The following is a 57,671-nucleotide window of genomic DNA, read 5'->3' on the forward strand; positions in this document are numbered from 1 at the left end:
GTTCGTAACCTAACAAGCTGTTTAAAATGGACGCCTTACTGCTTGGCTGGCGCTCATTCTTCGCTAATTTTAGCCAAGCGTAATCCGCCAATTAACAGGGCGTTTTGTGGTCGAGCAGTATAAGAGTTAGTCTTTCGAAAGGGGTATATATTGAAAATTAAAAGTGGCTTTAGTTCTAGAGTTGGCTATGCGCTGGAAGATTTGTGTAAAGACATTTTAAGTGCAAATCAGTGGGATGTAGATAATCAAGATCCCATGATTGATATGGGCGTTGATATCATTGCAAAAGAGCCCGATGATCAGAACAAAGTTGTATTTGAAGTAAAATACACTCGTAATACCACATACCCCACATCTGCATTAAAAGCTTCAGCTGAAAGGCTCGTTAATTCTGCTCGTTCTATGAGTGTTGGAAAAGCAGTACTGATTGTTGCAGCAGATATCAAGCCAGAAATACAGAAAAGAGTCGAAGACGAGTATGATATTCAGATAGTCAATTTAGATAGCTTGCTATCACTTGCTAGTATTGATTTGGAGTTATTGGGACGGCTCGTAAAATTATGTGAAGTGGACTTGTCAGAGCGAAAGTTGCACGATGACTTATCCAATATTTTGCATCCTGGTAAAATCAACTTTTCATCGAAAGGGAATGAACCCTCAAAAAACGAAATATTGGGTTCTCAGTTTAAAGATAAACTGAAGTTAATACCTCATGGGCGAGATGGTTGTTATGACTATGAAGATACCATGAGTGAGATTCTACAATATCTTTTTGATGGAGATTTAAAAGGCTGGCATCAGCAGGAAAGAACAACAGATGATCTTCATCGTTATGATTTGATTTGTCGAGTTGTAGATAAATCCACTGTATGGAAGTTTATTTCATCAAATTTGGATTCTAGATATGTGTTGTTTGAATTTAAGAATTACCAAGACAAGATTGGTCAGTCTCAAGTCTATTCAACCGAAAAATACCTATTCGAAAAAGCTAAGCGTAAGGTTTGCTTTTTAATTTCTAGGGAAGGGCCGTCAGATAATGCTTTAGTTGCATGCCAAGGGGCTATGAGAGAGCACGGTAAATTAATTATAAACTTGGATGACGAAATTATCACAGCTTTAATAGATAGCAAAATATCTGGTGATGATCCAAATGAAATTCTCTTTGAAAAAGTGGATGATTTCTTAATGAAGTTACCTAGATGAAACCACATAACAAGGCGCTGCTACGGAATATTTTCTCGCTGGCGCTCAAAAATATCCGCAGAGCGCGGCGTTATATGCCTTTGGAGAATGATGTTTAATTCAACGGATGATTACCTGTCAAAACTTGCTGATAAAAATGTGCTCGCTGACGAAAAAGATGCTGTTCTAGCTGCACTAGAAAAAGACGGAAAGTGGAAACAGTGCATAGAGTGGCGCATTTCAACTTACACTGAAACAACTATTTCATACGAAATGTTCAATGACGAAAAACGTTTTCGTGTCCATGTTAAATGCGATCATGAGTTTAGTTGTTTAAGCCCTACTGTTGAACGAGCATTAGAAATGGCAGGCTTGTACCAACAACTAATATTCAAGTTATTTCGTCAAGTTGGTTGGGCTTCTTGGGAAAGTATTGATGTTTTAAAGTCTGAGTAACCGGCATATAAAAAGTTACTCAAAAGGACACAAAACGCTTGGCTTGTGCTCCTTCGTCGCTAATTATAGCCAAGCATTTATGCGCCCATTAGTAAGGCGTTATAAGCACTTTAAGATATGAGTAAAATTCTTAGCGTATTTTTCTTAGTTACAGCTTTTTCTTGTGTTGCTGTTGAGACAGTGCCTTTTGTCAGCTTATTGGTGTCGCCAGAAAAATATGACAATAAGTGCATTCAAACTGTGGGTGTAATTAGCATTGAATTTGAAGGGGGTAGTCTTTACCTTGATCACGCTAGTTACATTGCCCGAGCTTTTGAAAATGGTATTTCTCAGCCCTTTGAAGCCGCGTCAGTTGCTTATGATAGTGAAAATGCTGAGGTCCAGGTTAAGAGGTTAAACGATGCATACGAAGGTAAATTGGTTAGGATTGTAGGCAAGTTTCAAGCAGTTAATCCTTCAAAACGTCTTTTCAGCACTAAAAGCACATTTAGCTCAATAAGCTACATAAAAACACTTGCGCCAAACGAAGGGGCAATATTTGGCAATCAAGCAAGGTGCTTATAACAAACGCATTAATGAATGGACGTCTAAAGCTTGGCTGACGCTCGTTCCTCGCTAATTTTAGCCAAGCTTAATCCGCCCATTATGCGGGCGTTAGTGTTCATCTTAGATCGAGACTCGAATGGAATACATAATTGGATTAATATCATTTCTACTTGGAATAGCTTCAGGATATTTTATTGCCTATGGTAAAGAGAAAGGCAAGAATCGAGCGTTAAAAGAAGACATTGAAAGTTTAGAAGACCAGAAGCAGCAAGTTCAGATTAAATATACTAGAGAGATCGAGGAGCTTAAAAAGGATAACGCCCTTAATATCGAGCTAAGAAAACACAAGTACGAAGAAAAGAAAAATCAATTTGCCAAATTCTTTACGCTTTTAGATGAATTCCATGCCAAAAGTAATGAGATTTTCATGGAGCGATTTGGCCCAATCTATTCAAAGTTTATGGAAAATTATTTGGTTGATGATGAATCAACCCAAAATGAAGCCATTGCTGAGTTTAACCAAGGCATGATGGGTTTATTTGGTGAGCTAAATCAAGAGCATTTAAAGCTCACCACTGAAACAAATAGTATACGTCTAATTTCTTCAGAAATTTTAGATGGTCATCTTGATCAGCTCACAGCTAAAGTAGGCGATGCTACTAATACAGCGCAAGAAATGTTGAAAATGATGGCAAGCCCAGAGTTTTGGGCAGATCAGACCATTTTGTCTCCGCTTCAGATCAAAGCTGAAGAACAAGGTCGAGAGATTATCTTGATACGCGACAACATTCGTAAACAAATGAAAGGTGAGTTAGATCAAATATAAAATACTAACAAATGTGTCATGCCTAAGAGAGTTATGTGAATATTGCTATTTTTGTAGTTTCATTTGTGGTCTATGTTTGGCTCTGCTTGGGTATCGTAAAGTTCCATAAACATTTAGCAGATAAACTTAAACTGGTTAATCGTCGTAGTTTGTTAAACGTGTTTAGCCAATATATTTGGTTTCTGTTGTTTATCGTTACCTACATTCCGATTAGTATATTCTTCCCTGCATGGTTAAATGGAAAACTTGGCATAGTGCAAGAGTCCCCAAATGTAACAGCTATTTTCATTTTGTTGGGATGTTTAACACTAGCAATTACTATGTGGCTAGGTTATAAAAAAAACTAAGCAGGCGAATTGGTAATCGGCATATAACAAAGCAAATTAAAAAGTGCGGACAAAAAACTAGTTTGCTTTGTTCGTACCTTACAAATTTTTAGCCAACTAATTTTTGCCGTTTATTTGCGGCGTTACATGCCAATGGCTAAGTCATTATCGGAATCATATATAGGGAGTAATTGTGAGTCTTGTTCAAATTCATTTTGATGGTGATATAGCTGTCAACCACCAAGTAAGTATGAGAACCCTTGGTAAAACGCTAACGCATTTGCAAAATTCGATGGATAGAGCCTACTTAGAGCAGCGTTATGGGCAGCTATGGAAGTTTGCAAAAATGCGACAGGAGTTTTACTCAGAGGTTGAGCTGCTTGTACAAGAGCCTAAAGAAGGTGGCTATGTACTAGATTTCTTATCGTCAAACCCCGTAACCAAGGCCGTTATAAACAGAGTTTCTAGTGCTGTAAATGGTGCTGTCGAAGCTTCAAAGCAAGCAGGTTTGGACAAAGCAACTAAAATCGAAGACTCACTAAGCACTAGGATAGCTCAAGTTGAAAGCGGGATTCTTGTCCCAAAAGACCTGCAGACGATGATAGATAACCCGGATGCATCAGTCATAAGGCGATATGGAGATCGTGCGATCTCTAGAGAAATCGATCAAATACTGTCAATCATTAGAGCTGGGCACGCAGGAGATAGTACTTTTGAGCTTTTTTTAAGCGGAGATAAATCTGCTAAATTTGAATTTAATAAAGAGTCTGCTGGAAGGTTCCATTCAACCGTTTCTCGCAGAGAGCTAGGTGAGCCAGTACTCTACACTGCAACTATATCATCACTAGATCGGCATAATAACAACGGAAAAATTTACAATTTAATAACCGAAAAAGTTGCCAATATTCATTTTTTCAATGAAGGCTTTCTTGAGATGGCAATGCCTTTTTTTCAAGAGAAAAAAGAAATGGTTTTTGTGGGTTCTCCATTAATAGAATACGGTGCATTTGATCCAAATGCTGGTGATATCTACTTTATCAAATTGGCATAATTATGGATGAACTGGCGAAAGCGGTACAAAAAAAATATATTGAAGATATAACCAAGAAGTACCCGCTTCATCGTTTCCTTGTTATGTTTATGGTGATAATTTCATCATACATTTACTCCAAGGGTGATGACGTTCGAGTACTCTCTGAGCTACAGAATATAAAGTTAAGCTTTATCTTTGATTTTAACAAAGGCTTGCTTGCTTCAGTTGATTTCGAGCAGTTGGTTATTGCTATTTTTGTGACGGGGATTATTGGTCACATATATTCGAAAGTTAGCAGTATGTCATTCAATTTGCTGTCGAAAGCATCTTCTTTTGATTCTTATATATCCCAAATTAAAGAGAAGGTTGATTCAAAAAAATCACAAGAGGAGGTTTTGAATTACTTTCTTGCTAAAGATGTTTCGAAAGAGCTTGAGGGGTTGAGAGTTAAATTGAAATCTTTTCATACCCGTTCTGAAGTGTTTCTTGTTGCTGCATTAATTATAGGGTGGGGATGGGATTCTAATAATTACTATGATTGGATTTTAGTTTTGGTGCTGATGGTGACTATTTTTTCAAACATTTGGAAAGCTTTTCAATTCTATATTTCTGATTTCTTACCTTTCTATATAACGGAACAAACATTGTTGGGGGCGACTGTTGACTTTGGTGATAAATAGGCATGTAACAAGTCACTCCACACGGAAATTTTACTCGCTACGCTCCCAAAATCCCGGTGAGTGAAGCGTTATTGATTAAATACTCTAACGTGTTTTTGTCCAAATATGAGCTATAAGCAACGCCTGGCTTAACTTCTTATTTGTCTGTTTGATCCTTCCTACAGACACCTTAATCAGAAGGTCTCATCTTATTAACTCAGAGCGAACTTTATATTCTTAAAGTGGTGCATTCTTTTTGAGTGAATGGGATTAAATGTTCGGGTAGTTTTATAGGTAATTCAGGTTCAATAATACGTTTACCTTTTTTAAAAGCATCTAAACCTTGCAGAATAATAGCTTCATTAATTAAAAAATATTTATACGCCGTTTCTGCTCTTAAATCATAAAGCTCATCGTTTTTATCGTAATGCTCTCCTGAACGGTCATGCTCTCTTCCTGTATGTCCAAGTATTAGTTTTGACTCAATTTGCGCATTGCTGAGTGAATAACCTTCTTCTTTTACTAGATATCTGACAACATTGGTTTTAGCGTGCTGTCTAAGTAAGGTAAAGCAAGGTCCAGCTGTACCTTTCACATAAAGGTCTTCCAGAGATGATTTATAGATGTCATTAGGGCAAATCAACATGAAGTATTCCCTTAAAGAATTATACGGCATCGCTTTAGCACAGTCTTTAAAGCTGAAAAATAAGTACTCATTAGGCTTATCAGGATGTAGTGATAACTGATTTTTGATTATTTTTGTCATTTGCAGAGTTAACTTTATTTTGAATTGTCCTTTGTTCTTCATAGCTCCTTCTTTGGTCATTGTGGATTTCGGATAAGTTATATATTTAGGGTTCTTTAAGTTATCTAGATAGCTTGTTTTTAATTCAATTATGTTAACTGGCCTAACAGCTGTGAAAGCCATTAAAAGTACAGCGTTCTTTTTTTGGGTGTTGGGCTCCTCTTCTAATCTATACATGAGCTTTGAAATACCCTCGCCATCGGTATACCCATTAAAAGTAGACTTGATAGGTGCTGGAATATAGTTAGTACGAATTTCGTTGATAGATTTATTCTTAAGATTTAGCTTTTCTGAAGCAAAAGCAAATAATGATTTAACTCTATTAGAAACATCATATGTATAATTTGCTTTCTTTTCTTCATATAGTTTGTCAAAAGCAGACTTTATTTCTTCTTGGCTTATATCTAAGAACTTTGCAGAACTGCCAATTACATTCACAAAGGCATTTATTTGTGATGAATATGTTTTGATAGTTTTTTTAGAAATGACTCTTTTATCATTTTCATGTTTCATTGAGAGGCTTTCAATGAATTTTTCAGCAACTTCTCCAAGCGTTTGACCATACATTTGATTATCAAAAATGATGGCGCTAAGAGTTGCAGCTTCAGCGACTGTCATTGTTTTATTGTTACCCAATAAAGGCTTTTTTAACTTTCGATGGCCAGGGTAGTATGCATAAAATTGTACGATTCCATTTAAGTTAAAAATGAACCTTAATTTGCTTTTGCTACAATATTTAGATTTCCTATAATCTTTTTTGGGTTGGCCTGGTTCTGGTTCTGGGTATTTAATTGCTGCAGCGCATTCAGATAATATTAAAATATCTTTATCACTATATGGTGGTTTAAAACTGTCGAATTTCGACTTGCTAATACACTCACTTTCACTTTGCTTCTCAGACTCATTTTCACTTGTTATCTTAGATAGTTTTTTAATTTTATCTAATATTATGCTTATTTTATTTTTCTTAAGCTTATTTTTAGTTTTTTTCATATTTTATTAAGTCTTTATTACTTCATCTGGGATGAATTAACGTTGTCGCTTTTTTATTATGTTGAATGAGTTTTTTGATTGCTGCAAGAGGGGGGAAGCCTTGCCAGCTATGGCTTTAAGCCTATGACTACTAAGATCATTTTGGTGGTGAAATTAAATGGCTTTGTTTAAGCTACTGATATGTCGTTTATAAGCTTATTATCAATTCTGAGCTTTTTGGTGGTGTATTAGTATGTTTTGGGTACTAAACTTTTTTAAATTTTTTTAATAAAATTTTTTAACGATTTTTGTGTACTTTTTATAAATTCTTTGTAAGTTTATCAAAATTCAATACTTTTCTTCGTTCTACCGTTAAATTTATTTTTGCCAATACTATTTATTATTTTTGAGCGAAAAGTGTTCATTATCTTTGCTGTTGTACGAAAAATGACCCAGCTTTACGCTGAGTCATTATTTAGTTTCTATATGCTCTTTCAGTATACTTTTCGGATGAGTATTTAGCTTAAACAGCAATATCATCAAGGTAACTTTCGATTACAGTTCTACCATCTTTAGTCAGAATTAACTCTTTAACTGATTTTCCTGTATCGCCAAAAGGCTGATTTATGAATTGAATGTATGCACCTTTATGGACAAGAGATGCTTTTATTCGCTCTCTTAGAGCTTTCTTATGTTCCTTATCTTTGATTATTTTTTGTTGGTTTACCTGAAATGCTGTAGGCCTTAACTCTAAGCTTTGAAATTCATGGACTCGTTTTAAAATGCTGACCTCGTGTAACTTAAATACATTAAACTTAAGTTTTGTTGAAGTGCCGTAGAGCTCTTCAGATTTATCGTAGTTAAGCCCATTCGGATCATCAGACTTTCTCAAATGATGAAGTGCTAACCGGGTTAAATCTTCTGCATGCTTAAAGTGGTAGCCGTTTGATACTAACAGCTCCTTTGTATTGGATTTAAAAAAGCTTCTACACATAGTACAAAATGCACCCGCAGAGCCTTTCATTACAATCTGTTCGATATCGCCTTTTACTGCATCAAATGGAGAATAGTCTTTGATAATTTTATCGAGGGAGCGTTTAGAAAATTGCTTCATAGGGTCGCGTGGTTGCAGGAAAATGAACTCTTGATTGCAATTAGGTCGTGCCGATTCCATCCATGCCCTTTGTTCAAGGATAATAGTTCGCATCATTTTTGTTAGTGGGAGTCTGTATTCTTTTTGGTTTTTCATTTCACCACGTACACCTACGATGGATGACGGAAAAGTTATTAAAGTCGGAAAGGTAATACTATTCAGCCATGACCATTTCATTTGAGGAATGTTGATAGGCCTCAAGCCCGTTAAAATCATAAACCTGGCTGCGTTCTTCTGGTGAATGCATGGCGTAGTTGCAAGGTTGATCCACAACTCTGCAATTGAATCTAAGTCAGTGTAGGCTTGGCACGGGCGGGGAGTATCAACTCGATCCGAAACATAATAATCATCGATGTCAGCAGCAGGATTACGGCCATTGTTAAACTTATTTTTGGCGAACTTCCATATACGCCTTATTTGAGCAAATAGCTCTATGGCTTGGTTGTTGGATTCGCTAGCAATAATTTTATCAATGATTCGCTCAAGATCCCCTGCCGTAATACTTTGAAATCTCGTTTTCATATTAAAGTACTGCTTAAGCTTTTTTACTCTGCACTTATATGTCCTCAATGAACCGGCTGCAAACTTTGTTGGTGCGAGTAAATGTCGGTTTGTCAGGTTCTGCTCATATTCTTTAAAAATAGTGTTTAAATCGGCGAATATCGTTCTTCCCTCTAACATCGTTTGCGTAAGCTCTCTTGCTTTTGCAATGGTGAGTTCTGGTAACTCCCCTAGCTTTACGTTTCGGATCTCTAATTTTTTTGGGAAATTAGAATAGAAGATGACCTTACCTTTTGGGGTGAAAACGAGCCGTAAATTGTGTTGTTGCTCATATTTAGACAAACGAACCAAGGGCTTATTTTTAATCCCTTGTTTTAAAGCAACTTTTCTCTCAAAATTTGAAATTATTTGAATCGCAGTAACACACTTTTTTATGTACAACATTGAAAAAGGTGCCTTCGTCTCTCTCCAAACGGCTTTTGCTTTGATGTATTCGGCTTTTGTAATGGGTTTATTCGTGTTTTTCATTTCTCTAAAACTCAGGTTTATTAAGCCCTACAGGCCTGTCGTTTGATCTAGATCAACAAAATTTAGAGTGGGGTAAAGTAGAATGCGCGACCGCTTTTGTAACGGCTGCTCATAAACAGAGTGTGCTACGAATTGTGTTATTATTTATCGAATATTTTTCAAACTAAGCTTGTTTGAAAAATATATGTGTTACATACCGACTCATGTAACTATTTGTTTTATAGTGATTTATGTTCGAGGTCATTAAATGGCATTACTCATCAACAACAAATGTATTAACTGCGACATGTGTGATCCAGAGTGCCCGAATGAAGCTATTTATATGGGCGCGAAAATATATCAAATAGACCCAAATAAATGCACTGAGTGTGTAGGGCATTATGATAACCCGACTTGTGTGAGTGTGTGTCCTATTGATTGCATTAAGCCAGATCCAAATCATCGTGAAACTTTAGATGAGTTGGCTGAGAAATACGTTAAATTGACCTCCCAAGCTTCTTAGTTAAATCACTTTTCTTAATTCTTTTTGCTTATCTTAAAGTAGCGCCCTGCGATAATTGTTCTACAATTTTATGAACAACAACACGTTAATAAAAAATCAGGGCGTTTTATGTGGTTTAGTAAATCCTTACAGGCTGAAATTGATGCGTTAAAAGCTGAGCTTTATCCGCTAAAAGATCTCACTTCGGGTATTGATGAAGAGATGTTGGTACTCAGGCTGCGTGCTGATGGCACGATGGCTTATATTAACCAGAACTTTTTAGATGAATTAGGCTACTCGCACAACCAGCTAATTGACTCACCCTTCCAAGATATTATTACTGAACAATCTCGAAATACTGACCAGTTTAAAGACTTGAAAAATGCCATTGAAAATCAACAGCATGGGGTTGGGCACTTACAAATAACTCGCTATGACGGCAAGCTTGAGTGGCTCCGTTTGATTGCACACCCGGTTCACACAGAGCAAGGTGAGCTTAATTACTTTGCTATTTACGGCACTGTGCTTACCGATGCAATTTCTACTTCTCGTGAACAGCGCGATACTATTAATGCAATCTATCGCTCGATGGCGGTTATTGAGTTTGACCTAGAGGGCAAGGTTATTAACGCAAATGAACCGTTTTTAGAGAGTATGGGTTATAAAAAAGATGAGATAGTAGGTAAGCACCACAGTATGTTTTGTGAGCCTGAACTTGCTGAGTCAGCTGAGTATGAGAAGTTTTGGCAGCGCTTAAAGCGTGGTGAGTTTGTTGTTGATCGCTTTAAACGTGTTGACCGTCATGGCAATGAAGTGTGGCTTGAAGCGTCATACAACCCCATTTCAAATGATTTTGGTGAGCTTTACAAAGTGATGAAGTTTGCCACTGTGATCACTGAGCAAGTTAATCGTGAACAGGCAATTTCTCAAGCGGCCGAAATTGCGTATGGCACATCAACCGAGACCGATAAACTGGCTCAACAAGGGGCTGAGGTGTTACAAAACACCATGACGGTGATGAATGAATTAGCCCAGCAGATGGAGCAAGCAGCCCAAGAGATTTCAGCACTTGATAAACAGTCACAGCAAATTGCAGCCATTGTGCAAAGTATAAGTAGCATTGCGGAGCAAACGAACTTGCTGGCGCTAAACGCAGCAATTGAAGCTGCTCGTGCCGGTGAGCAAGGGCGAGGTTTTGCGGTGGTGGCTGATGAAGTCAGACAGCTTGCTTCAAGAACATCAAAAGCCACCGAAGAAATTGTTGAAGTGGTAAATAATAATCAGTCACTTACGCAAAATACAGTAAAGGTTATTGAGCAAGGTAAGGTGAAAGCTGAGCAAGGCGTGTCTTTATCAAATGAGTCTGGTCAAGTGATGGAAGACATACAACACGGTGCGCAGCAAGTGGTTGATGCAGTTGGGCAATTTGCAAACCAACTGAATCACTGACAAAAAGCCTACTCAGTTAGGCTTTTATAATGCTATTTAATTAAATCATTTCTTATTTTGCCTCAAGAAACTTCCTATTGTTTTGAAAGCCAGTATTCATCCAACTTTTTTACGCTAAAATCATTTGGCGGTACAGAAGTTAGTAGTTCTTATCGAGCTACTCTGTGATGATTTTGGTATTAAAGGTGGGATGATTTATGTTTTTTACCCAACCATTGAAAGAAAGGATAGCTCAGTTAGAAGATGAATTGTTTCGTGTATCTCAAGTGAAAGATACATTAGATAATAGAATGTTTACGCTGGAACTCGATAGGGAAGGTCATATCACGTTTGCCAATACGCAAGTATTAGCAGAACTCGGCTTTACAGAAGCACAACTAATAGGAAAACCTCTGCTTGATTTGGTGCCTAGCAGCGCCAAAGACGCAAAGCATTATCTTCATTTTAAACGAGCTATTTTAGATAAATCAGCTTGGGTCGGTGCTGTTCAACTTTTAAATACGCAGGGCCAGCATGTTTGGTTAAGAGTATTTTTCCATCCAATTTTAAATAAACAGCAGGGCTTTGAAAAGTTTGATCTTCACGCCAGTGTACTGACCCGAACAATTGAAACATCGCAAGAAAATAAAGACTTAGTGAAAGCAATTAATCGGTCTATGGCGGTTATTGAGTTTGATTTAGATGGCCATGTTTTAAAAGCGAATGAGCAATTTCTAGCGGGAGTTGGTTATACAAAAGACGAAATTATCGGTAAACATCACCGTATGTTTTGTGAACCAGCTGAAGCAAACTCAACTGGCTATGCTGAGTTTTGGCAGAAATTACAAAAAGGCCAATTTATCTCGTCACGATTTAAGCGGGTGAATAAATTTGGTGAATCCATTTGGTTGGAGGCGACTTACAATCCGGTTTTTAACGAGCAAGATGTGCTTTATAAAGTCGTTAAGTTTGCCACCGTCATCACCGAACAAGTGAATCTAGAAATGGCTGTGTCTCAAGCGGCGGATATTGCCTACAGCACATCCACTGAAACCGATAAAGCAGCAAAGCAAGGTGCCACCGTTTTAGATGAAATGGTTCATGTAATGGACGATTTAGCGAAGCAAATGGAACAAGCTGCAGCTGAAATGGCTGAGCTCGATAAGCAATCGCAACATATTTCTGCCATCGTACAAAGTATTAGTAGTATTGCAGATCAAACAAACTTACTGGCGCTTAATGCTGCCATTGAGGCGGCTCGTGCAGGTGATCAAGGCCGAGGCTTTGCGGTGGTGGCTGATGAAGTAAGACAACTTGCTTTAAGAACCTCTAATTCGACAGTCGAGATTGTTGATGTTGTAAAACAAAATAGGTCTTTGACTAAACAAACGGTTGAAGTTATCGAATTAGGAAAAGCAAAAGCTGAACAAGGTTTTAAACTTGCTTCAGAGTCTGGTAGCGTGATGAGCGACATTCAACATGGCGCTCGAAAAGTGGTAGATGCGGTTGGGCAGTTTTCACAAAAGATAAAATAACTTTATCTATGTTTATATTGGGTTTTACAGTAACCACGGGATATATCTGGATGGCGTATTTTTAAGTGTTTGGTTTGCCTACCCGCTGCGCGTTTTCGCCAAAGTTTAAAACTCGAGCTTGTTAATTGCTCACGCATTAGCGCGATAACGCTTTTTTCATTTAAACCAAACTGTTGGTTTATTGCTTCAAACGGGGTTCTGTCTTCCCACGCCATCTCTATGATGCGTGATATTTCATGATCTAAGTGCTGCATTACGGCTCCTTTTTGTAGCTTATACGTATTTGCAGCAGGTTTAGATTATAAAATATCGTGTTGCCAGTGCTCTGCTAAAAAGTCGATGAACGCTCTGACCACATTTTGTTGGAAGTTACGTGATAAATACACTGCCCATAAATGAGAGCCCATAGTTGTATGCTCTGGCAGTACTTTAACAAGCTCACCTGATGCCAAATAGTCATTGGCGAGATCGCATGGTAGGTGAGCCACCCCGATTCCTTGTTTTGCTGCTTTTAAAAGCACCCCCATATCGTTGGCAACAATGTTGCCCTTTACTGTCACTTTTTGTGTGTTGTCGTCGTGTTGAAATTGCCAAATAGTGTGTTTGTTATGAACAAGGCAATTATGTGCGGTTAAGTCACTCGGCTCATTAATCGGTGGGTTCGCAGCTAAATAATCGTTAGAAGCACATACTGCGGTTGCGATATACATTAGCTTACGGGCAATAAGACCTTCATCGGGCTGGTGGATGAAACGCAAAGCGATATCAACGCGGTCATCAACCAGCTGCGATAAACTATCTGAAAGTAACAGTTCAAAGCGCGTCTGAGGATGGCGCTTGGTGAATACTTCAATGGCATCAAACAGTTTATGTTGGCCAAGCCCAATCGGAGAGGCAACTCGAATGGTACCTACCAATTCATTGTTATGGCTGTGTGCTCTGCTTTGTAAATCAGACACTTGATTTAATATTTGCTGGCAATAGCTAAGGGCTTCTTCGCCTTGAAGGGTCAAACTTACTTTGCGTGTTGTGCGATGAAACAACCTTAAATTTAGCCACTTTTCTATATCTTGAATATGTCTAGAAACTTGTAATCGGCTTAAACCTAAATGCTCTGCAGCCTGAGTAAAGCTGCCGGTACGGGCAACCTCGACAAAGCTAGTAATTGAATTGAGTTTATCCATTGGTATCTTCAAGTGAAACAATGTGTATCTATATAGTGTATTTATCAGTAATTAGTGAACAAGTAAACTGCAATCATTGAAACAAACAACGGAGAATTCCTCATGAAATTAGCAGTTATTGGCGCAACAGGTTGGATTGGCAGCCACATTACTTCAGAAGCAATCGCACGTGGTCATCAAGTAAATGCATTAGTTAGAGACGCAAGTAAAGTAACCCAAGATAACGTTACTGTGACTGAATTTGATTTAACTAAAGACGATATCGCAACTGCAGCTGCAGGTAGTGATGTTGTTATTGCTGCAATTGGTGGTCGTGCTTTAGGTAACCATGAAATTGTGGCAAATACAGCAAAACAATTACTAAACGCACTTGCAGGTACTAACACACGTATTTTATGGGTGGGCGGTGCAGGTAGCTTAGAAGTCGCACCCGGTGTAACACTGGTATCAAGCCCAGATTTTCCTACTGAATACAAAGCAGAAGCCATAGCTCAAGGTGAGGCACTTGATGTGTTTAGAGCCTCAAAAGTAGATACAGCTTGGACTTTTGTATCACCAGCTGCGGTCATTTACCCTGGTGAGTCAGAAGGCCCGTACCGTGTTGGTGGCGACAGCTTCTTTACTGATGCAAAAGGCGAAAGCAAAATATCAGTCACTGATTATGCTAAAGCGATGCTTGATGAAGCACAATCGGCAGCTCATTTAAATCAACGTATTAGTATTGCTTACTAATAGCGAGCCTTTCTTCAGGCTCATAAAATGGTATTCTTAAACTATGTGTTAAGTTACCTATTTAATTTATGAGCCTGTTATTTTCTATTGCACTTGCAACCATACCTGCCTTACCTGAACCCGTCGCGAACAATGCTGTTGCCAAAGTTGTTATTGATGAACAAGCCTACTTTTTAAGTTTTATGGGCTTGAGCTCAGGCAAAGCACATACAGATGTTCACAATAAAGTGTGGGTCCTTAAAGTGGGCGATAAGGCGTGGCAAGCAGCTAAAGCCGTACCAAGTACGTTGCCCCTTACTGGCCGTTTGGCGAGTACCGCAGTGGGTGTGGGTAAGCATGCCTATGTATTTGGTGGGTATACCGTTAGCGCCGATCATCAAGAAATCTCTACACCCGATGTATATCGCTATGATGTGCTCTCTAATTCATATACGCAACTTGCCAATATGCCAGTGCCGGTGGATGACAGTGTGGCGCTTTCGTACCAGCAGCGTTATATCTATTTAGTCAGTGGTTGGCATAATGATGGGAATGTAAACCTTGTACAAGTGTATGATACGCATACAGATACTTGGCAACAGGCTTCGCCATTTTTAGGTCAACCGGTGTTTGGCCAAGCGGCGGCAATTAGTGGGAACACTATATTGGTGTGTGATGGCGTTAAAACACAGGCGAATGCTGATAAACGTCGTTCTTTCGCTGCGGTTGCACAGTGTTTAAAAGGTACGATTGATGCAAATAACCCATTAAAGATAGATTGGCGTACCGTGCCACACCCAACAGGTGTTGCCCATTACCGTATGGCAGCAACCAGTTTTAATGGCGACATTTATATGATGGGCGGCTCTGATAACCCATATAACTACAACGGTATGGGGTACGATGGTAAACCAGCGCCAGCGAGTGATCATGTTTGGCGCTTTGATGTTGATAAAAACACGTGGCATTTAATGCCAAAAGCCGATACCGCGAGCATGGATCATCGAGGTTTATTAGAGCACCAAGGAAGTTTGTATCGTCTTGGTGGTATGGATAATAATCAACAAGTGACAGCCGATGCACTTGGTTACAAGGTAAAGTTATCTCTATGAATACACTCTATATTACTGGGGCAGGTGTGAGTGCCGCTAGCGGTATACCGACCTTTCGTGGCGAAGATGGTTATTGGACCATTGGCAGCAAAAATTATACGCCGATGGAAATGGCAACACGTGCTATGTACGAAAATAATCCCCGCGAATTTTTAGCTTGGTATTATCATCGTTTTGCAACCTATCGCCATCACGGTCCCAATCAAGTGCATCATTGGTTGAGTGATAAAAATCTCATTACGCAAAATATCGATGGCCTTGATGGTAAAGCAGGTAACACCGATTTTATTGCTATTCATGGTCGCTTAGATCAAATGACACTGTTTCACCATCAAGGTGACGATGTGATGGCTTTTAACGCGCCGTGGGACAAAGTCAACGAAGACAACCTCCACAACTCACTGCTCGAGGTTTTTAATATTGATAATGAAAGCCCCAAGCTTAACGAATCGTTTAAGCCTTACGTGCTGTTATTTGACGAATACTACACTGAACTTTATCGAATTTCAGAGGCGCAACAGCGTATGCTCGATGCCGATAAAATCGTCTTTATCGGCACCTCGTTTAGTGTCAATATAACGCAAATGGCACTCGATATTGCACGTAGCCAAGGCACGCCAATTGAGGTGGTTGACCCGGATCCTACTCATGTATTTCATCCTAATGTGACATACCACAAGATGACTGCGCTTGAGTATGTTCAGCAGCAAGGGTAAAAATAAGGCGCTTTAATTAAGCGCCTTATTTGATTACTTTTCAGCTTTTGTTTCTGTGATGTTTAACCGCGCTTGTAAGGGATCCGGTAAAAACTCTGCAGTCCCTGATTTACTCATTTGCAGTATAAAAGATTCATCATTTATATATGCTTGCCAAGTCGGTAAACCCGGGCCATTTGGTGTGCCTAATTTAATAAAATTCGTCACATAACGGTGCATTATTTTAGCGGCTTGCTTATCTTGCTCAGTGGTTACATGCCCATATTTCGCTGCCACAGTATTAAAAAAGTACGGAATTTCGCTGGCGTGCTCTGCACCGGGTTTATCTAAAGTTTGCGCCACATAACCAAAACGATATAAAAAGGCATCTTTCCCCATATCTGTCACACGTTTTGCAACGAACCTTGCTGGCTCTTGCATCAAAGCATCTTGCCCAACTTGGTAATTGAGTAAAGGCAATGGCGTTTCGCCGCTTGCATCGTAAGTCATTTTTGCTTGTGTACTGTGCGGAGCAAAACTTGCGAATAGCGCCTCTTTAGAAGCAAAATTAGCATAGCCTAAATCCATATCTGTTGTACCGACCATGGTCGCAACATGGCTAAACGTGCCTTTACTCAAGCGCGCTTCTGTCGCCGAATTGATGATGGTGCCATCAATAATTGGCCCGCCAACGTACGTAGGTTCAACATCATTTTGTCGGTTTAATGTGCTCAGATTTAGGTCATCAACCACGTCTTCAGCAGATAACTCACGTAGTGCAGCAAGGGCATTTTCATCACTGCCTAAAATGGTGTGTTGTTTGGCAAAGTTTTCGCCAATTTTTTCGGCACTTAATACGGTGTCATCATCACTAGTTAGAGGCAACTGCTTAAAAAGCTCTCGTCCGCCCGCTGACATAATAATCGCTTGCTGGAATAAGCCATTGGCAGCAGGTGTTTGCATCATCGCATGTACCGATGCGCCTCCTGCAGATTCACCCATGAGTGTGACTTTTGCAGCATCACCACCAAATTGAGCAATATTTTGTTTAACCCATTCAAGGGCCGCAATTTGATCCATTAAAGCGTAGTTGCCAAGCGCATCGTTCTCAAAACGACTGAGAGCAGGGTGCGCAAAAAAGCCAAATCGGCCTAGGCGATAATTAAAGCTAACAAAAATAACCCCTTGTTTAGCAAAGCTCTCACCTGAATAAACTGCGGGTGATGCACCACCATTTACAAAGCCACCACCGTGTATCCATACCACAACAGGGTAAGGGGTATCGCTGTGTTTAGTGGGTTTAAATACATTTAAATAAAGGCAATCTTCCGAAGGAGTTGTTGTAAGCGGTGCAGCGTCGGCTGCAAACGGCTTTTGCATACAGTCAGGCGCGTAATCGTTAAGTACTTTTACATCTTGCCACTTAGGAACAGGCTCTGGTGCTCGCCAGCGTAACTCTCCCACCGGAGCTGCAGCATACGGAATGCCTTTATAGGCAATAAAACGCCCTTCTTTTTGCCCTTGGATAAGCCCGCCAGTGACGGCAATATGATCAGATTGAGGTTGTTCTTGGCAGCCTTGCAAAAATACAGCAGAGCCTAATAGAAAAGATGAGTAAAAAATCGATTTGAGAATACGCGATGTCATAACAAAGCCTAGGCTGTTTGGGTAAGGCTTATAATATTATATATTTGCTCAATGTTTAAGAAGAAAGCGCTTTAGTGTAAGAACAGGCAGTTAGTTAACCTGTTAATCATTAAGAAAAAAGAACCATTTTGTAATTCTATTTCTTATGCTACTGAGCTAATATTTATTTAACTACCCTAATAACTGGTGTTTCAATGTGGTTTAGTAAAAATAAAGATCAACTCATTGATGCCTTGCAGCATGATGTTGATAAAAGTCAGCAATATTTAGCTGGGATCAGAGAAAATATTGCTTATATCGAATTTACACCAGATGGAACTGTTCTCGAAGCCAATGATTTGTTTTGTAAAACAATGAAAGTGCAAGCTGGCGATATTATTGGTCAGCATCATAGTAAGTTTTGTGCGCCTGAATATAGCAGCTCAAAAGAGTATCAAACGTTTTGGCAAGATATTGCTAGAGGCCAAGCAAAGTCAGGGGTTTTCTCGCGCATAAATGGTGCCGGCGAAGATATTTGGCTGCGTGCAACCTATTTTCCTGTTCGCGGTGATGATGGCAAGGTGCGCTGTGCAATTAAGTTCGCTTCAGAAATTACTAAAGAAGTCGAGAAACTTGATGAAATGTCGGCAATCTATGATGCCGTTAATAAAAGCACTGCGATGATCCGCTTTACGCCGGATGGTCATATTATTTCTGCGAATGATAATTTCTTAAATGTTGTAGGTTACAGTCTTGCTGAAATTCAAGGTCAGCATCACAAACTGTTTTGTTATGACGACTTTTATCAAAAGAACCCCAACTTTTGGCAAGATCTTGCAAACGGGCGCATTTTCTCTGGGCAATTTTCTCGTAAAAAACGTGATGGCAGCCCACTTTATTTAGAAGCAACCTACAACCCTATTTTTAATAAACAGGGTAAAGTGACGCAGATCATTAAGTTTGCATCTGATGTCACCGCCAGAGTTAACAGCACCGAAGAAGTTAAACATGCAGCAGAAAATGCCGGCCACACGTCTGAAGAAACCTCGCAAGTTGTGACGAATGGTCAGCAGCGAATTTTAAGTAGTGTTGCGTCATCAAAAAAAGTGAGCGAGCAGGTTCATCAAACTCGTGAACTGTCGGATGTGTTAGCGCAGCAGTCATCACAAATAGGTGAAATTGTAACCACCATTAATAGCATCGCAGAGCAAACAAACTTACTAGCCTTAAATGCAGCGATTGAAGCTGCCAGAGCCGGGGAGCATGGTCGTGGCTTTGCGGTGGTTGCCGATGAAGTAAGAAATTTATCGCAACGTACTTCTGTGTCGACCAGTGAAATATCAGGCCTGATTGGAAAGACGCAAGAAATCGCAGCAAAAATGACGGCTCTTATCGAAGAAATCGAAGCTCTGTCTGGTGAGTCTCAGCAAAATGTTGAAGAAGTCAGCATGATCATGGAAGACATTAAAACCGGTGCAGATAAAGTGGTGGATCAAATATCTGAAGTAATTATTCGTTACGATACACTCTAAACAACAAAAAGCCCGCAGTGCGGGCTTTTTAATGGGGGTATTGATTCCAATATTATTCAGAAACAGTGAAAGACACGTCTAAGTCTTCACCTGATGTTACTGTAATTGGTTTTACTTGATAAAGCGTAAATGCTTCGTCTTGCGTTTCAACGTCATCGATATGCGCTGCACAGGTATAAGCAAGTTGGTAGTCACCCGGTTGAATGAACGCAAGTTCAAATTCGTATTGGTTATCTTCGCTATCGAAAACAACATCCGCCGTTGCAAGAGGTGCATCTAATGGTGTTTCGTCTTCGTTAACTTCATAGTTGTCCATTGGCATTTCAACATCGCTGCTGTATAGGTAAACAGCATGACCGAATGAGCCATCTTCTAGTGCGATATTGATATTATCAGTTTCACAGTTAGCGATAAGTACATCGCTTACAGTGCCTTCGATATCTTCAGATTCAGCAAGGTTTTCTAAGCGAACACCGCGTGGTTTTAAGAAGATCTCATCACTATTTTGTGGATCAACTAGTGACTTTTTAAGGTCAAATTCGATAACAAAGTCGTTACCAGCTTGGTTAAGGGTAAAGCCATCAAGTTGGATTTCACCGATACCATCGTTGCCTTTACGTTTAACAACCAGTGGTGCAATGCTGTCATCTTCGTAAACAACATGCGAAGTCATGGTTAAATCGTTTGTGTCACCATTGATAACATCTGCACGGATCCATTGATATTCGCCAGCAGGTACTTCTTCATCTTCTAATAAAGAAAACACATCATCACCTGTGTAGTCTAATAGGTTAACCATTTCAGGCATGGTTTCATCATCATCTTCACGGGTCTCAAAAGTGAACTCTTCACCACCTTGGGTTTTCAATGTGATTGAATCAAACACAACATTAACAGCTTTTAAACCTGTCACTGGTGCATCAGACACACCTAATGTGAACTGTGCAGTTTGTGGCTGAGGATCAACCGAGTCGTTCTTGTCGTCATCTGAGCCACAACCAACAAGTGCAAATAAAACGGCGCTGCTAAGTAATGTAGTTTTAAAGTTCATCATTTCTTCCCTTTGTGTTCTAAAAATTTACTAATAGTGTAATAACTAAAACTTAATGTAACTTGAATTGCTAATGATAAGTTTCGATTAACACCTTTGTACCTTTTATGTAACAAGCTGAAAGCCACGACAAAATATAAATGCAAATTTAGCGTGCTTTTTAAGCAAATCCATTTTTCTTCCACATTTTGCTGACACCATGGCAATAAATAAGAACCTAGGAACGAAAATGAAGGTTATTGACTTGGAAAAGCGCTTTGAGCTTATGAGCTGGGCGTTATTAAGTGCACTTAATGTGCTCTTATTGATTGGCTTTATGAGTAGTAAATCGGAGGTAGGTAATCTACTTTTTAGTTTTTTACTGTGTACTGTTTCTTTACTAATTGCTCTGTTGGTGTTTAATTCAAAGCGTAATTTGACGGTGTGTCGTCATGGTGTGCATTACCGTAATATATTTGGGCAATGCCGCCATATGCATGCAAGACAAGTGCAGTTTATTCACCATTACTCATTTTTTGGTTTACGGTTAGTACTTATTATGGGTGAAAAATATATCTGCATTGCACCGTTTTACAGTCTCAGCGATAAGCAACAACAGCGTCTTAAGCGCTACGATAATGACTTGTTCGATTGGTTAAAGAACTTACAAAAGACCAATGATTTTTGTTAAGCAGGCTGCAATGCCTGCCTAACCATCAATCAGTTATTAGGTTTTATAACGGCTTACATTATGTTCTAACTGCGTTGCCGTGTCTGTTAGTTCATGCATGTACGATGTGGCTACATCGGTATCATTAGCGGTTTTGTTAGCAATATCGACAATGGTCGTCATGTTTTGATTAATGGCTTCAGACACTGACGTTTGCTCTTCAGCGGCTGTGGCAATTTGTGCATTTTGTGATGTGATGGTGTTAACCGAAAGCAGTACTTCATTAAGCGCTTTTTCGACTTCGCCTGCCTCATTAACACTGGTTGCACTGCCAGATTTGATTGACTGCATAATGCTATTTACAGTTGTTGTTCCTTGCTGTACTTGCTCAATCATTGCCTCTATTTCATGAGTACTATCTTGCGTGCGTTTTGCTAGAGTTCGCACTTCATCAGCCACCACCGCAAAGCCACGACCCGCTTCACCAGCTCGGGCAGATTCAATAGCTGCGTTCAGTGCCAGTAGATTTGTTTGCTCGGCAATGTTTCTGATCACATCAAGCACACTACCAATTTGACTCGATTGTTGATTAAGCTGATCGACCGCATTAGCCCCTTCATCAACTTGTTTGGCAAGGCCATTAATCACTTTCATGGCAATGAGTAATTGGTTGTTAGCTTGTTTTACTAAATGATCGGCATGTTCAGCAGCGGTTGAGGCCTCTTGAGCACTGCGGGCAACTTCCATTGACGCCGCCGACATTTCGTTTATTGCGGTTGCAACTTGTTCACTTTCTTCATGTTGACGATTAATACCTGCGTGCATATTGGCAAGTAGCTCGTTGAGTTTGTGTGACGCTTGATTCATCGATTGCGATGATTGGCGAATATCAATAACCATCTTACCAACGTCATCGGCAAAACGGTTAAACGAACTGCCAAGCTTGCCGAGTTCATCGTCTCGTTTCACCATTAAACGTTGGGTTAAATCGCCATCACCTTGTGATATATCGTTCATTGCTAGTACGGTTGTGTGCAGAGGGCTAGTAATACTGCGCGATACCACCACTGCAATCGCTGCGGTAATTGCAACTGCGAATATTGAAGCGATAACGGTGTTTATAAAGGCATTATCGATACCTTCATTAACACGTTGCTCTGTCACTGCAACTTGTTGCTCAAGGCCACTGATCCAAAAACCGGTTCCTAGCACCCAGTTCCATTTTGGTAGCAAAGCGGCATAACCGAGTTTAGGGTTTACACTGCCATTGGTATTTTTCCAAGAATACTGCACATAGCCACCGCCTTTCTTCGCAGCATCAATCAGCTCTCGTATCAGATAAACCCCATTAGGATCTTTAAAATCATAAAGGTTTTTACCCTCAAGTGAGGCGTTAACGCCATGAGCAATGTTGACACCTTTTACATCATATACAAACACATAGCCTGTATCGCCAGCATCATCAAAACGTAAATTACGCAAAATGCTTTTTGCTTGGTTTTGTAGCTGTTCAGTATTATAGCCATCATCTTGTGCGATGAGATGAGCAATCGAACTCATGGCAATTTTTTGATAGTTACTAACTTCTGCTTTTCGGTCGTTTTCCATTTGTGTGGCAAAACTTTCAACGGTTTGTGCACCACTGTGTTTTGATTGCACATAGTTGTAGAGTGTCAGCATAATTGCAATGAGTAGGGGGGGAAGTAGGGCTAGAAAGAGTACCCGTTGCTGTATTGATAGCGCCATTTATCGCTCCTAATAAAATCCGCAGTACTAGTTTAGTACGTTTATAGATTTTTATTAGTCGACTTTATGATTATATCAATTGGCTATAAAAAGCAGATCTAGGCGACCTGCTTATAAAAATACACCGTTGCGTCAAATTCACCGGATGAGCTTTTCGCAAAACCAGGAATCGTGCCAGCTTCAATATAATCGAGTTTGCGATATAAATATGAAGCAGTGTCACCTTGGCGGGTATCAAGTACCAATAATTGAATCCCTAATATACGGGCGTCGGTTTCTAGGCTATTCATCAATTGTTTTGCTATTCCTTTACCTTGATGTTCGCTGTGCACCATGAGCTTTTCAACCTCGCCGCGGTGAGTGCCATTGGCTTTAGCGCACAAAGAAAGCTGCACTGAGCCAATCACCGTATCACCATCAAGGGCAAGATAAAGCCTACGGTAAGGCGTTGCTAAATCCCCATCGACTCCTTGCCAGTAGTCATGTGCTGACTGTAATGATAGCGGGGCAATAAAGCCGATTGATGCGCCACTGGCAACGCTATCAATCAGTAAACTATTGAGTGATTTAGACACCCCTTTAATAGAGTGTACAGCTTTAATTTTCATTATTTATTCTTGTTGAAATGGATACACAGAGCCTAAGTTAAGTAAGCTGGTTAACTCATCAAGTGCCTGGTAGCTTTCGGTTAAAAGCATTGGATCGGCAAAGTCGTCACTACTTAAAGAGTCACGGTAATGCTTATTCGCCCAACTTACTAATTGGTTATATTTTTCTTCGCTGAATCGTACACCCGGATTGACCGCTGCGAGTTCGTCAGTGTTGAGCGCTACACGCAAGCGTAAACAAGCAGGGCCACCGCCATTTTGCATGCTTTGGCGCAAGTCAAAAAAGCGCACTTGCTGAACTGGGTTATCAGCCAAAATCATTTCTTGAATGTAATCGTGAACAGCTTGATTACGCTGACACTCTTTAGGTGCAACCAGCATCATGCTGTCATCACTTAAGGTAATTAATTGGCTATTAAATAAATAGCTGCCTACAGCATCAGTAATGCTCACTTTGTTGGTTGGCACTTCAATAATATGGAGTGGCTTGTTACCTAAGTAAGCTTGTTTAATCTGTTTTAGCGTATCAGCTTGATGTAAAAACGCTTGTTCGTGGCATAAAAGTACATTGCCATTGGCTACAGCGATTACATCGTTATGGAAGACACCTTGGTCTATTACATCAGGGTTTTGCTGAATAAATAATTGATTTTCTGGCTTTAGCTGATGTAAACGAGCAATTGCTTGCGAAGCTTCAAGAGATTGTCTTGCAGGAAATTTCACGGGTTTTGGTAAGGCGCTATTAAAACTACTTGCACCATAAACAAAGATCTCAAGCCCTGTATCTGCATGGCTGTCGCATAATCGATTATGATTTGCGGCGCCTTCATCACCAAAAAAACCTTGATCAGGTAAGTGCGTATGATGGCTAAAGTAACGCTCATCGTTAAACATGGCTTTTAATAAAGCCGTAGTTGTAACGGGCTCTAGCGAGCGGTGAAATTTGTTATTTAAGTTAGCAGCTGTAAAGTGCACTTTGCCATCAAGCGTATCGACTGAAGGCGAGATAGTGCCAGCATTGGCTGTCCACATGGCCGATGCACTATAACAAGCTCGCAGTAAAATAGGGTCTGCTTTAAATGCTTTTTCAATAATTTGGCTATCACTGCCTGAGAAGCCTAAACGCTTTAGCACATTAATGTCGGGGCGAGCATGAGGTGCAAAAATACCTTGTTCTAGCCCTAATTCGTGCATTGCTTTCATTTTTTCAAGGCCTTGAAGCACGGCCTCTTTAGGGTTGGAATGCGAAGAGGCGTGACTTAGTGAAGCGACATTGCCATACGATAATCCCGCGTAATTGTGAGTAGGCCCCACTAAGCCATCAAAGTTTACTTCTACTGCGTGCATACTTAATCCATCATTATTGTGCGTGTATTTTAACCATACAGAAGTTATTTAGCTGAAGCTAGCTAACTCCATTTCTACATTACGTAGACTTTGTTGAAGGCGCTTCTGAGTGGCAATTAAATACGCTTTTTGTTTGTTCTGTTTAACTTGTTGCTGTCGTGCGGCTTTGTATAACACACGCTTAGGAATGTCGTACTGCTCAGACGCTTCAGTGATTGTTAGTTGATGAACCGAAATTTTTTTAAGCGCTTCAATAAATGCGGGGTCATTATTTAACATAGCGACGCTCCAAATCAGCCACATTATGCGGATCGTTTGCTTCATGCATATGCCATGTGCTGATGTCTAATCGCCAAAGTAGATAAAGAGTGTGAAAGAAGTTAGTCACGTTAGTCTCCTTGTTAGTGCCAGTTCATACTCACTATTGGAAGATCTGTGCCAAACCTTTATTAAAATTAAATGCATTAAAAATCAATTGGTTAATATTCAGTGGTAAGGGCGTCCCCAAAAACAGGCACTAAAATAGTGAAAGGCAAGCGTAGTAATGCACTTTAATGATGCGTGTTTTTATTGTTGAGCAAGGAAGTACGCGATGTAAAATCGCTGCTACTTGCTCGCCCCTCGCCCCTCGCTTCTTTACTCTCGTATCTCGCTTCTCGCATCTCGCATCTCGCATCTCGCATCTCGCTTCTTTACTCTCGCTAACTTTCCCCTCGCAACTTTCCCTTCGTTACTCAAACCCCTCCAACACAAGCTTTCCGCGAGCTTTATGAGATTCTAAAATCCCATGGGCTTTAATAAGGTTTGCTACGTTTATTTTACCTAAATGCTCACCCAATGTTGTTTTGATTGTGCCGTTATCAACTAAGGTCGAGAGCTCAGAAAGAAGCTGATGCTGGGCAATCATATCATCGGTTTGGAACATTGAGCGGGTATACATAAACTCCCAATGCAACGAAATACTTTTACGCTTTAACTTTAAAATATCAAAGCTTGCAGGGTCGTCGATCAGTGCCAATTTACCTTGTGGCTTGATCACTTCCATAATGCTATCAAGGTGTTGGTCGGTGTGCGTTAAGCTCACTACGTAATCAAATTCATTCAGATCGGCCGCAAGACGTTGCTCGTTAAGGTTTTTGCTATGATCAAGCACATGATCAACTTCTAAGTCTTTAAGCCAGTTGGCGCTTTCTTCTCGTGCGGCGGTACCAACAACTGTTAAATTGGTAAGCTGTTTGGCAAGCTGCACTAAAATTGAGCCTACACCACCTGCGGCACCTATCACTAATACAGAGGCTGGCTTATTGCTTTTAGATTTTTCAATTTGTAAACGGTCAAACAATAACTCCCATGCCGTAATACTGGTTAATGGCAGGGCGGCTGCTTCACTATTACTGAGGCTTGTTGGTGCAAGACCGACAATGCGTTCATCAACAAGTTGCAGCTCAGCATTACTGCCTTGGCGCGTTAAGTCGCCAGCATAAAACACACGATCACCGACATTAAATAACGAAACTTTGTCGCCAACAGCTTTAACGGTTCCCACGGCGTCCCAGCCAATAACTTTGTAGCCATTGCCTGGTGACACATTGGCGCGAATTTTAGTATCAACAGGGTTTACTGAAATTGCTTCTACGGCGACAAGAATGTCGTGACCTGTCGCAACGGGATCAGGTAATTCAATCGCTTGTAATGATGAGTCCGATAACGTTGGGGTTGCTGTAGTGTATCCAAATGCTTTCATGATGGTGTCCGTATTGATGAGTTTTGAACACTATAGCGTATAGAATTATATTAAAAAGAGGTTTAGATACCAGCTCGCAATAATACGTAATCATTTTGAGGGAGCAAACCTGTCGCTACCAGCGTTAAAAATTTCTCATTTAGAACAACTAAATAACGAAATTTTTGCCTTGTTATCAACGAGGTTTTCTTGCCTCAAAAAGCCCACTTTATTAAGCAAGTTGGTATTATCCAAATTCACTTTCAAATAATTTTTGTTAATTAAGGTCACTATTTACTAAATCGAGTAACTCAATCAGTTGCAGTGCTTGTTGTTCGTTAATGCTTGGGAAGCGACAACGAATTTGCGACGGTATATCGGCAGCTTGATCTTGCATCGCCTTGCCTTTGGCTTCGAGCTGCACGAGTCGTTTGCGTTTATCTTGGCTATCTTTGGTGATCGACAACAATGCTTTATCGCTCATTTTTTTCAAAATTTGCGTCATTGCACCACCATCAATGGCGGTTTTTTCAAGTAATTCAGCAATGCTGATCTGATCTCTTTCCCACAGCGCCATCATCACTACGTATTGCGGGTAGGTTAAATCTAATTGATTAAGAGAATCTCTATACGCACGGGCAATCCCATTCGATGCCATATATAAGCGATGGCATAGCTGGTTATCTAATTTTAGCTGTGGGTATTTCATACTCGATCCTCAAAATTCAATACGTGTATTTTAATTTGCATGCAAAGTATTTGCAATCCCGAAAAAGCTGATCTAATATATTTTGCATGCAAAGTATATTTTCACTCAATTAGGAGAGTAATCATGAAAGAACTACAAAGCGTCGCATACACAGCAAAAGCAACAGCAACAGGTGGCCGTGAAGGCACAGCAAAATCAGATGATGGTCGTTTAGATGTGGCACTATCAACTCCTAAAGGGTTAGGTGGTGATGATGGTCAAGGTACAAACCCTGAGCAATTATTTGCAGCAGGTTACGCGGCTTGTTTTATCGGTGCATTAAAGTTAGTGGCTGGCCAAGCAAAAGTTAAATTACCTGCAGATACTCACATTAACTCTGAAGTATCAATTGGTCCTATCGAAGGTGGTTTTGGTATTGCTGTTAAGCTTGCGGTATCGGTAGGTGATCTTGATAAAGACACTGCTCTTGCACTGGTTAATAAAGCGCACGAAGTATGCCCATACTCAAACGCAACGCGTGGTAACATTGCTGTAGAATTATCAGTGATCTAATTGCTATTTATCAAAATAGGCCGTGCTTTATGCACGGCTTTTTTGTTTTTCAGCAATCGATTTTGCTAAATCACCTGAACCAGTAAGCGCTGATACTAGGCCTTCGCGTGGTTCACTAAATTCTATTGGCTTTATCTTGCTTGCTCGGGCTGCATCGAATACCGGCACTTGGCTCATTGCATATTCCGACAATGCGGTAATGGTTAATGATGGGTTTACCCCTAAATTACCCGGTATGATTGAGCCGTCAATAACTCGTAGGTTTTGATAGCCGAACACTTCTCCAGAGCTATCAACTACGCCGTTAGAGGCATCAGTTCCCATGGCGACTCCACTCATTATATGCGCCGTCATTGGGGCACCAAAGAGCACTTCAGATAAGGCTGAGCCCGGCACGCCACCGAGTTTTTCGGCGTAGAGTTTGGTTGCTTCTTCTGCTTTTGGAAAACTAACACTAAGCGGCGTGTCATTGTCTTTTTGCACCGCAGTAATGCCGTTTTTAAATAATCGATACCATTTACGTCGCCATTCAAGGTGAATAAACGCCTCTGATTTTTGCATCACCAAAAATAGAATCGAGCTGCGGGCTTTACCTTTTGGCCGCAAGACTTTGGCTGTTTTTATTGGATGGCGCAGTGTATTAACTAAAAACTTAGCAATACGCTTGAGGCCTTTTCCAGTCACCATAGGAACGTAAGGTAAATATAGCCATGTGCCATCGGCGCCTTCCCTAAACCGGCAAATTTCAATATTGGTGTCTTTGTCGACCGAAATAAATGAGCTGATCGCAACACCATCATCAACTTTTTTAATGGTGTTGTTCGCGGTGGTGAGGGTTTCTGAATTAGTGCGAATTTGCTGACCTAGCCAAGCTGAAATATTGGGCAATGTTTTGTCTTTATCGCGCATTTTTAAAAGCAAAGGCACGGTGCCCATGACCCCTGCGCTTAGCACAACGCCACGTGTTGTTAGCGTATAAATATGGCTGTTGCGATGACTGGTATCTTTAATCTTAATTTTGTATCCGGCGCTGCCATCTGCATTGAGCGGGGTGATTTTGATTACTTCAGAGCTGGGTCTTATCTCTACGCCATTGCGCTCGGCAAAGTACAGATAGTTTTTCATTAAGGTGTTTTTGGCATTATGGCGACAACCAATCATGCAGCTACCACAGTAATGGCAGGTATTTCGCCTTGGACCATCGCCATTAAAGTATGGGTCGGGTAGCTCTTTGTTATAGGCTTCGCCGGGTTTTGCAAAAAGTACCCCAGTGTTCACGGTTTTGAATGAGTCACCTTGACCCATCTGCTCGGCAATCTCTTTTAGTGTGTGATCGGCAACATTGGTATAAGTATTTTTGGCACTGCCTAACATGCGCTGTGCAAGGCCATAGTAGGGCTTTAGACTTTCTTTCCAGTCTGATTTTATTCGTGTCCACGCTGGAGATTGAAATACTTCATCATCAGGAATAAGGTGCACATTGGCATAAATTTGTGAGCCACCACCCACACCCACGCCATGCAGCACAGTGACTTTGCTGGTAAACGAAAATTGTATGCAGCCTTTTAGGCCAATTTCTGGCTGCCACATATAATTTTTGATATCTAGGTTGGTCTTTGGAAACTCCTTATCGTCGCGGCGTAGGCCTTTTTCGAGTACTAAAACCCGGTTGCCTTTTTCGCTTAGGCGAAGCGCACTAACCGAGCCACCAAATCCAGAGCCTATAATAATTTGGTCAAAATCAAATGTGTGTTGCTGCATTATTATCACCTGTTGGTGTTTATTATTATGAATTTAATTTACTTAAAAAGGCTAAAAGCTTATCGGCAAATCTACCGTAAGGCGGCATTAAAAATTTCACGCTCGAAAACTTGGCTTGATAAAACACCGGACGTAATTTTGAAAAGGTTAAAAAGCCTTCATAGCCATGGTAATGCCCCATACCACTGGCACCTACGCCACCAAAAGGTAAGTCGTGCTGACCGACATGAAAAAGGGCATCGTTAACGCTTACACCACCCGACATCACCTGCTCAATATAAAAGTTAATAAGCTGTCTGTCGTAGCTAAAAGGGTAAAAAGCTAAAGGCCTATCTCGCCCTGCAATATAATCAACGACCTGCTGCGAGTCTTGATAGGTTTTTACCATTAAAATAGGTCCAAATGTCTCGCGAGTATCAATGCTCATACTGTCATTGCTGTTTAAAATTAATGTCAGAGGCAGCTTTCGCGTATTGGCATCTGCCACTTGGTCGCTAAGCGTAATAACGTCAGCGCCGAGTTGCTTGGCTTCTTCAATACAGGTTGTAAGGCGTTTAAATGCGCGGTCATCAATAATGGCTGTGTAGTCTTGGCTATGAATATCTGGTACATGCTTTTTTGCCCAGCGTGTTGCTGTATCGATAAATAGCGCAAGTTGAGACTGATGCACAAATACATAATCAACATTGGTACAAATTTGCCCCGCGTTCATTTGTTTTACATACATGATGCGCTCTACAGCTTTTTGCATCGGGTAATCAGTCGCAATCACAGCAGGAGATTTACCACCTAACTCAAGGGTTACAGGCGTTAGGTTTTGCGCTGCTGCAGCCATCACTTTTTTACCGGTTTCACCTGAGCCTGTGAACATTAAATGATCAAAGGGAAGCTTTGAAAAGGCGATACCTACTTCACCAGTCTCACAGTAAAATTGCAGCTTTTCGGGTTTGAAATAGTGGCCTACAAGCTCCCCTAAAAGCGCACTTAAATGCCGAGAGTTTTCAGACATTTTAACCATCGCCTTGTTACCTGCTGCAAATGCAGCAGCTAATTGACTAAAGGCTAAATTTATCGGGAAATTCCACGGCACAATTAACCCTACAACACCAAGCGGCTGTGGAATAACTCGGTTTTTTGCCCCTAAATACATACGATGATCAACATGTCGCTTTTGCACTTTCATCCACTTTTTTAGGTGCTTTAAAGTGCTATTGATATCTGCACAGGCATTAATGATTTCGGCAAGTAAGGTTTCATGGCGAGAGCGATTACCATAGTCTTGATTAATAGCCTCGATAATACGTGCTTGGTTTTCAGTGATCATAGCTTTTAACGCAAGTAAGTGTTCACGTCTTTGCTGGTAGTTTTCATTACCCTCAGCTTTAGCGTGGCTGCGCTGCGCGAATAAGTCGGCCATTAAAATGTTGTCGATGTTTATCGGTTTTGCTGCAATGTTCATCTGTATGTTCTATTTGTCAGAGTTTGTTCTAGCATAAATAAATCACTTGCAGTTGGTTTGACTTTTTAGGACACTGAAATGACTCTTTAGGACAAAAGGCACACTGCGTGGAAAGTTTAATTCGCTCTTCTAGTTTAGCTGGGTTTGAGAATTTAGTGAGACAATATGGTGTAAACCCTATTACTTTGTTGGAGAAAGCGGGTATTTTACCCGCACAACTACGCGACCCAGACAGTTTTGTTGTTTACGCTCATTACCTTGAATTACTTGAACTTGCTGCCCAAGTGTGTGATGAGCCATGTTTTGGCTTAAAGCTTGGCGCATCACAAAGTATGAGCACTGTGGGCTTGATTGGTGCTTACATGTCTCGCCAACCTACGATTCTTGATGCCCTTAATGTTGCTCAAAAATACATATACCTGCATGCCGAAGGCATTGTGCTAAACCTTGCCTTATTTGGGCAAACGAGTTGTGAGGTCCGTTTTGTCCGACTCTCTGACGAAAAACACGAGTTTGAGCAAAAATCGCAGTTGGCAGTGTGTTTGGTCAATAAAATATTAAAAGAATTAGTTGGCCCGAAATGGCGCGCCGATAAAGTGTGTTTACGGCAATCTGTCGCGGTGAACCAGCGGCCTTTATTTAATAAAGTGCTAAATTGCGAGGTTGAGTTTAAAAGTGACGTTGATGCGATTTACTTTTCAAGCGCATTTTTATCCTATAAACCTCAGCTCAATGATGCCATTTTAGACACCTTAATAGCCGACCAACTTGAGCTGCAACGTCTTAACAAACTCCCCGATGAAATGCTGCAAATAGAAAGTGCGATGAAAATGTTGCTAGCAACCGGTGAGTGCAATAAAGAAAATACCGCCAAAAGTGTAGGGCTCCACCCCAAAAAGCTGCAACGTATATTAACCGAGCATAACACCAGTTATCGGCAATTGTTGGACGAAGTAAGAAAGTCAGAGGCAATGCGGCTATTACAAAAAAAGCATATAAATATGACCGACTTAGCACTGCGTTTAGGGTATGCGGAGCTGTCGATTTTTAGTCGTCGCTTTAAGCTATGGTTTGGTGTGTCACCCACCGAATGGCAGCAAAATTTGCGCTAACTTAACAAAGCGGCCTAATCACACTAAAACTCCATACTTTTTTTCTAATTGTCCCTGTAAAGTCATGCAAATGGTCTAAACTATTAGCAAACCTACAATAAAAACAGGAAATGTCGATGCGGCAGTTAGCATTAGCGAAAAAGTTATTATGGCTTACGGTAGGCAGTATATTTATTACTGTGTTTGTTTTATCGAGTGTTTTATGGTGGCAACTGTCAAACAGTAACCAACAGTTAGCTGCGCAATCAGAAAAGCTGATTGTTGCTGAAGTTGAAGACAAACTCGCCTCAAATGCTGCCGCATATGGTGAACAGGTTGCCGGATTTATTAATGAAGCGTACCGAGTGCCTTATTCATTTGCCGCTATTTTAGGCGATCATGATGCGGCAGGTACCTTAACTCGCGATGCTGTGGTTGAGTTGAATCGCTCTCTGTTACAAAAAAATACTATTCTTTCATCTATTTATTCGCAATTTGAAGCAAATGCGTTTGATGGCCGTGATGCTAATTTTATCAGCGGGTATGATCATTCTGTAGCAGGCGTTGGCACACTCGAAATCTATTTTACGCGCAACCGAGACGGCGCAATTGAACAACAAGTGGTTGACGATGTAGCTGAGAAATATGTCGATACGCTCAATGAATTTGGCCAGCGGGAAGCTGAGTGGTACTTGTGTGTAAAAGACACCAAAGTACCCTGCATTATGGAGCCCTACCTATACGAAATCACCCCAGGTTACTCTGAAATGATGACCTCTTTAACTGTGCCCATTCTTCGTGATAACGAATTTATTGGTGTTGCTGGGGTTGATTTAACATTGCCTGTATTTCAAAGCATGACTGAAAAGCTCTCAAAAGAGCTATATAACGGTAAAGCCCGCGTCACTTTATTAAGCTCACTCGATTTAGTGGTTGGGAGTAGCCATTACAAAGATAAGCTAGGCAGACCCTTAAAAGAGGCGGTGGCAAAAAGCACTTTAGACAATTACGTTAAAGCGAAAAAACAAAGTGGTGTATTTAAAGTCGGTGATGAGTATTTAGTTAACTATCCAATTAGCATTAAGCTTGCGAAAACACAGTGGAACTTATTGATTGAAGTACCCGCTGAGCTTGCCCTTGAAGGGCCGCATGCACTGGCAAATAGCATGAGTGAAAATGCCAATACACTAGGCGGCTTAATCTTGGTTACAGGTATTATTATTGCTGGTGCAGCCTTTGTTATCATGACCTTAGTGATCCGTACCATTGTGGCTCCATTACAGCAAATTCAACAGCGTGTTGATAACCTTGCCAGCGCTGAAGGTGACTTAACCCAAACCTTGCATGTTGATACCCACGCTGAGCTAATAGCATTGGCAACTGGCTTTAATGCGTTTCTTGCTAAATTACGTGATTTAATTGGTGAGCTTAAAAATGTATCAACGCAAACCAAAGAGCAGGCTCACTTAGCGACCAGTGTTGCTGTTGATACTAAGCACAACGTTCAAGCGCAGTTCCAAGAAATTGAGAGCGTAGTAACCGCCATGAATGAAATGAGCGCAACAGCACTCGAAGTAGCAAGAGCCTCAGAGCAATCAGCGCAACAAGCTGATGAAATAAACAGCCTTGTTGTGAGCAGTGAATCGAGCTTGTCGTCTGCGGTTACCCAAGTTAAAACCATGTCGGATGAAATCAAAGAGGCCAATCAAGCGGTTGAAAAAGTTGCGGCACGCAGTAACGACATTACACAAATTTTAGATGTGATCAGAACAATTGCAGAGCAAACAAACTTACTTGCACTGAATGCAGCAATTGAAGCGGCAAGGGCCGGTGAACAAGGCCGTGGCTTTGCGGTTGTGGCTGATGAAGTAAGGGCACTTGCTTCAAAAACACGTTCATCAACCGATGACATCAGTGGCCTAATCGACAGCTTACAGCTAGAAGTAGGTAACGCTTCTAAAGTAATTGAACAAGGAGTTGTGCGTGCACAAACCGCGGTAGATGAAACTTCCGTTGCATTTGATGCATTACACGAAGTTGTCGTCAAAGTGGACGAAATCACGCAGCAAATTACCCATATTGCAACGGCTGCAGAAGAGCAAAGCTCAGTTACAGAAGAGATAAACCGCAACCTGACGTTAATTTCAGATGCCGCATCGCAACTAGCTGAGCTATCTACCCAAGCCGGAGATGGTAGCCAAACACTCAATGCACTCGTTGCACAACAAGATGATGAGTTGAATAAGTTAAAGACGAAATAGTTTTAAGGTGCTAGGTGCTAGGCTCTAGGAGCTAGGAGCTAGGTGGCAGCTGCTAGGTGCTAGGTGAGAGATACGAGATACGAGGTTCGAGAAAAACGCGATGTAAAATCGCTGCTACAAGCTCGCCCTTAGCATCTCGTTTCTCGCCCCTAGCATCTCGTTCCTTGTAACTTTACTCTCGTAACTCGTAACTAATACCTTGTTTCGCCTGCCAAGCAAGCGTGACGCCTACAGGTTACAGCGGCTTTATGCCGCGACAAAGGGTAAAAATATCGTTATGCGATGAAGTAATCGAACCTAAAATCGATTAAGGGTGGTTATACATCGCTCGTAATTGTTAGATAATTATTTTTACCAAAAGTAACGTAATAAATGGGTAAAAATAGTCCCGATAGTAAGTTTCTGCTCATAGTGTTCGAAACAGTTACTTTATTTGATTGAATATCTTTGACAGAAAGTTTAGGGCTAGAGCACCAATCAATGGAGAACCAGATAAATTCAGCGTCATCAGGTATTGTGTAGTTGGCTAAAGAGTTGGGTTTGACTTTGCCGATTTTTTTAGAGTCGGCCCATAAAGTGTAATCTCTAATTTTATCATGATATTGTTTTGGTCTGTTTACTTCAATTTCCATTTGAACCTCACAAGGATAGTAATTCCATTAAACTTAACGGGCTTATAGCTCGTTTTCTTCCACAGTCAGTGTATTTTTAACAGAGCCGTTAATTAATTACTAGTCGTATAGTGCAAGGAGTCTTAAGCTCATTATCGCATCTCGCATCTCGCATCTCGCATCTCGCACCTCACATCTCGTAGGAATGACTTTAGTCATGAATAATTAACCACCACACAAAAGTTAAACCCTTGGACGTAGGCGTGAAACTTGTTTCGCGCGCCAAGCAAGCGTGACGCCTACAAGGTAGCAGCAGCTTTATGCCGCGACATGGGTGAGGTAAGGGCGATAGGAGAATAAAACGCGATATAAAATCGCTGCTACATGCTCGCACCTCGCATCTCGTACCTCGTACCTCGCATCTCGTAACTCGCACCTCGCACCTCGCACCTCGCACCTCGCATCTCGCATCTCGCACCTCGCACCTCGTCTCTCGTAACTAGCAACTCGAAACTCATTCTAACTACATTGCGCCTGGTTACGGCCTTGGTTTTTGGCTTGGTACAATGCTTTATCGGCGCGTTTTAACATCGATTCTATGTGCTGTTCGCTTGCTTGTAAGGTGCTTACGCCAATACTCACGGTGAATTTAACGTGTTTGTTGTCGGCGATGATGTCTTGTTGTTCGATATCGGCTCTGATCTTTTCTGCGATAGCAAAGGCTGTGTGGTTATTTGCCATAGGTAAAAATAAGACAAATTCTTCACCACCAATGCGTCCCGCAATATCTGATGCTTTGCTATGTTGGATGAGCTTATGTGCGGTGGTTCGTATTACTTCATCGCCAGTAGCGTGGCCAAACTTGTCGTTTATAGCTTTAAATTGGTCTAAGTCTAACAGTAATAAGGAGCAGGTACCTTGCGCGTCATGATATTTTGCAAACTGCTGATTAACCTTTTCGAAGAAACCACGGCGATTATAAAGTTGTGTTAAATGATCTGTCACAGATAAGGCTAATGCTTCATGCTTAGCACGTTCTAGCTCATAGGTTCTTTCTTCTACTTTTTGTTCGAGCATGGTGGTTAGTTTTTGTTGTTCTTTCTTGCGCTGAATAAATACGGCTTGAATGAGTAATACCGCTGAAAGAGTGAATAAAAAGAAAAACTGCATGGTCACTTCAGCTGTTTTAGGATGATGATAATAAAAATACCCCCAGCCTTGATTACTTCCGACCCAAGCTGCAAAAAACACCAACATATTCATGCAGCTGGTGGCGGTTGGTGATAACCGCGTAGCTGCATAAAGCAGCGGAAACAATAGTAATGCAGGTTGCAAAAATGGTAATGTCATGGTTGTGTATGCGGGGCCAAAAATAAAATAACACAACAAAACCACGGTCAAAGTTAGCAACAGAAGTTTAGAAAATTCACTAGGCGTGACCGGGTGCGGCCAATTTCGCCATAAAAAGTAAAGGGCTGGGGTGAATACAATCGCCGCTAGGGCATTGCTAATGCTCCAATTTAATATGCCAACATAGAAGCCATTAAACCACTCGATACTAACTAGCGAGTATATGCCCACACCGAAAAGCGCAGAAATCACGCCAATCGCAATGCAAGCAACAATAAACACTCTGGCTAAACTGGTGACGCTTGTCAGCAGTGTGTGTTGTTTAAGTTTTCGGTTAATTAGCCAAAATGCAGTTAAAGCAGCGAGAGTATTACCTGTGGTTGTTGCGGCATTTATTGCTATGTGTTTAAACGTGAATGGATTTAAGCCGCTGAGATAAAAGTAACAAAGCACAACTAAACAGGTGCCTGATGCAACGCCCAACCAGGCTTTACGACCAAATAACATCAAGCCTGCTAATGCGACTCCTGCTGGTGGCCATACCGCCAGTGTTTTTAACACTTGCATAGTAAACAAGCCAAACAGCAGATAAACAGAGCAAACAATGATATTAAATTGCCAAGGTTTGAGCTGTGTGTTCATACATCCCTTTATGTGCTTATGTAAGAAAGCCACCGACCGGCGAGTTAGTATTAATCAAGCTACTAATAAATTAGTATATTAGCAGTTGGAGAATAGGCAAATTAGATTAAACTAAAAGTGATTTTTCTCTAGTTGTTTGCTATTCATACAATTTATTAGACTAATAGTTAATGTGCTTAAAAAACAACCAAGAGCTTATTCTTTAAAAGGGTTTATTATCAGTAATTCAATAAATATCAATGCGTTAAGATTATATTCAGATGTTCTCAACTTATTAAAAACACCTATTTTATAAATTCATACCCGACCTTTTGCCTAATCGTGTTTTGTATCTGGCTGCTTTACCCTAACTGCATAATAAAAACTCACACAATTTTTCAAGATAGGCAGTAGGAGAACTCATGAATACGAGGCAGCAATCAGCGTCAAAAACGCCTGCTGAACAAGGATCGGATACTCATGCCGACCAGCAAAGCTATCAAGCACTTCATAAACCAAGTAGTGAATTTTCGAGTCGTGACGAATACCTTGAACACGAATTACAAATTATGCAGCCTAAGCGCTGGCGTCCTAACTTACCGTTTCGTGATTATCGGTTTGAATTAGAAGACTCTATCCCTGCCATGGCAGGCACCATAGGCAAGGTGGTCATGGTGGGTGCAATTGCTGCAACATTTGCCGCGCCATTGGGCTTAGGTGAAGGCTTTATTCTAGAAAACGTGCGTTATGAACTGTTAATTGTATCGATCTTCATTTTATTATTTTCGGGCTTCTTTTTACCAACAGCAAACTTAGCGGGTACGCATGGGCCGCTTATTCCTTTGATCCCTATTGTGGTTGCTGCAGGGGGTCACCCAATGGCCTTCGGTTTACTGATAGGGGCGTTTGGTCTGTTACTGGCAATTAGTAAAGGAGGGAGTTTACTGGCGGGGTTAACCAGCCGAGGCGTGTGTGGCGGTTTACTGCTCTACCTTGGTTTCATTGGAACGATTTCGCAGGTTAAAAATCTGTTTGCATGGGCTGAAGGTATTGATATGACCCATATTGCTTTCATTGTGATTTTGTCGACTATCGTGTTGTATGCATTACTTGAGCACTACAAAAAACGTTGGTTAGCTGTGCCATTAAGCTGTTTACTTGGCGGTTTAATTGCATTTTTACTGGGAGCGCCGTTTGAGTTTAAAACAGCACCGGGTTTACCAAATATGAACCCAATGTATTGGTGGGGTGAAAATACCGGTTGGATGCTGGGTTTACCAACCCTAGAGAGCTTTGTAGTGGTATTGCCATTCGCGGTGCTTGCGGTTGCTATGTGGTCACCTGACTTTTTAGGGCATCAAGTATTCCAAAAAATTAGTTACCCAGAACGCACAGAAAAAGTGCAAATGAATATTGACGATACCATGTTTAGTGCTTCAATCCGCCAAACATTTGGTTCTTTGTTAGGCGGCTCTAACTTTACCTCTTCATGGGGAACCTACATCGTGCCAGCAGCCATCGCTAAACGCCCAATTCCTGCGGGAGCGGTATTAACGGCATTATTTTGTATTATTGCCAGTATTTGGGGCTACCCAATGGATTTAGCAATTTGGCAACCCGTGTTATGTGTCGCGTTAATAGTCGGTGTGTTTATCCCGCTTCTAGAAGCGGGTATGGAAATGACCCGCGAAGGTAAAACTACGCAATCGGCTGCTATTGTGGTGTTTTCATCGACTTTAGTGAATCCTGCATTTGGCTGGTCATTAACTATGTTGCTCGACAATCTGGGCTTAATTGGTTGTAAAGAGCGAAGCTCTGAGCTGTCTCCAATGAGCCGCTGGATCATTCCATTAGTGATGTTTGTTATCTTAACAAGCGTGATGGCAATAGTAGGTATGCTGCCAGGTATTCCAGCATTAATGGCTGACTTTAGGCACTGATATATGGGGGTAAGGTAATAAGCGCCTTACCCTTTTTAAAGCTTTTATTTAAACTTAACTGCTTTTTCGCTGCGGGTGTAAGTTCGGGTATCGGGTTTTGTCCACTGGCCTTTTTTAAGGTAAGAGGTCGACACCACAAAGCTGTTGTCTTTAAACTCGCTTGTCGATTTCACCTTAGTAATCCCTTCTTTATTACCCGTTACATTTTCATAAGCAACAAACTGAGTAGGGCTAAGTACATTCATAGTACCTTGAGTATAAAACCCTGCCGTAGTGAAGTAATAAAACACCAAAGACTGCTTTTTATTGTCCCAAAAAATCATCGACTCACCACCATATTCACCTTCATTGATAGAGTGAATGGTTTTAATTGCCGTGCCATTGAGCGCGCGTTGCCAGCTACTCACATCTTGCACCGCAGGTTTACCTGCTGCGACATTAAAGTCTGACTGCCACGTGCCTAAGTAAGGCTCAAACACTTTTAGCTTGTCATCAAGTTGTTGCTCTGCTGCCATAGCAGAAAGTGAACATAGGCAGATTGATAGTAAAAGTGATTTTAGGTATGCCATAATAGCGCCCCGATAAAATTAATTTGTTTTGCAGAGTATAGGTGATAATTCGTTGATTAAGAAAACATTAATTACATTTTCATTGTTGTTTTTAGCGCTGATATGGCTGGTATCGTGGCAACTTAATATTACTTACTTTATTGCAGGCACTTACAGCGTAGCGAGCTTAATAAGCTTTTTGGTATATGGCTGGGATAAACGTTTAGCGATGCAACATGGCGAGCATGTGATAAGAGTACCTGAGCGTACACTGCATATTTTAGGATTAATCGGCGGCTGGCCAGGTTCATTAATTGCACAGCAATGGTTAAGACACAAATCAAAAAAACGCAGTTTTATTGCCGTACTTTGGTTAACAATTATTGTTAATTGCAGTGCACTGTCTTCACTGTATTATTTGCAGTTAATATAAGAGCACAAACAGTCGCGTATTAATCTCTTTCTAACAGCACAGCGCCGCTGTGCTCTTCACCTAAATAATCATCTTTGTTGTAGATAGGGCATTTGGCCATTGATAAACAGCCGCAGCCAATGCAACCATTAACGCGTTCGCGCAAACGTTGCATGTATTGAATTCGTTCATCTAATTGCGTTTGCCAGACTTTTGAAAGAGCTGCCCAATCTTGTTTAGTGGGTGTGCGTTGCTCGGGTAGGGTGCTTAACGTTTGTTTAATGTCTTCAAGAGTTATGCCCATGGTTTGCGCAGCTTTTATAACGGCAATTCGGCGTAATACATCGGGTTTATAGCGGCGCTGGTTACCGTTATTACGCCAGCTGCGAATAAGCCCTTTAGATTCATAAAAATGTAAGGTCGAAACTTTTACGCCACTGCGTTTTGCCACAAATCCAACCGCTAGGTTTGCATCAATAAGTTTCTTATCTGACATAATTTGCTCCAATGTGTTGACCTAAAGTTAGCTTGAGGTTTTACGCTGCGCACATCATAAAAAAGGAGTGATAGTCATGCAACAAAAACCAATAACAAATACGGTAATTATTTATTCAAGTGCGCGAAAAAAGGGTAATACGAGTTTACAAGTTAATGATTATAAAGCGCAGTATGGCGGCGATGTAGTATGTTTAGATGACTATGTTATCTCGCCTTATTGCTACGATAAGCAATATAAAAATGATGATTTTTATGCGGTATTTGAAGCGCTGTTGAATTATCAACACTGGGTGCTGGCATCACCTGTGTATTGGTATAACACCACACCGCAGTTTAAAGCGTTTTTAGACCGGATCACTGATTACATGGATGATGAAACTCTCAGGCCAAAACTGAGAACACTGCGTGAAAAGCAGTTTTCATTGCTCTCAAATGCAGGATCTGCTCAGGCACCTAACGCGTTTATCGAGATGTTTAAAAACACCTTTAATTACTTAGGCATGACCTTTAAAGCGCACCATCATATTGATGCTAGTTAAACGCGTTTAAACAAGGTAGGCTAGAGTAAAAAACAACAGGAACTTTTATGAAATCAACACTGTTAGGTTTATCTTTAGCCTTATTATCTTCGTTTAGTTATGCAGAGCAAGCTGAGCCTGCTATCAAAGGTTTTGGTTTTTATTATGATGTGCCAAACCATGCAGAAATCTCTGATCAAACGGTTTTCAAAGTGGCATTTGATGTAGCTGATGCGGCAGAAAAAGGGGCGCAGAATAACAAAATGAACTCATTAGCACGGTTTATTAATATGCATATAGCCCATGGTGTGAAGCCTGAGAACATTCAACTCGCTTTAGTTGTGCATGGTGGCGCAAGTGTTGATGTACTGGAAAACAGTTTTTATAAACAGCGCTTTGACAGTGACAATAAAAATCAGCAATTGATCTCACAATTGTTGGCACATAATACCGTTGTGTATGTGTGCGGGCAGTCTGCAACGCACATGAAGGTAAAACAGCAGCAGCTTATTCCTGGTGTGCAAATGGCGTTATCGGCAATGACCGCGCATGCACAGTTGCAGCAGCAAGGTTACACACTGAATCCATTCTAATGAATATCTTATGTTTCGGTGATTCAAATACTTATGGTATTTCCCCCGTCGATGGTAAGCGCTTTGCAGCCGATGAGCGCTGGCCTAGTTTACTGGGTATTAAATTAGGTGCCGGCTACCAAGTTATTGAAGCTGGCCAGCCTAATCGTACACTGGTGAACGACCCGCCTTTCAGTGGCGATAAACTGGGCATTAAATACTTAGAGCCCTACTTAGCGGCTTATCATTTAGATATGATTGTTATTCAGCTCGGCACGAATGATTTAAAGCGCCGTTTTGCACTGTCGCCTGCTGATATTGCCAATGCCCTCGAAACACTCATTTTAGATATAAAAAACTACTATCTGCACCGCGAATTACCCAAAATAATGATACTAAGCCCGGCGGCGGTGTATGAGGTTGGCGCGTATCAATCTATATATGCAGGTGCAGAGCTAAAAGCAAAACAGTTAGTGGAAGAGTTTAAAAATGTTGCTGACAGCAACGACTGTAGTTTTGTTAACTGCTTTGAATTAATAACGCCATGCCCTTCAGAAGGCGTTCATTGGCCAAGCTCACAGCATAAGACACTTGTAGATCATCTGATATGCATTCTCTAAAGTAAAACTTTGCAGTGTTCTTTAAATGATTTACCAATTTTTATCTTGTCACTAGTATCTAACTCTACATGTTCGTTTGTAACAGCTACGACTCTGCTGTTATTCACTATGTATGATTTATGGACTTGAGTGAATGAGCCTATTAGCTGCTCTAAGATCTGCTTTAGTGTCGTTGTTGCGAGGATCGTGTGGTCATCTTGGTGTACTTTTACATAATTACCATATGCTTCAATGTATTTAATTGTATCTAAGCTAAGCTTGCGTTTTTCGCGATCTATTTTTAGAGTGATTGATTTGCTTTCCGGAGTTTGGGAAATCCGCTCACGCACTTTATTTATTGCTTGCTGTAAACGTTGTGCTGATACAGGTTTGAGTAAATAATCAGTAACATTTAGCTCATAGCCTGTGAGTGCATATTCTTCATAAGCACTCACAATAATAATTTGAGGCGGGTTAGCGAGTGCTTGAATGAGTTCTAACCCTGACAATTCTGGCATGTTTATATCTAAAAATACGACATCAATAGTTGATTTTGCTAATTGGTACAAAGCATCTTTAGCGCTGAAATGCTGAGAAACTACTTTGATATCTGAATGAGACTCTAAATGATGAAGAATTACTTGATGAGCAAGTGGTTCATCATCAACAACAATTGCTTTAATCATTTGATAATTCCAAAGAGAGGGTGGTTTGCCAAAGTCCATTGTGATTGCGCACCACTAAAGTATGTCTTTCTCGATAAAGTAGCTCTAAACGCCGCTTTAAATTGTTTAGCCCCATACCTGAATCAGCGTTATCACTTTTGTGAGGAATGCTATTTTCGCAAAATAAAGTTAAAACGTTATCATTTAATGTTAGTTTTATCGTTACTTCAGCGTTTTCTTTTGCGTGTTCAACACCGTACTTTATGGTGTTTTCAATTAAAATGATTAGAAGCAGTGGTGCTATCGAAAGAGAGTGACTAGTTTCAGGCCATACTAGGTTAAATCTACAATTATTTGCATGTCTTATCTTGTGCAGTTCAAGAAAGTTTTTAATGTAATTTAGTTCTTTTTCGAGTGGAACGAGTGGTTTTTGCCCTTCATAGACGGTGTATCTCAGTAAGTCAGCCAACTGTAATACCAATTCAGGTGTCTTTTCTGATTTTGTTAATGCAAGTGCATATAAGTTATTTAATGTATTAAATAAAAAGTGCGGATTAATTTGCTGCTGTAATAGCTTTAGTTCTGTTCTTATTTGCTGTTTGGCAACTTCTTCTAATTTATGGTGGTGCTGTTGGCGTTCAAACGCCAAGATAATGGGAGTCGAGATACTTAAAAATAAAAACATAAACTGATAATTGTACTTATTGATAATATCTTGGTTGCCTCCAGGAGTTAAATTGGCAACATATGAGGGTAAGTCATTAACAGGCAATGTGAGCACAATAGCGACAAATAATGGTGTGAAAATAACCATGCTAATTAAGCATGCAGATACAAAAATGAGCACTCCATATTTGGCTAATAGTTGACGTATTAAAATGTAACGATTAAATAAAAAAATGCCGTGAACGATAATTGCGTAGACCAAAAGCTGAGAAAAATACCAAATGAATTGATAAAAGTTTGTAAGTAGTTTTTGAGTATCAAATATCAATGCGAATGGCTGATTTAGCAGAGGGGCTTCATGGCTATTAAGTATGCCAGCCATGACAAATGCCCAGCCAAAACATATAACAAAAACAACTTTATTTAATGTAAACAATGAGCTAATCCAACTGGTTAATTTAGAGTTTTGGTTTTTCTTAAAACGTTGGGATGAAAGCCAAAGTAAACTTGCTAGACTGCAAAGTAACCAACATTGTTCTTGTAAGTAGTGCCATTTATCATAAGTTGGCAAGCTGTTGCTTAATAGATAAGTGAGTATTGGGTAACCAATAAACCCAGACAACCACCACAATGAAGCCTGCTTTAAAGAATGCTGAGATGCCATCCAGTGAGCGATTAAGAAGGGGATACACTCAAAAATTAGCTGTAAATTTACTGTTAGATAAGTACTGGGTGAATCAACTCTCAGCGAAAGATAACGAATATGGCTTTCAAGTAGTATCGCAGCGATTAATGGTAGTAGAGTAACCATGCTTTTTATGTTTTTAGGTGATGATAAATAGCTAATAGTTGCCAGCAAAATCTACTCCGTTCATTTTTATTTTTGCTACGTTACACTGTTGTTTTTTATGATATTTATATATTACTCTAATTTCTAAATAATGTGGAAACTGAGAGAGTAATACACTGATTAAGCGTTATGATAGATTTAGCTTAACGTTTTTATTTCTTTATTCACCCACATTTTGATGAAAGTTCTTTTTTTGATGACGAAAGAAGAATTTTTGCTTTCATCATCAAACTTGAATCATTGATCATTGCTTCATAGCAGCGAGCTTTACCATTCCTTAATCTAGATTTGTGCTAATTAAGGAGCCAATAAATGCTAACACTTGAGCATATTTCGAAAACATACCCTGATGGAACTCAAGCACTTAACGATATAACCATTGAGTTACCCAGTGGCATGGTAGGGTTGCTGGGGCCAAATGGCGCTGGTAAGTCTAGTTTGATGAGAACCCTTGCATGCCTGCAAACTATTAATTCTGGCCGTATAAAGTTTAGTGGCTTATATATATTAAAAGACCCTGAAAAGTTACGTAAGCAACTTGGTTATCTACCACAGCAATTTGGTGTTTACCCACATATGGGGTGTAGAGCACTACTTGAACACATAGCCATATTAAAAGGGCTTGAAATTAAAAAGACAAAGCAACAGATTGATGACCTGCTTACTGCGTTAAACTTAACTCAACATGCAAATAAAAGAGTCAGTCACTTTTCTGGGGGAATGAAACAACGCTTTGGTATTGCTCAAGCATTGTTGGGTGATCCCAGATTAATTATTTTAGATGAGCCTACAGCAGGGCTTGATCCGGCTGAGCGAGAGAGTCTCAATAACTTATTAGTATCAATGAGTAAGAATCGATTGATCTTGCTATCAACACACATAGTGGAAGACATAGAAAACCAATGTCACTTTGTGGCGATGATTAAAGGTGGTCAACTGATCCAAAGTGGCCATATTGATAACTTAGTAAGCCAACTCAAAGGTAAAGTATGGGTATTAAAAACTTTGCCAAGCGTACTGCCAAAAGATGCTTTAGTACTGAGCCAAAGTTATCGATATGGTGAGCCCGTCTTTCGAGTTTATGCCGCAGAACGCCCAACTATAGGAGCTGTTTTGGCGACAGAATCATTACAAGATAAGTACTTCTTTGAACTAAAATCTCAAAGAGGCGAATTATGTTAATAATTAATGAGTTAAAGTATCTTTTTCGTCAACCAATAGTTTGGGTGTGCTTGCTTATTGCGCCAAGTTTTGCATTTTCACTTTCTTCAGGACTTGCAACAAGTAATGTTGACCCATTACAGCAGTATCAATTGCATTTAGTGTCATTACACATGATGCAATTGGTTTTATTGGTTGGAGCATTATCGCCAGCAATTTTCTTACGTGATCACCTCTTTCATATGGATGAAATTATTGCTGTTGCATCAGTAAGTTCAAGACAAAAAAACTATGTTCGAATAGGTGGTTTTGTAAGTCTATTAATGATGGTTTCATTAAGCAGTACGTTGGTTATGAGTTTCGTAGATTTTCAAAATAATGGATTTAGTTGGCAAATACTTGGTTATACAATTTTTTATAGTAGCTTTGTCCTACTTATAAACTGTTTTTTACTTATTGCTTTGGCATTTTGGCTTTGTCAAAGGTTTCGAAGCTCAATGATTATCTATGCCGTTTTTGCAAGCATTTGGATAGCTTATTTGTTCGCTGCGAGTATAACGGGTAATCCAATTTTGGCAGGAAGTAATGTACTAAACGAAACGTTCTATCAACTATTTATCTGGTTAGATCCATTTGCTTATACAACGGTAATAGCAAGTTTTAGCGAGTCACAAAATACGCCCTTTTATACTAATCGTTTTATTTGTTTTACTCTGGCATTTGTTATTTTTACGTATGCTGTTAGCTCGCATCCCCAAGCACATTCACAGCCAAAGCAACCTAAACAACGGTGTCTTGAGTCTGAACTTAGGACTAACACTCAATATCAAACGGTAAAGCCTACATTTCGTCAAAGCTCGATTCTATTTGAGCTATATAAAGCTGCAATTTTAAATATTTTAAAACAACCAATAACTCTCATTCTGTTACTTATATGGCTAGGGTTGGTGTTTAATAGTGTTGCATCTTCTTCCCAGTATGCAGAACCAATGAGTGTTATTAAAGCAACTAGCATTGATGCTGTTAATCAATATGCCTTTGATATGTATATATTGCTCGGCTGTTTACTGGTGGCTCTATGGAGTTGGCAACTTAGTTGTCATGCTAGGCACTATAAAATAGCAGAGATAATTGCGGCAGCGCCTATTAAGACTGCTTCGATTTTGCATAGCCAATTATTGGCAATAGTGAGTTTGGTGTTTGTTTTTTCGTTTGTTGGTTTCGTTGGCGCATCACTAGCTGAGTTTTTTATTGGTAGTAACTTTGATGCTTATCAACATATTTATACCTTAGCTTTAATGGGACTGCCGCTAGCTATTATTGCTTCGATATTTATATGTATTTTCAATTTAATGCGTTCAGAGCTTATTGCATCTTTAGTGGTTTTTGCCATTTTGTTACTTAAATTTACTCCAGTAATGACTTATTTAGGGCTAACACACACGTTTTGGAGTGTAGCTTGGACACCATTGCAGCCGGCTAATGAATTTTGGGGCTATCGCGCAAGTTTGAGTAGTTACTGGCCTTATGTCCGCGCGTGGCTAGTATTATTACTTAGTGTAGTGCTTGTTAGTCAGGCTTTTAATCACCGTGGCACAGGAATGGGAAGTCGAGCTTTTAAAAATAAAGATGTTTGGCTCTTAACACCAGCGGTTTTGGCTATCAGTTTATTTTGGCAGCTGCATGCTAATTTAATTTCAGAAAAGCCACTAAGTAATTCTCATAAACGAGAAACATTTAAAGCAAATTATGAAAAAATGTTCGCTGATTGGAAACATAAAGCTCAGCCAAAAGTGAGTCATATCGATGCAGAAATAGATTTCTATCCGTATAAGCAATCAGCCCAATTCAACTTAACCTACTCATTTACTAACCCTCACACAAAACCAATAAAACAGGTATTGATAGGTCGTGCAGGCTTTTATCAATGGGCAGATATTAAAATAGAAGGAGCTGAGCTAGTCGCATTTTATCCATCTATGAACCAAGCTATTTACGAGTTTAAATATGCACTTCAGCCATTCGAAACAAGGCAACTTAAAACGCAATTTGCAGTAAAGCAGGCCAAATTATGGCCCATACAAGGGCATCAAATCATAACGCCTGAATTTAGTTATATTCGTTCAGTTCCGCTATTACCGACGATTGGATATCAAAGAAACTATGAATTAGATGACGAGCAGTTAAGATTAGATTATGGGCTTCCAATGTATGTTAAAACACCGCCTTCAAAGCTTTTTAATGCAACATACCAAGTACCAGATAGCTATGAACGCATTACCATGAAAAGCAAAGTTACCACTGCATTAGGTTATCAGGTCGTCTCACAGGGTAAGAATATAGAGCATATTGTTGAAGGGCAAAGAGCTGTTTTTAAATTTCAGACGACAGTGCCAATTAACAACTTACCGGCTTGGTTATCGTTTCCATTTGCAGCAACTGAGTTAATTTATGAAGAGGTGAAGTTACAGGTTTATTCTAAATCAAGTGCAACTGAAGCTGATCAAGATGCTATAAAAGTTAACTTACAAGCTATGAGTGATACGCTTTCTTGGTTTAAGAATAATTTAAATGCGTACAAAGGTTCAAAGCTCAGTCTGGTTGACTCTACGGGTTTTGGTGGGACAGGGTTTGCATTACCTGAAATTATTTTGATTGATAATAAGGTCGGTTTTAGAGCTAAACCAAGTGAGGGCGGAGGTTTTGATCAACGCTACCGCCGTGCAGTACATGAAACGGCTCATCAATGGTTTGGTCATGATATTGGCAATAATGTTCCTGAAGATAGCGCTTTTTTGATTGAATCACTAGCTAAATATATAGAGCTTGTGGTGATTGAAAAGCGTTATGGAAAAAAGGCTGTAGAAGCATTAGTTAAGTATGAAACTCAACGATATCAACAAGCTTCTAGGTTAGATATTTCAACAAAGCAAGCATTGGTAGATTCTTCAAAAAGTTACGATCAGTATTCCAAAGCTACTCTTGTATTTGCGAAGCTTAGGAATGAATTTGGGGATGCAGTGATTGTGGCAGCTTTAAAATCAGTATGGCAAAAATACGCACATCCAAATCGACCAGCAACGTCAATGGATTTTATTCGAGCTTTACAAGAACAACTTGATGATCAAGATAATGGCTTAATTAATAAACTTTTTTTGGAAGTATAAAAACAAAAAAGCCACAGGTTATAAAACACTGTGGCTTGGGTATTGATTCTTTCAATCAAGGGGTTTGGGAGAATCGCTTAAAACTCGTAGCTAATGCTTAAGCGTGTAGTACGAGGCATAATGTAACGACCATTCGGTGCATCAGCATTACGAGGGTCACCTTCGGTGATGCCTTGCTCGTCAGTTAAGTTATCAACCGCTAATTGCACTTTAATACCTTCCATAGGCTCAACAATTAAACCAATGTCTACTTTTTCGTAACCTTCTAATACAACTGTGTTTTCGTTGTCGCCCCAACGATCATCAACCGCTGAGATTGTGCCGTATAAGGTTGCATACATATCGCTTACTTCAAAGTCATAGCTTGGTGTTACACGTACTTGCCATTTTGGCTGACGTTGGCTTTCGTTACCTTCGTTGCTTGGGCTTTCTGTGATTTCTGTTTCTTGAAGCGTTGAGTTTAAGTTAACTGAGAAACCAGATTCGTGGTTGTAGTTATAATCAAGCTCAATACCGTAGGCTTCGTTTGTTAAGATTTCAGCTGGTACACCAGGGCGACGAACAAAGGTGTCACCTTTTACTTCATTAGTGAACAATGTTGCATAGAAATCGGTGCTATCAGTTAATAGCTTATAACCAAACTCGGCTTGTGTTACTTCTTTTATTAGCTTTTCGCCACCTTCGTATGCGCTAAAGTTATCGCGGAAGTCGTCGAAGTAAGGCATTTTGTAACCACGGTTTACGCGAGCAAATACACCCATGTCATCATTAATTGAGTAGTTGATACCCGTTGTCCACGATGTTTTGCTTTCGTCATATTGAACTGACTTGTCGATTACGCCATCAAGACCTTCATCAACCGAGTATTCCACTTCGTGGTTTTCAAAACGAACACCGGCATCAAGCGTAAAGTCATCGTTGAATTTATATTGAGCTGTTGTGTAAAAGGCATTGGTGCGTGCATCGCCTGTAGAGTTGATATCGTAGTTGAAGTCACAACCATCAACACTTGCATTACACTCGATGCCGTCTAGCATTTCGCCGCCTGCTTCAAGCACGTGATACGCTGTGTTACCTAAGCTCCACCAGTCATTTGCTGATGTGCTTGCTGTGTAATAACCAAAGGCCAGTGATAAATTATCAAGCTTTTTAGCGAATGCTAAATCATTGGTGAATGCGCTAATTTCTTTTAATACCACCCAACGACCAAGTTGTTGAACCGCTGTGTCTGCATCGTATTCTGTGCCAGTTACTGCACCTGTTGCTGTCTCACCGTTATCTGCCACTGCACCCACTGTTGTCGCAGAGCCCGCAGGTACTAAGCCGTACGTGTTTGCATCACCTTTGGTGATGTTGAAGCGATCTGTGAAGCTCCAACCGTTATCGAATTCAAGTTTGATACTACCGCCAGAAACATGACCTTTCCAACCACGGCCTTCACCTAAGTCGATCTGTTGCTCGTCATTATTTGGCCCAGTGTAAATAGTCGCTTGGCGATTTAAAGTACCCAGCTGCGTGTAGCTTGCATCAACACCGTCAACATTTAGTGGCGTTGGTAAGTACCAAGCACCATGGTCGTCTGTTTGACGCGTGTATAAGTTAATGGTGCCGTTTTCTAATTCTTTAGTGATATTAATGGTGAACTGGCTGCCTTTTTCTGATGTGAAACCTGCATCACGAATACCTGGAGAGCTTTTAACATAACCACCCACCATAAAGAATAAGTCATCAGAAATCTCACCACTAACCATAGCGTCAATGCGTTGAAGGTCATAATCTGAAGTTGTGTATTTGAATACACCTTCGGTATCTTCACTACCACGTTTAAGGCGGAAGTTAGTTGTTAAACCAGGTTGACCATTTGATACAACAGGGTTTGGACCACCGCGTAATGCTTCCATCGTTTCGATTGTTTCATCTAAACGGAATAACGACGAGTTTTCTAAAAATGACAAAGTAGGCGCAGGATAAATTGGCGAACCTTCAAGGCTTAATGTTAAAAATGGTGCATCACCACCACCAGGGAAACCACGTACAAATACGTTCGCGCCAGACTCACCACCCGAGCTTTCTACCCACACACCCGGCACGGCTTTGAATAAATCAGCTGTACTTTTTGGCGATAATTTAACAATTTGATCTGCATCGATATTGGTTACTGCATAGCCAGCATCAATTTTACGTACGCCAATACCTGCAGGTGTACCAGATACAATAATTCGTTCTACTTTTTCTTTAGCTGGTTGCTCTTCGGCCATAACTGTTTGGCCACTCAAAGCTAGCAAAATTGCAGAGGCTAGCGCACTGCGTGTGTATGTAGTTGTCATTGTGTGTTCCCATTTTTTATGTTGTTGAAAGCAATGTATTAGCGAATATTTTGCAATTGTTAACACCTTGCTTTTATAAACCATAAAGATTTATGCAAACGTTTGCAATTTGTTTTTTCAATTTTTTGTCCTTTTTTTACCCACAGGGTGAGTTGGTCTGTTTTGCTTACTGAAAAAATATTATGCTCTTTGGCGCAGCGGTTTGGTCGAAATGGTGGTATATTGCCAGCATATGTTTTAAAGGAAAGCAGTGTTTCAGTATCATGAATGATAGAAAATTAAAGTTAGCTGATCTTGCGAAATTAGCCGGTGTTTCTACGTCGACAGTATCTCGTGCGCTCAATGATAACCCATTGATAAAGCAGGAAACTCGCGACAAGCTTCAACAGTTAGCAAAAAAACATAACTTTAGTTTAAACACGGCTGCTAGCCGCCTTCGCACCCAAAAAACCAATGTTGTTGCGGTTATTATTAACCTCGATGGTGATACAGAACAGTCTATTAACGACCCTTTCTTACTTAAAATTGTTGGTGAAATAAATTTAGCGCTAAATAAATTTGGCTTAGAGTTATTACTCTCTAATTCGTTTATGGCCAGTGATGATTGGGCAAATTACTTTATTAATAGCCGCCGTGCCGATGGCATTATTGTGGTCGGCCAAGGTAAAAGCCAAGCAAATATTGAAGCTGCAGCGAGTGCTGGTGTTCCTTTAGTTGTGTGGGGCGATCCAAAAACACCCAGCAGTTACCCAATTGTTGGCAGCGATAATTATTTAGGTGGTCGCATAGCGACTGAGCACTTATTGTCAAATGGTGCTAAAAACATATTGTTTTTAGGTGACCCTGGGCACGCTGAAATTAGTGAACGCCACCGTGGTTATTTAGATGCTATTAATGAAGCCAAAGCCACTCCTCACGTGGTTTCTATCGATATTACTAGTAGTGCTGCTTATAAAGGAATTAACCAATTGTTGGTAGAAAAAGGGCTGTGCTTTGATGGCATTATGGCATGTAGTGACATGGTGGCTTTTGGTGCGATGAAAGCCCTGAAAGAGCGTTACATTAGTATTCCAAACGACGTTGCCCTCGTGGGCTTTGATGATATTGCCATGGCAGATATCAGTCACCCATCTTTGTCGAGTATTAAACAAAATACTCAACGCGCTTCAGTTATTCTTGTTGAAAAGTTGTTAGCCCAGTTAGCAGGCCAGTCGGTAGAATCTCAAGTTGTTGAAATAGAACTAGTAAATAGGCAGTCGAGTCAGCGCTAAACCTATTGAATGTTAGCAATATGTGTAATTTTAAATGCAAACGTTTGCATTTTGTTTTGCGCTAAACTAGACTGAATAAAAATAATCATAGGTTGAAGTGAATGAATCCTATAAGAATAACTATCGCGCTGGCATGCAGCTATTTTGTCTTTGCTATTATGCTCAATAGTGTAGGCACTGTTATTTTACAAGCAATCAATAGCTTAGATGTAAGCAAAACTCAGGCGTCTGTTCTTGAAGGATTTAAGGATCTTAGTATTGCCATTGTGTCATTTTTAGTGGCGTCATTTATCCCTCGCATAGGCTATAAAATTGCTATGCTCGGTGCTTTATTACTGGTAGCAGCAATGTGCTTGGTTGTTCCGAGCATTGCCGACTTTTGGATTTTAAAAGCGCTCTTTGCCGCAATTGGTTGCAGTTTTGCTGTTATGAAAATCTCTGTTTACTCTGTTATTGGTCAAATGACTGATAATGCTAATAAACATTCAGCGTTATTAAACACCATTGAAGGGGTGTTTATGCTAGGGGTGCTGTCGGGCTATTGGATTTTTGCGTTATTCATAGACGCTGATAACCCGCAAAGTAGCCACTGGTTGAATGTTTATTACTTGCTTGCAGTGATTGTTGCGGTGGCGTTTATTTCTGTGATTGCGGCACCAATAAAATCGCCAGAACTAAAAACTAATCAGCAATCGCAGCTTCATGATTTTATTGATATGTTAAAGCTGACTTACCAACCCCTTGTGCTTATTTTTGTTCTTAGTGCATTTATGTATGTACTAATTGAGCAAGGCGTGGGCACTTGGCTGCCGACCTTTAATAACCAAGTTTTAAAATTGCCTGTTGATGTCAGTATCCAACTTGCCAGTTTGTTTGCAGCTGCGTTAGCGCTTGGTCGTTTGGTAGCAGGGCAAGTACTTAGGTTTATTAGTTGGTTTAGTTTATTAATGGGCTGCTTGGTCGCTATGGGTGTGCTCGTATTATTGGTGCTGCCTTTGACTCACGATGTAGATGGAAGCCAAGTGAAAAGTGTGTTTGATGTGCCTTTTGCAGCATACATGCTGCCGTTGATTGGCTTTTTTATGGCACCGATTTACCCGTTACTTAACTCTGTGATGCTGAGTTCACTTGCTAAGCACAAGCATGCTGCTATGACTGGTTTAATTGTGGTTTTCTCTGCATTAGGTGGAACAACAGGTTCAATTATTACGGGCTTTGTATTTGATAAATTTAGCGGTCAGCATGCATTTTATCTCACATTAGTGCCAATAGCCTTGCTATTAATCACCGTTTCAATCTTTAAGAAAATCACTCTAAAACCACAGTATCAAGCGGCTTCAAGCGCAGCATAAGGGATTATCATGAACTTCGTTAATAGCCAATTATTTAAAGACGTACAGCTAGCAGAAGTGTTTGCTGATTCAAAAATGTTTGCCGATGCAGTGCCAAACTTATCTTGGCAAAGTGCTTGTGAGTTATATCAACTTGTAGGCCCTTTAAAAGGTGATACGCTGCGTGAATTTGTGATGTCGAACTTTGTTTTTGCTGATCAGTCTATTCCGACTGCGAAATTAGATACCACATCAGTTAAACAGTATATTCTTGACCTATGGCCGCATTTGCATCGCAATGCTGATACTGATTTAGCAAGCTCACTAATGCCTTTGCAGTTTGACTACATTGTGCCGGGTGGCCGTTTTCAAGAAATTTATTATTGGGATAGTTATTTTACAGCCTTGGGTTTAGAAGATTGTGGCGACCTAGCCACCATTGAAGCCATGGTTAATAACTTTATTGACCTACAAGAACGTAATGGCTGTATTCCAAATGGTAACCGTGTTTATTATAGCTCTCGCTCGCAACCACCTGTTTTGGCGTTAATGATAGCGATGCTATGGGACGCTAAATATAAACATGAAGCAGATTTAACTTGGCTGGCAAACGCCGTCATAGCACTTGAAGCTGAATATCAGTTTTGGATGAAAGGGTGTGAAGAGTTAGTTGACGATAAACAAGCTACTAAGCGTGTCGTTAAAATGTCTGATGGGGCTATTTTAAATCGATATTGGGATAGCGCCCGCTCGCCACGACCAGAGTCGTTGAAAGAAGATTTACATGACGCTGAAGGGCTAACTAGTGAGCAGCAGCAAAGTTATTTTCAACATATTCGTGCTGCATGCGAGTCTGGCTGGGACTTTAGTAGCCGTTGGCTTTGTGATCATAATGACTTAAAAAGCATTGAAACAACCAATATCATACCGGTTGATTTGAATAGCTTACTGTATAACTTAGAGCATACGTTATCTCGTTTTTACCGTTTACTTGGTAAAGAACAAAAGAGCCAGTCGATTGCTGAGCTGGCTACACTGCGCTTAGATGCAATTAATACCTATTGTTGGAATTCTGAGGCGGGTGTTTATCGTGATTACAATATTCGACTCAATCAGCAAAGTAGTGTCGATTCGATGGCAATGGCTGTTCCTTTGTTTGTAGGCGCTGCATCTGTACAACAAGCTCAACAAGTGAAGCATAAACTGATGAGTGAGTTTTTAAAGCCCGGTGGTTTAGTGACAACATTGTGTAGTACACCACAACAATGGGATAGTCCTAACGGTTGGGCGCCGCTGCAATGGTTTGCTGTAAAAGGTTTAACAGAGTATGGCTTTGTCAGCGAGGCACAAGCGATCATAAAAAACTGGCTGAGTATGATCGAAATGCGTTTTGCAGAAGATAAGTGCCTCCTTGAAAAATACAATGTGTGTGAATTAGTTAGCCGTGCAGGTGGTGGCGAATACACAGTACAACAAGGATTCGGTTGGACGAATGGTGTAACTTCACGTTTTTACAAAATACTTGATGACTCGCTGTAAAAGGGGAGATGTGAGTATTGTTAGTTTACATTATATTAACCTGAATATCTGGCCATCCAAATGGGTTAGCAATGTTGTAAATTGCCAAAATAAAGGCTTATGAATGGTTGAATCATGTATCTAAATTAGGTATTGTGAATAAAATGTTTCAAGGAAGAAATGAGATGATTCAACCAACTTCTGTATTTCTAAAAACACAGCCAAGGTTACAAAACCGCAGCCAAAATTATCAATATTTAATTAAAATACTCGATGCGTTTTTTATGCGCGTAAAAGTCGATGCAAGCTTGCCTCAAGACTCTATGCGCGAAGAGTTTAACCTTTATTTGATTGATAGCACTGACGCACATTGGAAAGACTTACTACCTGCAGAGTTAGTGCAACTTGCTAAGCAACATTTAGTGGTTATTTTTAATGCGGACGCTAATGCAATTTGCGAAAAAAACTTACTTTTAAATGGCATTAAAGGGGTGTTTTTTGCAGATCAATCACCTGAGGATATTTTTGCAGGGCTGGTCAGAGTGATCAATGGCGAGCTGTTTTTTAGCCGTAAGAGTATTTCTACTACCTTTAACCATATGCTATCTGCAATGTCTCGCAGCCAATTCAATGCTAGTAACGATTCGGTAAATACAGATATTGACCTCAGCTTACTGACTAAACGAGAAAAATCAGTGATTCATTTACTTGCCCAAGGTGCGAGTAATCGAGATATCGCAGAGCGTTTAAATATCAGCGATCATACAGTTAAAACCCATCTGTACAGTGCATTCAAAAAAACGGCATCGCGTAACCGCGTGGAGCTGGCTAATTGGGCTCAAAATTACATGGCAGTGAGTTTGTCTTTACAAAATACACAGTGACAAACTGCAGCTAGTTTAATCCCAGTGGTAGTGTTTGCTATTAAAGCTGGTTTAGCACTTGCTCGATGCTTAAAAATCCAGCTTCAAGCAAGTAGCCTTCAAAATCGTGTTTCCGTTTAGCTTCCATTATTCGAGCCTCGGTTCGATTTAGATGTGACCTTATTCATAAAATACAGTGGAATACAGAGTATTAATAATCCTAGCCATTGCCATAATGGCGCAAAAAGAAACACCAGCGCTGATTGTGCATCATGAGAAAAATAGATTGAACCTATGGTCACAGTACCAAATAAGGCACACATAATAGTGACAATAAACGTGGCAATTTGTGCCACTCTTGTTTTACTGTGTTCAACCATCCACGCCATTAATAAATAGGGCGAAATCCCCCATAAAACAAAACCAATTGGCAGACTTTTTGAACTGTCAAAATTATCAATGGTGATGACTAGAGTAATCAGTGCGGCTAAAACAATAAGAGAATAAGCGCATTTGGAGAAGGTAATCCATTTCATAAATAAAACTTAATTAATACCAACCCGCAATAATACTTAATCATTTTGAGGGATTAAACCTGTCGCTATCTGCGTTAAAAATTTCTGATTTAGAAAAACTAAATAACGAAATTATTGCCTTGCTATCAACGAGGTTTTATTGCCTCAAAATAGACTACTTAATTAAGCGAATTGGTATAACTGAATGCTATAAGTATTTATTTCGATGGATAATTAAGCAGAAAGTTCAAATTGGGCGCTGTGATGTTCAGCGCCACACTAATATATTCATTAAATTAGACCGCTTTTGCAGACCAAATACCTTTGTTAATACCTTTTAATACAAGGTCGCTAAGCGCTTTTTCAATTGCTTGTGTTACGCAAATACTCATAGGTTCATTGTCGGTGAATCCGGCTTCTGCTTCTGCAAGACGCTTGTAGCTCACATAGCGAAAGAAGCCTGCGCGCATTTCTTGACTGAGCACTTTTTTGCTTGTCGCAACGGATAGCAAAACTTGGCCTGTGCGAACATCAACAGCGCGTAAATAAATTGAAATTGCATCTTCACGGTATAACTCTGATGCGCCAATCCCGAAGTATTCCATACCAATCCCGCCGGTTTTGATATTTGTGTCGTAGCTAATGATACCGCCCTCTAAGATTATTTTAGCTGTCGTGAGCGGTGGTAATTCAGGTAGCTTATCGTTTTCGGCTTGCGCAGCGCGAATTATTTTACGCTCAGTTAAGATATTTTGTAGACCTTCGCGTTCTACCGGAATAAACCAATCAGATTCATGCAATGCTTGCACTAAAATAGAGTTAGCACCTTGTGTTACTGCGGTAGAAAATGAGCTTACATTTGCCTGTGGTTTGTATTGCCCAGTTTGGTCACGAAATGAGTACACTGACACAGGAATGCTTCCCATTGGTTGAGGAAGGGCCTGCAAAGCCTGAAAAGTTTCGGTTGGCTCAAGAGAGTCTGCTAGTTGTTTAGTCGGCGGGATTAAATTGCCCATTGATGAACAACCCGACAGAAGTAATACCATTGCTGCTAATGTGAGTGTCTTCATTATCCAAACCTCGGTACTTCAATTACTGTCACTGTGCCATCAGAGGTATTGGTAATTCTAACGGTGATTGTGTCACTGGTACTGGTGATAATTTGAATTTCATAATCACCCGTCATAAAGGTCGAGTCACCATTAAAGATGCTGTCGTCGATTTCGTCACCAAATGCCATATCTGTGATTTCTCGTACCATTCTATTTAAGTATGTACGCTCTAACGAATCTTGAAATTTTTCCCCGTAGGTTTGTTCGATAACCGGCGCTTTGTGTTTGTTTTGTGATTGCGCTTTATTAAGTAGCATGCTGGCATTTAATGGGCTGCCACCAAAGCTTGGGTTAATTGGGGTATAAAC

The 57,671-nt window shown here is 40.3% G+C and carries 52 protein-coding genes (1 of these 52 running past the window's edge); 28 read left to right on the forward strand and 24 right to left on the reverse strand.

Going from position 1 to position 57,671, the window contains the following annotated elements; translation table 11 throughout:
• The first annotated feature begins 150 nt into the window (after positions 1-150).
• The 6 genes from AN394_RS11580 (at position 151) to AN394_RS11610 (ending at position 5,049) form a co-directional block, all read left to right on the forward strand.
• Entirely contained in the window at positions 151-1,203 is a 1,053-nt protein-coding gene (locus AN394_RS11580) for a restriction endonuclease (RefSeq protein ID WP_055021579.1), read from the forward strand.
• Between the two features lie 90 nt (positions 1,204-1,293).
• Complete coding sequence (locus tag AN394_RS11585; RefSeq protein ID WP_055021580.1) at positions 1,294-1,638, forward strand: hypothetical protein; 345 nt, start codon at positions 1,294-1,296, stop codon at positions 1,636-1,638.
• 117 nt (positions 1,639-1,755) lie between these two features.
• Positions 1,756-2,202 (forward strand): hypothetical protein, encoded by a 447-nt coding sequence (locus AN394_RS11590; protein WP_055021581.1) that lies wholly within the window; start codon positions 1,756-1,758, stop codon positions 2,200-2,202.
• Positions 2,203-2,320: 118 nt separating this feature from the next.
• A complete protein-coding gene (locus tag AN394_RS11595; RefSeq protein WP_055021582.1) occupies positions 2,321-3,010 on the forward strand; it encodes a hypothetical protein in 690 nt (229 codons plus the stop codon).
• Positions 3,011-3,529: 519 nt separating this feature from the next.
• The gene (locus AN394_RS11605; protein WP_055021583.1) at positions 3,530-4,387 is read left to right on the forward strand and encodes a hypothetical protein; all 858 of its coding nucleotides are present in this window, start codon (positions 3,530-3,532) and stop codon (positions 4,385-4,387) included.
• Positions 4,388-4,389: 2 nt separating this feature from the next.
• Positions 4,390-5,049, forward strand: coding sequence for a hypothetical protein (locus AN394_RS11610; protein WP_055021584.1), 660 nt, complete (start codon positions 4,390-4,392; stop codon positions 5,047-5,049).
• Between the two features lie 208 nt (positions 5,050-5,257).
• Here AN394_RS11610 and AN394_RS11615 read toward each other — a convergent pair whose 3' ends face one another.
• Together AN394_RS11615 and AN394_RS11620 are read right to left on the reverse strand one after the other, a co-directional pair.
• The gene (locus AN394_RS11615; protein WP_055021585.1) at positions 5,258-6,826 is read right to left on the reverse strand and encodes a hypothetical protein; all 1,569 of its coding nucleotides are present in this window, start codon (positions 6,824-6,826) and stop codon (positions 5,258-5,260) included.
• A 502-nt stretch (positions 6,827-7,328) separates the two neighbouring features.
• Positions 7,329-8,987, reverse strand: coding sequence for an integrase family protein (locus tag AN394_RS11620; RefSeq protein WP_055021586.1), 1,659 nt, complete (start codon positions 8,985-8,987; stop codon positions 7,329-7,331).
• 247 nt (positions 8,988-9,234) lie between these two features.
• Here AN394_RS11620 and AN394_RS21690 point away from each other — a divergent pair, with 247 nt between their 5' ends.
• From AN394_RS21690 to AN394_RS11630, 3 genes are all read left to right on the forward strand, one after another.
• On the forward strand, positions 9,235-9,489 hold the full coding sequence (locus AN394_RS21690; protein ID WP_054562570.1) for a YfhL family 4Fe-4S dicluster ferredoxin: 255 nt from the start codon (positions 9,235-9,237) through the stop codon (positions 9,487-9,489).
• 108 nt (positions 9,490-9,597) lie between these two features.
• Positions 9,598-10,917, forward strand: a complete 1,320-nt coding sequence (locus AN394_RS22515; protein ID WP_055021587.1) for a PAS domain-containing methyl-accepting chemotaxis protein — start codon at positions 9,598-9,600, stop codon at positions 10,915-10,917.
• A gap of 197 nt (positions 10,918-11,114) precedes the next feature.
• On the forward strand, positions 11,115-12,431 hold the full coding sequence (locus AN394_RS11630) for a methyl-accepting chemotaxis protein (RefSeq protein ID WP_054562568.1): 1,317 nt from the start codon (positions 11,115-11,117) through the stop codon (positions 12,429-12,431).
• 2 nt (positions 12,432-12,433) lie between these two features.
• Here the strand turns inward: AN394_RS11630 and AN394_RS21910 are convergent, their stop codons facing one another.
• Together AN394_RS21910 and AN394_RS11640 are read right to left on the reverse strand one after the other, a co-directional pair.
• Entirely contained in the window at positions 12,434-12,685 is a 252-nt protein-coding gene (locus AN394_RS21910; RefSeq protein WP_054562567.1) for a TIGR03643 family protein, read from the reverse strand.
• Positions 12,686-12,730: 45 nt separating this feature from the next.
• Positions 12,731-13,615: a LysR family transcriptional regulator gene (locus AN394_RS11640; protein ID WP_055021588.1), complete on the reverse strand. Its 885-nt coding sequence runs from the start codon at positions 13,613-13,615 to the stop codon at positions 12,731-12,733.
• Positions 13,616-13,717: 102 nt separating this feature from the next.
• Between AN394_RS11640 and AN394_RS11645 the strand changes: the two genes are divergently transcribed.
• From AN394_RS11645 to AN394_RS11655, 3 genes are all read left to right on the forward strand, one after another.
• Complete coding sequence (locus tag AN394_RS11645; protein ID WP_054562565.1) at positions 13,718-14,347, forward strand: NAD(P)-dependent oxidoreductase; 630 nt, start codon at positions 13,718-13,720, stop codon at positions 14,345-14,347.
• 68 nt (positions 14,348-14,415) lie between these two features.
• Entirely contained in the window at positions 14,416-15,438 is a 1,023-nt protein-coding gene (locus tag AN394_RS11650) for a kelch repeat-containing protein (RefSeq protein WP_055021589.1), read from the forward strand.
• Positions 15,435-16,154 (forward strand): Sir2 family NAD-dependent protein deacetylase, encoded by a 720-nt coding sequence (locus AN394_RS11655; protein ID WP_054562563.1) that lies wholly within the window; start codon positions 15,435-15,437, stop codon positions 16,152-16,154. Before AN394_RS11650 ends, AN394_RS11655 begins: the two co-directional genes overlap by 4 nt.
• Before the next feature lie 33 nt (positions 16,155-16,187).
• Here the strand turns inward: AN394_RS11655 and AN394_RS11660 are convergent, their stop codons facing one another.
• Positions 16,188-17,780, reverse strand: a complete 1,593-nt coding sequence (locus AN394_RS11660; RefSeq protein ID WP_055021590.1) for a carboxylesterase/lipase family protein — start codon at positions 17,778-17,780, stop codon at positions 16,188-16,190.
• Positions 17,781-17,974: 194 nt separating this feature from the next.
• Here AN394_RS11660 and AN394_RS22490 point away from each other — a divergent pair, with 194 nt between their 5' ends.
• Positions 17,975-19,291 (forward strand): PAS domain-containing methyl-accepting chemotaxis protein, encoded by a 1,317-nt coding sequence (locus AN394_RS22490; RefSeq protein WP_055021591.1) that lies wholly within the window; start codon positions 17,975-17,977, stop codon positions 19,289-19,291.
• 52 nt (positions 19,292-19,343) lie between these two features.
• On the opposite strand, the gene AN394_RS11670 is transcribed toward AN394_RS22490, so the two are convergent.
• Positions 19,344-20,342, reverse strand: coding sequence for a DUF4382 domain-containing protein (locus AN394_RS11670; protein WP_055021592.1), 999 nt, complete (start codon positions 20,340-20,342; stop codon positions 19,344-19,346).
• Positions 20,343-20,571: 229 nt separating this feature from the next.
• On the opposite strand from AN394_RS11670, the gene AN394_RS11680 reads away from it, so the two are divergent.
• A complete protein-coding gene (locus AN394_RS11680; RefSeq protein WP_055021594.1) occupies positions 20,572-21,012 on the forward strand; it encodes a hypothetical protein in 441 nt (146 codons plus the stop codon).
• Between the two features lie 36 nt (positions 21,013-21,048).
• On the opposite strand, the gene AN394_RS11685 is transcribed toward AN394_RS11680, so the two are convergent.
• From AN394_RS11685 to AN394_RS11710, 6 genes are all read right to left on the reverse strand, one after another.
• On the reverse strand, positions 21,049-22,737 hold the full coding sequence (locus AN394_RS11685) for a methyl-accepting chemotaxis protein (RefSeq protein ID WP_055021595.1): 1,689 nt from the start codon (positions 22,735-22,737) through the stop codon (positions 21,049-21,051).
• Positions 22,738-22,835: 98 nt separating this feature from the next.
• Entirely contained in the window at positions 22,836-23,345 is a 510-nt protein-coding gene (locus AN394_RS11690) for a GNAT family N-acetyltransferase (RefSeq protein ID WP_054562557.1), read from the reverse strand.
• 3 nt (positions 23,346-23,348) lie between these two features.
• The gene (astB, locus tag AN394_RS11695; RefSeq protein ID WP_054562556.1) at positions 23,349-24,692 is read right to left on the reverse strand and encodes an N-succinylarginine dihydrolase; all 1,344 of its coding nucleotides are present in this window, start codon (positions 24,690-24,692) and stop codon (positions 23,349-23,351) included.
• Between the two features lie 48 nt (positions 24,693-24,740).
• Positions 24,741-24,971 carry a helix-turn-helix domain-containing protein gene (locus AN394_RS11700; RefSeq protein ID WP_054562555.1) on the reverse strand — a complete coding sequence of 77 codons (231 nt, stop codon included), beginning with the start codon at positions 24,969-24,971 and terminating at the stop codon, positions 24,741-24,743.
• Positions 24,972-25,422: 451 nt separating this feature from the next.
• Positions 25,423-26,436: a zinc-binding alcohol dehydrogenase family protein gene (locus AN394_RS11705; RefSeq protein WP_054562554.1), complete on the reverse strand. Its 1,014-nt coding sequence runs from the start codon at positions 26,434-26,436 to the stop codon at positions 25,423-25,425.
• Positions 26,437-26,692: 256 nt separating this feature from the next.
• On the reverse strand, positions 26,693-27,124 hold the full coding sequence (locus AN394_RS11710) for a MarR family winged helix-turn-helix transcriptional regulator (protein ID WP_054562553.1): 432 nt from the start codon (positions 27,122-27,124) through the stop codon (positions 26,693-26,695).
• A 123-nt stretch (positions 27,125-27,247) separates the two neighbouring features.
• On the opposite strand from AN394_RS11710, the gene AN394_RS11715 reads away from it, so the two are divergent.
• Positions 27,248-27,676 (forward strand): organic hydroperoxide resistance protein, encoded by a 429-nt coding sequence (locus AN394_RS11715; RefSeq protein WP_054562552.1) that lies wholly within the window; start codon positions 27,248-27,250, stop codon positions 27,674-27,676.
• 27 nt (positions 27,677-27,703) lie between these two features.
• Here AN394_RS11715 and AN394_RS11720 read toward each other — a convergent pair whose 3' ends face one another.
• Both AN394_RS11720 and AN394_RS11725 read right to left on the reverse strand, forming a co-directional pair.
• On the reverse strand, positions 27,704-29,437 hold the full coding sequence (locus AN394_RS11720; protein WP_055021596.1) for a GMC family oxidoreductase: 1,734 nt from the start codon (positions 29,435-29,437) through the stop codon (positions 27,704-27,706).
• Positions 29,438-29,462: 25 nt separating this feature from the next.
• Entirely contained in the window at positions 29,463-30,896 is a 1,434-nt protein-coding gene (locus AN394_RS11725) for a coniferyl aldehyde dehydrogenase (protein WP_055021597.1), read from the reverse strand.
• A 107-nt stretch (positions 30,897-31,003) separates the two neighbouring features.
• Between AN394_RS11725 and AN394_RS11730 the strand changes: the two genes are divergently transcribed.
• Both AN394_RS11730 and AN394_RS11735 read left to right on the forward strand, forming a co-directional pair.
• Positions 31,004-32,008: an AraC family transcriptional regulator gene (locus AN394_RS11730; RefSeq protein ID WP_054562549.1), complete on the forward strand. Its 1,005-nt coding sequence runs from the start codon at positions 31,004-31,006 to the stop codon at positions 32,006-32,008.
• Between the two features lie 116 nt (positions 32,009-32,124).
• Positions 32,125-34,248: a methyl-accepting chemotaxis protein gene (locus AN394_RS11735; RefSeq protein ID WP_054562548.1), complete on the forward strand. Its 2,124-nt coding sequence runs from the start codon at positions 32,125-32,127 to the stop codon at positions 34,246-34,248.
• A gap of 317 nt (positions 34,249-34,565) precedes the next feature.
• Here the strand turns inward: AN394_RS11735 and AN394_RS11740 are convergent, their stop codons facing one another.
• Both AN394_RS11740 and AN394_RS11745 read right to left on the reverse strand, forming a co-directional pair.
• Complete coding sequence (locus AN394_RS11740; RefSeq protein WP_054562547.1) at positions 34,566-34,880, reverse strand: hypothetical protein; 315 nt, start codon at positions 34,878-34,880, stop codon at positions 34,566-34,568.
• A 498-nt stretch (positions 34,881-35,378) separates the two neighbouring features.
• Positions 35,379-36,851 carry a diguanylate cyclase gene (locus tag AN394_RS11745; RefSeq protein ID WP_055021598.1) on the reverse strand — a complete coding sequence of 491 codons (1,473 nt, stop codon included), beginning with the start codon at positions 36,849-36,851 and terminating at the stop codon, positions 35,379-35,381.
• A gap of 401 nt (positions 36,852-37,252) precedes the next feature.
• On the opposite strand from AN394_RS11745, the gene AN394_RS11750 reads away from it, so the two are divergent.
• The gene (locus AN394_RS11750) at positions 37,253-38,770 is read left to right on the forward strand and encodes a DUF3360 family protein (RefSeq protein ID WP_055021599.1); all 1,518 of its coding nucleotides are present in this window, start codon (positions 37,253-37,255) and stop codon (positions 38,768-38,770) included.
• Positions 38,771-38,814: 44 nt separating this feature from the next.
• Here the strand turns inward: AN394_RS11750 and AN394_RS11755 are convergent, their stop codons facing one another.
• Positions 38,815-39,339 (reverse strand): hypothetical protein, encoded by a 525-nt coding sequence (locus tag AN394_RS11755; RefSeq protein ID WP_055021600.1) that lies wholly within the window; start codon positions 39,337-39,339, stop codon positions 38,815-38,817.
• A 52-nt stretch (positions 39,340-39,391) separates the two neighbouring features.
• Here AN394_RS11755 and AN394_RS11760 point away from each other — a divergent pair, with 52 nt between their 5' ends.
• Positions 39,392-39,751, forward strand: a complete 360-nt coding sequence (locus tag AN394_RS11760; protein ID WP_055021601.1) for a DUF1294 domain-containing protein — start codon at positions 39,392-39,394, stop codon at positions 39,749-39,751.
• A gap of 19 nt (positions 39,752-39,770) precedes the next feature.
• Here the strand turns inward: AN394_RS11760 and soxR are convergent, their stop codons facing one another.
• Positions 39,771-40,226, reverse strand: coding sequence for a redox-sensitive transcriptional activator SoxR (gene soxR, locus AN394_RS11765; protein ID WP_054562542.1), 456 nt, complete (start codon positions 40,224-40,226; stop codon positions 39,771-39,773).
• Positions 40,227-40,302: 76 nt separating this feature from the next.
• Here soxR and AN394_RS11770 point away from each other — a divergent pair, with 76 nt between their 5' ends.
• The 3 genes from AN394_RS11770 to AN394_RS11780 are packed head-to-tail and all read left to right on the forward strand — an operon-like array spanning position 40,303 to position 41,938.
• Positions 40,303-40,767, forward strand: coding sequence for a flavodoxin family protein (locus AN394_RS11770; RefSeq protein WP_055021602.1), 465 nt, complete (start codon positions 40,303-40,305; stop codon positions 40,765-40,767).
• Between the two features lie 47 nt (positions 40,768-40,814).
• Positions 40,815-41,339 (forward strand): DsrE family protein, encoded by a 525-nt coding sequence (locus tag AN394_RS11775; protein WP_055021603.1) that lies wholly within the window; start codon positions 40,815-40,817, stop codon positions 41,337-41,339.
• Positions 41,339-41,938: an SGNH/GDSL hydrolase family protein gene (locus tag AN394_RS11780; RefSeq protein WP_055021604.1), complete on the forward strand. Its 600-nt coding sequence runs from the start codon at positions 41,339-41,341 to the stop codon at positions 41,936-41,938. The genes AN394_RS11775 and AN394_RS11780 overlap by 1 nt, the downstream gene beginning before the upstream one ends.
• Here the strand turns inward: AN394_RS11780 and AN394_RS11785 are convergent.
• Positions 41,935-42,603 carry a LytTR family DNA-binding domain-containing protein gene (locus AN394_RS11785; protein WP_054562538.1) on the reverse strand — a complete coding sequence of 223 codons (669 nt, stop codon included), beginning with the start codon at positions 42,601-42,603 and terminating at the stop codon, positions 41,935-41,937. The genes AN394_RS11780 and AN394_RS11785 overlap by 4 nt on opposite strands.
• On the reverse strand, positions 42,596-43,819 hold the full coding sequence (locus AN394_RS11790) for a sensor histidine kinase (RefSeq protein ID WP_235575487.1): 1,224 nt from the start codon (positions 43,817-43,819) through the stop codon (positions 42,596-42,598). The genes AN394_RS11785 and AN394_RS11790 overlap by 8 nt, the downstream gene beginning before the upstream one ends.
• A gap of 591 nt (positions 43,820-44,410) precedes the next feature.
• Here AN394_RS11790 and AN394_RS11795 point away from each other — a divergent pair.
• Positions 44,411-45,280, forward strand: a complete 870-nt coding sequence (locus AN394_RS11795; RefSeq protein ID WP_055021605.1) for an ABC transporter ATP-binding protein — start codon at positions 44,411-44,413, stop codon at positions 45,278-45,280.
• On the forward strand, positions 45,274-48,426 hold the full coding sequence (locus tag AN394_RS11800) for a M1 family aminopeptidase (RefSeq protein WP_055021606.1): 3,153 nt from the start codon (positions 45,274-45,276) through the stop codon (positions 48,424-48,426). Before AN394_RS11795 ends, AN394_RS11800 begins: the two co-directional genes overlap by 7 nt.
• Before the next feature lie 77 nt (positions 48,427-48,503).
• On the opposite strand, the gene AN394_RS11805 is transcribed toward AN394_RS11800, so the two are convergent.
• A complete protein-coding gene (locus AN394_RS11805) occupies positions 48,504-50,753 on the reverse strand; it encodes a TonB-dependent receptor (protein WP_055021607.1) in 2,250 nt (749 codons plus the stop codon).
• 263 nt (positions 50,754-51,016) lie between these two features.
• Here AN394_RS11805 and AN394_RS11810 point away from each other — a divergent pair, with 263 nt between their 5' ends.
• From AN394_RS11810 to AN394_RS11825, 4 genes are all read left to right on the forward strand, one after another.
• Positions 51,017-52,024, forward strand: a complete 1,008-nt coding sequence (locus AN394_RS11810; protein WP_054562534.1) for a LacI family DNA-binding transcriptional regulator — start codon at positions 51,017-51,019, stop codon at positions 52,022-52,024.
• 101 nt (positions 52,025-52,125) lie between these two features.
• The gene (locus tag AN394_RS11815; RefSeq protein ID WP_055021608.1) at positions 52,126-53,376 is read left to right on the forward strand and encodes a sugar MFS transporter; all 1,251 of its coding nucleotides are present in this window, start codon (positions 52,126-52,128) and stop codon (positions 53,374-53,376) included.
• Between the two features lie 9 nt (positions 53,377-53,385).
• Positions 53,386-54,894, forward strand: a complete 1,509-nt coding sequence (locus tag AN394_RS11820) for a trehalase family glycosidase (protein WP_055021609.1) — start codon at positions 53,386-53,388, stop codon at positions 54,892-54,894.
• 164 nt (positions 54,895-55,058) lie between these two features.
• Positions 55,059-55,757: a helix-turn-helix transcriptional regulator gene (locus AN394_RS11825; RefSeq protein WP_055021610.1), complete on the forward strand. Its 699-nt coding sequence runs from the start codon at positions 55,059-55,061 to the stop codon at positions 55,755-55,757.
• Positions 55,758-55,873: 116 nt separating this feature from the next.
• On the opposite strand, the gene AN394_RS11830 is transcribed toward AN394_RS11825, so the two are convergent.
• From AN394_RS11830 to AN394_RS11840, 3 genes are all read right to left on the reverse strand, one after another.
• The gene (locus AN394_RS11830) at positions 55,874-56,272 is read right to left on the reverse strand and encodes a hypothetical protein (protein WP_055021611.1); all 399 of its coding nucleotides are present in this window, start codon (positions 56,270-56,272) and stop codon (positions 55,874-55,876) included.
• Between the two features lie 275 nt (positions 56,273-56,547).
• On the reverse strand, positions 56,548-57,321 hold the full coding sequence (locus AN394_RS11835) for a CsgG/HfaB family protein (RefSeq protein WP_054562529.1): 774 nt from the start codon (positions 57,319-57,321) through the stop codon (positions 56,548-56,550).
• A protein-coding gene (locus AN394_RS11840) for a curli assembly protein CsgF (protein WP_054562528.1) crosses the window boundary here: on the reverse strand, positions 57,321-57,671 show its 3' portion. It continues 75 nt past the right edge of the window; the window shows 351 of its 426 coding nt (coding positions 76-426); the start codon falls outside the window, past its right edge; its stop codon occupies positions 57,321-57,323. The genes AN394_RS11835 and AN394_RS11840 overlap by 1 nt, the downstream gene beginning before the upstream one ends.

It is taken from the genome of Pseudoalteromonas sp. P1-26, assembly GCF_001401795.1.
GTDB lineage: Bacteria > Pseudomonadota > Gammaproteobacteria > Enterobacterales > Alteromonadaceae > Pseudoalteromonas.

Bases quoted from the DNA above. Each gene is read 5' to 3' on its own strand.
- AN394_RS11585 (WP_055021580.1), top strand. From the start codon at position 1,294: ATGTTTAATTCAACGGATGATTACCTGTCAAAACTTGCTGATAAAAAT.
- AN394_RS11590 (WP_055021581.1), top strand. From the start codon at position 1,756: ATGAGTAAAATTCTTAGCGTATTTTTCTTAGTTACAGCTTTTTCTTGT.
- AN394_RS11595 (WP_055021582.1), top strand. From the start codon at position 2,321: ATGGAATACATAATTGGATTAATATCATTTCTACTTGGAATAGCTTCA.
- AN394_RS11610 (WP_055021584.1), top strand. From the start codon at position 4,390: ATGGATGAACTGGCGAAAGCGGTACAAAAAAAATATATTGAAGATATA.
- AN394_RS11615 (WP_055021585.1), bottom strand. From the start codon at position 6,826: ATGAAAAAAACTAAAAATAAGCTTAAGAAAAATAAAATAAGCATAATA.
- AN394_RS11620 (WP_055021586.1), bottom strand. From the start codon at position 8,987: ATGAAAAACACGAATAAACCCATTACAAAAGCCGAATACATCAAAGCA.
- AN394_RS21690 (WP_054562570.1), top strand. From the start codon at position 9,235: ATGGCATTACTCATCAACAACAAATGTATTAACTGCGACATGTGTGAT.
- AN394_RS22515 (WP_055021587.1), top strand. From the start codon at position 9,598: ATGTGGTTTAGTAAATCCTTACAGGCTGAAATTGATGCGTTAAAAGCT.
- AN394_RS11630 (WP_054562568.1), top strand. From the start codon at position 11,115: ATGTTTTTTACCCAACCATTGAAAGAAAGGATAGCTCAGTTAGAAGAT.
- AN394_RS21910 (WP_054562567.1), bottom strand. From the start codon at position 12,685: ATGCAGCACTTAGATCATGAAATATCACGCATCATAGAGATGGCGTGG.
- AN394_RS11640 (WP_055021588.1), bottom strand. From the start codon at position 13,615: ATGGATAAACTCAATTCAATTACTAGCTTTGTCGAGGTTGCCCGTACC.
- AN394_RS11645 (WP_054562565.1), top strand. From the start codon at position 13,718: ATGAAATTAGCAGTTATTGGCGCAACAGGTTGGATTGGCAGCCACATT.
- AN394_RS11650 (WP_055021589.1), top strand. From the start codon at position 14,416: ATGAGCCTGTTATTTTCTATTGCACTTGCAACCATACCTGCCTTACCT.
- AN394_RS11655 (WP_054562563.1), top strand. From the start codon at position 15,435: ATGAATACACTCTATATTACTGGGGCAGGTGTGAGTGCCGCTAGCGGT.
- AN394_RS11660 (WP_055021590.1), bottom strand. From the start codon at position 17,780: ATGACATCGCGTATTCTCAAATCGATTTTTTACTCATCTTTTCTATTA.
- AN394_RS22490 (WP_055021591.1), top strand. From the start codon at position 17,975: ATGTGGTTTAGTAAAAATAAAGATCAACTCATTGATGCCTTGCAGCAT.
- AN394_RS11670 (WP_055021592.1), bottom strand. From the start codon at position 20,342: ATGAACTTTAAAACTACATTACTTAGCAGCGCCGTTTTATTTGCACTT.
- AN394_RS11680 (WP_055021594.1), top strand. From the start codon at position 20,572: ATGAAGGTTATTGACTTGGAAAAGCGCTTTGAGCTTATGAGCTGGGCG.
- AN394_RS11685 (WP_055021595.1), bottom strand. From the start codon at position 22,737: ATGGCGCTATCAATACAGCAACGGGTACTCTTTCTAGCCCTACTTCCC.
- AN394_RS11690 (WP_054562557.1), bottom strand. From the start codon at position 23,345: ATGAAAATTAAAGCTGTACACTCTATTAAAGGGGTGTCTAAATCACTC.
- astB (WP_054562556.1), bottom strand. From the start codon at position 24,692: ATGCACGCAGTAGAAGTAAACTTTGATGGCTTAGTGGGGCCTACTCAC.
- AN394_RS11700 (WP_054562555.1), bottom strand. From the start codon at position 24,971: ATGTTAAATAATGACCCCGCATTTATTGAAGCGCTTAAAAAAATTTCG.
- AN394_RS11705 (WP_054562554.1), bottom strand. From the start codon at position 26,436: ATGAAAGCATTTGGATACACTACAGCAACCCCAACGTTATCGGACTCA.
- AN394_RS11710 (WP_054562553.1), bottom strand. From the start codon at position 27,124: ATGAAATACCCACAGCTAAAATTAGATAACCAGCTATGCCATCGCTTA.
- AN394_RS11715 (WP_054562552.1), top strand. From the start codon at position 27,248: ATGAAAGAACTACAAAGCGTCGCATACACAGCAAAAGCAACAGCAACA.
- AN394_RS11720 (WP_055021596.1), bottom strand. From the start codon at position 29,437: ATGCAGCAACACACATTTGATTTTGACCAAATTATTATAGGCTCTGGA.
- AN394_RS11725 (WP_055021597.1), bottom strand. From the start codon at position 30,896: ATGAACATTGCAGCAAAACCGATAAACATCGACAACATTTTAATGGCC.
- AN394_RS11735 (WP_054562548.1), top strand. From the start codon at position 32,125: ATGCGGCAGTTAGCATTAGCGAAAAAGTTATTATGGCTTACGGTAGGC.
- AN394_RS11740 (WP_054562547.1), bottom strand. From the start codon at position 34,880: ATGGAAATTGAAGTAAACAGACCAAAACAATATCATGATAAAATTAGA.
- AN394_RS11745 (WP_055021598.1), bottom strand. From the start codon at position 36,851: ATGAACACACAGCTCAAACCTTGGCAATTTAATATCATTGTTTGCTCT.
- AN394_RS11750 (WP_055021599.1), top strand. From the start codon at position 37,253: ATGAATACGAGGCAGCAATCAGCGTCAAAAACGCCTGCTGAACAAGGA.
- AN394_RS11755 (WP_055021600.1), bottom strand. From the start codon at position 39,339: ATGGCATACCTAAAATCACTTTTACTATCAATCTGCCTATGTTCACTT.
- soxR (WP_054562542.1), bottom strand. From the start codon at position 40,226: ATGTCAGATAAGAAACTTATTGATGCAAACCTAGCGGTTGGATTTGTG.
- AN394_RS11770 (WP_055021602.1), top strand. From the start codon at position 40,303: ATGCAACAAAAACCAATAACAAATACGGTAATTATTTATTCAAGTGCG.
- AN394_RS11775 (WP_055021603.1), top strand. From the start codon at position 40,815: ATGAAATCAACACTGTTAGGTTTATCTTTAGCCTTATTATCTTCGTTT.
- AN394_RS11780 (WP_055021604.1), top strand. From the start codon at position 41,339: ATGAATATCTTATGTTTCGGTGATTCAAATACTTATGGTATTTCCCCC.
- AN394_RS11785 (WP_054562538.1), bottom strand. From the start codon at position 42,603: ATGATTAAAGCAATTGTTGTTGATGATGAACCACTTGCTCATCAAGTA.
- AN394_RS11795 (WP_055021605.1), top strand. From the start codon at position 44,411: ATGCTAACACTTGAGCATATTTCGAAAACATACCCTGATGGAACTCAA.
- AN394_RS11800 (WP_055021606.1), top strand. From the start codon at position 45,274: ATGTTAATAATTAATGAGTTAAAGTATCTTTTTCGTCAACCAATAGTT.
- AN394_RS11805 (WP_055021607.1), bottom strand. From the start codon at position 50,753: ATGACAACTACATACACACGCAGTGCGCTAGCCTCTGCAATTTTGCTA.
- AN394_RS11810 (WP_054562534.1), top strand. From the start codon at position 51,017: ATGAATGATAGAAAATTAAAGTTAGCTGATCTTGCGAAATTAGCCGGT.
- AN394_RS11815 (WP_055021608.1), top strand. From the start codon at position 52,126: ATGAATCCTATAAGAATAACTATCGCGCTGGCATGCAGCTATTTTGTC.
- AN394_RS11820 (WP_055021609.1), top strand. From the start codon at position 53,386: ATGAACTTCGTTAATAGCCAATTATTTAAAGACGTACAGCTAGCAGAA.
- AN394_RS11825 (WP_055021610.1), top strand. From the start codon at position 55,059: ATGATTCAACCAACTTCTGTATTTCTAAAAACACAGCCAAGGTTACAA.
- AN394_RS11830 (WP_055021611.1), bottom strand. From the start codon at position 56,272: ATGAAATGGATTACCTTCTCCAAATGCGCTTATTCTCTTATTGTTTTA.
- AN394_RS11835 (WP_054562529.1), bottom strand. From the start codon at position 57,321: ATGAAGACACTCACATTAGCAGCAATGGTATTACTTCTGTCGGGTTGT.